The organism is Phormidesmis sp. 146-20 (genome assembly GCF_052939475.1).
In genome coordinates, this window is record NZ_JBJPHT010000029.1 from 1 (window position 1) to 55,184 (window position 55,184).

Consider the following 55,184-nt stretch of genomic DNA (forward strand, 5'->3'; position numbering starts at 1 on the left):
AACTCTTCTCCCCTAGAATGACCGGGATTCTATTTCTTGGCAAGTCCCTTACCGCAAAAGCTTCAGACAGATTTCCTATTCGTATAGGGGCGAAAGAAAGTGAATTACTTGGAAGGTTTCGCCAAGAGTATTCAAAAATCATTAACGATGAGATAGAGAAGTTTCAAGCTACAACAGATTTTGATATCCAGTCAATTCAAGAATTCTGGAAGAATTTCCTAATAATCGAACCACTAAAAATGTGGTCTGTAAGTAGAGAAAGCTTTTACAAAAATCTTATTCTTTATAATAGAACGTACTCTGAACTTCATCATGAGTATCTCAAAGTTGTGAATGAAGCAGCAGAAATTGCTTCAGATTATTTCTCTGAGCCGAGCAAAAATTTGCAAAAACTGAATGAATTTTCAGACAACTTACAGCAGACTGCGATTCAACCTTCTTTTGAGCTACTTGCTGAAACAAAAATCAATCTAGAAACTGTTATTGAGAAAATTCAAAAGATTGACTTTGCTTAAGCTCATGCTACATCCGTAGCAATGCTTAGGAAGCTATTCAAAATAAGTTGAACAGATTAGTCGTATGGCTGTTTAAACTCCTACTGAAGCTAGAATTCCTGAGAAATACAAATCTATAAAACTGTATCTGAATGTTCAACTTATTTTGAATAGTTGCCTTACAAATCACCGTGTCCGCCTACTCCTTACTATCCTACCGAAACGCTCTTCTTCATCCCTGCCAAACACCAGAAAAAATGCTTTTTACGGCCAATGCGATTCGAGTTAAGTCTTCGTTGAGCAGAGGAGGGCAGTCGGAACTTTTTCTCAATCCCACTTCAAACAATTGTCGGCCTTCGCTGGACACCAGATGTAGAGCGTAAGCGAGATCTCGATCGATCGCCCCTTCTTCTTTCAACGCCTCAAACACCACCTTCAACGCCAGCAAAATCGAGGTCACCTGACCCGGCATAGGAGGATGGCTGCGCTGGAGCCGCCCCAAAAAAGTATCGGCAACACCAAAGCGAGATTGGTCTAACAAGAGACGACGAGCAGAGTCATAATCCACGATCGCAACGCTCACACAAAGAATGGTTTAAGTTTAGCCTACCGATTCGCTGCTCAAAAAAATAGAGGGAGTAGACTCTGTTTGTCCTCTCCCCCCATCGTTGTCAGGCTGTGAGCCGTCTTGAAGTTTCTTTCTTAGCAGTTGAGTTTGCTTTTTGAGTTGTCGCTGACGGGCAGTGCCGCCTTTGCCTTTGTGGTTGCGTCCCTCACGGCGAGGAGACTCCCAGCGCTTGAGCAGTCGAGCCATATCTATGTCTCCGAATCGTTTCTTTAGTTTACTACAACAAAAAGAACTCCCTTTCCTGAAGATTTTTAAGCTCGATCGTCCTATTTCGGAAAAGCGAGAGAGCTTTCTCATTTCGGACTACTTTTCATTAGCCTCTCCCAAATGGCGCTACAAGTAATTCTTCTCTAACAATTAAAGAATCTAGGAATTGCTCGGTATAAGTGCCGAAATAGAGGAGTTATCCTGCGAAGATTTGGTATAAAACCTTGAAAAACACGAGTTATGCTGATTGTATACAGGATAATTATCTTCAGAATCCTTTTACACTGTTTGTTCTAGTCAAACGGCAGAAATAATAGTTATACGGCTTGATTTATCAGTCTTGGCAGAGGTTCAAAAGATGTCTGTAGATGTTCCAGATTAAGTTTAGTTTTTACGTATAGAAGTGCGATACGGTTGATGAGAAGGGTTATATGCCTTAACAATTAAGATCAATTGATGTCCAGCATGAGGAAAGCTGACCGTCTTTTTCAACTGGTGAATCTTATCAGATCCCACCAACCCATTACAGCAGAACAACTCGCTGAACGAGTTGGTGTTTCTGTGCGTACAATTTACCGATATATCGACGATCTTTCATTGAGTGGTATTCCAGTCTACGGTGAGCCTGGTGTCGGTTATGCTCTGGATGAAGATTTTGAGTTGCCGCCGCTCACTTTAACGCATGATGAAATTGCCGCTCTTATGTTGGGTGTTGAAATGCTGTCGCGATCGACTGGGACTGATTTGGAGGCAGCAGCAAAAACGCTTCTCAGCAAAATTGGAGCAGTGTTGCCGCCACGCAGTTTTGATCCAACTCGCGCATCTATTCGGGCATTAGGTCATCTTTTGAGTGACCAAAGCTTAAGATATTGGAACGATCTCTATCGAGCCATTCAACAGCAACAAGCCGTCAAAATCGAGTACTTGAGCTTGAATGAGCAACTGTCTCAGAGAATCATCTTCCCGTTGGGACTATTCTGCTGGGGCAGTAAATGGACGGTTGGAACCTGGTGTACGCTCAGAAAAACCTACAGAGATTTCCGCATTGATCGCATTCAAGATCTGGATTTTGCTTCAGATTTTGAATTTCCAAGTCAAGCAATTAATCTTGATACATATACAGAATTTCAACTTGAGAGAATGAAATTATCTGGATTTCAGCCACTGACATAACGCTGTCAGGAGCAGAGTTCTATGTTGGACAACATCCAAGAACTTGTGATGGAGTTGATTTTGCCATGTTTGAGATGTTTCCTAACTTTTGGACTCCTGTGTTGCCTGTCGCTGAAATTGGGACAGTTCCCATTGCAGTTGAATTAGCGGGCGAATCACTCGTTCTATTTCGGAGTTCGTCTGATCAGTTTGCAGCGTTTCTGGATCGCTGTCCTCATCGCGGTGCGCCGCTTTCACAGGGACAAGTGACAGCCGACGGTTGCCTTGAATGTCCCTATCATGGCTGGCAGTTTGCCGCAAATGGTGCTTGTGTTCAGGTTCCCTTCAACTCACTCAACTCAACTCACCTCTCAAAACTGTTGATCGTGAGCTTTCCGGTCAGAGTGGTTGCAGGGATGCTCTGGATTTTTACAGGAACCGAAAATGTGCCAGAACCAGAGTTGCCGTCGAGCTTATTAGAGTTCGAGGATCGCTATGTAATTCACCATGAGATCTGGAATGCTCATTGGACACAGGCAGTTGATATTTCGCTGGATTATCTGCATCTTCCTTTTGTTCATCGAAATTCATTTGGTGGCGAGCTAAATGACGCAGCACACAAAGATGCGATCGCCCAAATCACTGTTACTTCAACAGCAGATGGGATGACGGTTACCAATCGGCTCAATACCTTATCCTCTGGAACTGAAATTGACTGGCATCAGCCGAATAATATCGTTTTAAACCTAGACGGAATGCCTCTTCTTCCCCATTTCTTTGCCATTCCGATTAACACTCAGCAAATGCGATTTATGCAGGTTCTTCTACCCAACCCTGGGATCGATCGGAGTAACTTCGATTTTGCTGAGTTTTTTGCAGCATCCGACGACGATCGGACTATGGTTGAGTCACAAATCGGTGAAGTTCCCAATGTAAACGAAGGATATAATGTGCCTACTGATGAACCCTCACTGAGATTTCGTCGTTGGTACTACCGCGCAGTGAAAAATGAGAGAACAGAAGCTACTCAAGACACGAGTGCTGGTAGATGACATTCAGTGGCGACAGCCGTATAATCGGGTCGCCGGAGGGTTTTCCCCTCCAGCTCCCACAGCACCCCGCATGCGGCTCCGCACGGGGCGCTTCCTCAAAGAGGTTTAGACGGTTTGAATCCGAAGAATCAATGTCCAGGGGTGGTTACGCAATTAAGCGCCGACAGTTTAGCTCCCCCATCCGGGTTCATCGCCACGTCGAGCTTTACGGCTCCTCCCTGCTCTCTGAAGTTCAGCCCAACACCGGAGTCCCACCCATTACGATGAGCCTTTGGCTACTATGGCATCTGCTGACTTCTGCTCAATCACCCCGTTACCACCAGACGTGCTACCTGAGCTTCCGTAGGGTTCTGTGGCTACCTCACCGTTTCCAGCTAGACCTCAATCAGACTCCCGTAGACACTCAGACCGCCGCTTGAGCAGATCTCCCCAGATAAGAGCGTGAACTGTCCCGCCGCAACCGTGTCATTTACTGTGTCCCCTGAACCAAAAGGCTTTGTGATGTTGTGCTCACAAAGCCACAGGGATCTCAGCCTTCTAGGACATTTCTGTTCGTCGGCTCGCAGGTTTGCCGCTGGCTTCCTTCAGACCCTTCCTCGCGGAAACGCCCTTGCCTTAAGCTAGTCGTTGTCGTCACTCGGATCTATAGAAGTGATCATTTGGACGTTGGTTCTCCGACAGGGGACTTTCACCCCATTAGTTCACGCCCATGCTGGGCGTACACAATTCGCTTGGAGCGGACGTTCAGAGTCTTTTCGTCTAGCGTTTAAGTTCTCTCATCGCCGCTCAACCGGAACGTTAGCTGGCTTCGTTCTGGTCGATAGGAGCGTTGTTTACAAGTCGTCGGTGGGGAGGGAAAATTAATTGGATCTTGAATTGTTTTTAACTTTGACTAGCTATGCGTTGCCCTCAATGTTTACAAGAGGTCAAGGAGTCGATTAAGCATTGTCAATGTGGTTTTGCCTTTGATGATGTAGCGTTGGTCGATTTACAAGATTGGTTTGCAAAGGTCAAAAAAACCTTGGAAACAGCGTATGCAGTCGCACCTACTGCGTGGCAACAATCTGGTAAGAGTGGGACATTTGAGGATTGGATACGACTTCGGATCGTAAACATAGCACCAGTGAAGCGATCAGGTACATATCTCGATATTGGTTGTGCGAATGGGTATTTGTTGGAGTGTCTAGTCGCTTGGGCAAAGTTAAAAGGCGTTGAGATTACACCTCACGGTCTGGACTATTCAGCCAAACTTGTTGATTTAGCTCGACAACGCCTTCAATCTTCGGGCAATATTTATATGGGTAACGCCTGGAATTGGACTCCGCCGCAGTGCTTTGATTATGTGCGAACTGAACTCGATTACGTGCCGCGCAATTATCGAAAGCCTTTTGTCGAAAGATTATTGGCTGAGTTTGTTGCTCAAAGCGGTCGATTGATCATTTCTCAATATCGCAGTCGTCGTGATGATTTAACTCAGGGCTGGGTTGATCAAGAGCTAGAAGGGTATGGGTTTCGAGTCGTTGAGACACATTCCGGGTATGACGGAAACGGTTTAGAATTATGTCGTGTAGCGGTTTTGCAATCGTAGTCGCGATCAGCCAGCTCACAATCCGCTTGCACACCGACCGTTGAGAGTTGGTTGGCTGAGAACGAAAGGTTACTAGCGGCGGGTGAAGCGGGTCGTTAGCCCGCATGACAGCAACCGCATCATTTACTGTGTCCCTTAAATCACAGATCTCGTTGACAAAACAGGATTAGGTTTTGATTCTAAAGCTGTAATCCTGGAGTTCCGTAGTGCGGGCGGCAGGTCTAGAACTTTTGTAGTTGGAATATTCCTCTGACTTCACCAACCCAACCCCACTGGCATACCAGGAGATAGTTTTTTGATTCGGAATCAGCGACCCCTGCGTTTCAACTTTCATGGATAGAAATTTACCTGCCGGAACAACCACAGTTTCGCTGGCGACAACCTTACTCACTTCAATAGTGGGCACCCCAAAAAATCCCTTGCCCTCCCACACCCAAGAATCCCCTGGTTGTAGCGGATTTTTGAGTACAATGCGTGGCGGCTCAAACGAAAAACCTCGATTCTCTTTCGACCATAGGGGATATTCATTGCGATGAGCAAGCACTTGCCCAGCAGGTTTAGAGTACCATTCTCGCAAGAATAGTTCACTTGGCTTGTCCTTAGACGGTGTTCCAATCACATACAGGAGCGTGCCATCGGTTTGTCTCTCCTGACTCACCCCGCTCAACTTATATTTGGAAGTGACAGATCCGTAAACAGAAGATTCCACATCGACGGTTTGGTACTGCCACCAATCACCAACGCGGAGGGGGAAATAATCGGGGGTTAGGGAAGCCAATGGGTTGAGGCCGGCAATTACTGTACCGCTGAACACAAGCAGCAAACCCAAAAAAAATACCAACTTAGTGGAAGCGTTATGATTCGGTTTTTTCATTACAGGATCACACTTGGACTGGGTTTGTTCTGAGCTAACTGAGATTGTTGACCAAGAGAATTAACTCATCAAGAGATATCGCTTAAACTCTCAGACAAGCGTGAATGCGTCTATCGTAAGCGATCGGTGAGGCATGGTCTAACAACACAGTGGAGCGGACGGTATAGAGTCTTTGCATTTCGTTTCAGTCATTTCTGCCGCTTACGTTACAGGTGGTGGCGGTGGTTTGAGAATTACTGGTTAGATGAACAACAAAACACCTACTAAGACCTCAAAAATCTAGTAGGTGTAGAGTAGTTTCAGTCGTTCTTTAGTCTGGCTCAAACGGTTTCTGTCAGTTGATTGTTCACGGATTGAGCATCAATTTTGTTCAACTGGGAGAATCGTTGTAATTGATGATTTTGCCATTAGAACCGATCACGTAGGTGAAATGAGCATCTGTAAGGTTGGCATTAGTCAAATTAGAACCAGTCAAAATAGTGTAAACAAGGTTAGCACTAGTCAAATCAGCACCACTGAGATTACTTTCGGTCATCTGAGTATTTTTCAAATTAGCACCACTCAAGTTAGCATTCTCAATCAAACAGTTGCTCAGGTCGGCTCCACTCAAATTAGCACCACTCAGGTTAACTTTCCGCAAATCGGACTCACTCAAATTAGCACCACTCAAATTGATTCCGCTCAAGTCAACACCCATCGGAAACTTTTTCCCAAATTTTAACCGGATCAGGTAGATTCCACTAAAATCCCGTTCTCCAGCAGCATAACGCTCCAGCAAATCCTCAGCACTCAGCACTCCACCCTCCACCAAAGAATTGATATTCTCTTCAATGAAGTTTTTGACTTGTTCAACTAGAGTCGGCATCGCGTGTGTCCTCTCATAAATGAATATTTCTTCGATCGCGACATTCAACAGGCTGGCAATTTTGAAAGCCATCTCTAGGCTGGGGTCAAACTTTCCAGATTCAAACCCATTTACTGACTGACGACTGACTCCCAGTTGTCTGGCAAGTTCAGCTTGTGACCATCGGTGCAGTTGGCGAAGTTCTTTCAGTCGGTTTTTCATGGGGTTGCCTGCTCACCGTCAAGTACTACCTTACATCTTTGTCGAGTAGAGTGTCAAGTAATGCCTGACAAATTATGTCTGTGATATCGTTTGGAGTCGTTAAACTCTCGCCTCAAACGCGGCAGAACAACGCTGTTGCAGCGGGCAACAAAGTTGGTTGGTGTTATGGCAGAGGTTGTGGATAGCCACTGAACAGCAACGTTATGCTGAACTTCAAGGTCAAGATAACATTGGGTAAAAAGTAGAATATTGCTATTGATTTAGGGATCAAGTGAAAGATGAACAAGATTGAGAAAAAAAACCATTGGATGCTAGACGAATTGAAGAGCGCAGGCAGAGAAAATCTTGATGCCGAGCACGCATCTCAATATGACGTTAAGGAAGATGCTAGTGTCATGGAAGAGGTGGCACTTATGAAAAGGTTTGGACTTAATGAGCAATCAGAAGTGATAGACATTGGCGCAGGTACTGGACAGTTCACGCTTGCTGTTGCCTCAATGTGTACACGGGTGGTTGCAGTTGACGTTTCGCCTGTAATGCTGGACGTGCTCAAGGCAAAGGTTAGTGAGTCTTGCCTACGGAATGTTAAAGTTGTCCAGTCTGGTTTTCTCACTTATGAACACCAAGGAAGGCAAGCTGATATCGTCTATTCTCGCTATGCACTCCATCACCTTCCCGATTTCTGGAAAGCTCTAGCTCTTCAACGACTTCGACATATCGTTCGGACGGGAGGTGTGCTTCGGCTGTGGGATGTTGTCTACAACTTCGATCCGTCAGAAGCAAAGGATCGCCTTGATGAGTGGTGTGCCACGCTCAACGACGATCCTGAAGATGGTTGGACTCGGACTGATCTCGAAGAACACATCCGTGATGAGCATTCAACCTTCACTTGGCTTCTGGAGCCAATGATAGAGCGTGCTGGTTTTCATATTGAGGATGTTGTGTATTCACCAGACGGCATCTTTGCTAGGTATATTGCTCGTGCAATCTAAATACCTTGAATTAGCTAGTTGACTAACTACAGTTTGGTTTGTGGCTGTTTTCGCTTAAATCTACTGCACCCTGCTTATCGTTAATGCAAGTGCAAATTACGCTGAGTTGTCGATCTTGTACCAAGAGCCAACCCCGCTTGAGTTTGAATAAACTCTAAAATTTCGCTCAGTCCAACTTGAAGTTTGAGGTTTGTGAAGACGAAAGGCTTGTCTCCGCGCATCTTTTTAGCATCGCGCTCCATAACGCTCAAGTCAGCACCTACATAGGGGGCTAGATCTGTTTTATTAATGACAAGCAAATCAGACTTTGTAATACCTGGGCCACCTTTTCGGGGAATTTTGTCGCCGCCTGCTACGTCGATCACATAAATATTCAAATCGACAAGTTCGGGACTAAAGGTTGCGGCTAGATTGTCACCGCCACTTTCGACCAGAATTAAATCTAGATTTAGAAATCGCTGTTCGAGGGTTTCGATCGCCGCCAAATTCATTGACGCATCTTCTCGAATCGCCGTATGAGGACAACCCCCCGTCTCAACACCGAGAATGCGATCGCGCTCCAGGGCCTGACTTTTCACCAAAAACTGAGCATCTTCTTGCGTATAGATATCATTCGTTACAACCGCAATGTTGAACGTTTGCCGCATTGCCTTACACAACGCATCCACTAGCGCCGTTTTGCCCGATCCAACTGGCCCTGCGATTCCCACTCGAAATGCATTCATAGAATTTTTGCTTCTGGTTTGACCCGAAAAGTTGTAGTCGTCGCTGGTTACGATTCAATGCTTATCAAGGCTTAGAATTCACTGAGAACCCTGGTCTCAAAGTCCCCCAAAATTGGCACTTGGGAGGCAGAAGATCTCAACAACGCAGCCTGGAGATTCATTGAATTGACATACCAATTAAAATTCAGGCGTTGCTGAATCAGGGGATGAAATGCCCAAAGCGGAGGGAAACCCAAGGTTCAAAGTCCCTCATTTTTGGGGGATTTAGAGGGCGAAAAGATGGACACTTCCCACAGAGTCATCCCTCCAATCAGCAACGCCAAAATTCATTGTTTGCAATTCATTGTACAGGACTCATATTTAGCTGCGAAACAGGCGACTATAGAGCGTTTCATGGGCCATACTTGCCAGAGATAATCCCCAGCCGCAGGTCGAGAGGTCGTCGTCTTGCAGCGTCAAAACTTCTTGAGTCGATCGCTCGATCGCTTCCCCCAATCCCAGCAATAATCTTTGTCCAGCCGTCTGTCCGAGGGGAATCAGTTTCACGCCAGCGCTGATCAAATTGGTCGCCCAACTGTGGAGATAGCCCAACACTGCCGATCGTTCATCAATTTCCCAACTCGCGGACACAATGCCGAAGGCGATCGCAAAGTTGCAGTTTTCGGAGGGGGTGAGGAGCGAGGCGTGAGGCGTGAGGAGCAATGAGTCGGGCTGAAGGTCTTGAAAGAGGCATCGTAGCGATCGCCCCATTTGCCAACTTTGCGATCGTAGTTCTTCGGTTTCTCTCGCAGCCGATAGCCAGCGGTTCCAATACAGCACAGTGGCAGGGTCAGAGAGCGAACGGGCCGCCCGCACCATCACAGCCGCTTCGAGGCGCGCCGCTCCATACCGCAATTCTTGTCTTAGCCAATGTTCTAGACTTTCTGCACTCTCAATTTTTCCAGATTGAACGATCGCCTCAACCCCTTCTGAATAGCTGTAAGCTCCCACAGGCAACGTAGAACTGGCAAGCTGTAACAGGCGTAGCAGAGCAGTCTCTTGCATCATTTCTTGAACCATTAAGCCACCTTAGTTAATCTGAAGTCGCGACATGCCGCACTCTCATCTATTAAACCAACCTCACACATCAATCGTATCCATCTATTATTTGTCTAAAATCTTCACCCAAAACTGCCTAAAATGCTAAGTAAGTCCAGTTTGAGGTAGATTATGGCAATCAAAAGAGGCGATCTGGTGCGTGCGGTGCGAGAAAAACTAGAAAACAGTTTGGAGGCACAGGCCAGCGATGCGCGGTTTCCCTCCTACATTTATGAAACTAAGGGCGAAGTGGTCGATATGAAGGGCGATTATGCTTTCGTTAAGTTTGGTGCCGTGCCCACACCCAATGCCTGGTTGAGAATTGATCAGCTTGAACCTTTTGAATCATAGAGTGCTGCTAAGTTAAACGAGTCGTTGGTGAATTTTAATCGATCGCCAGCGACTTTGCTTTTTGAGCATCTTCTAAAGGCTCGATCGTAAGTGGCTATTTCATGACAAAGCCTGAATTTTGAATCACACTCATGAAGAAGACTCAACTTGAGAAAGAGTTAAGACTTTGGGCAACTAGGGCAAAGTGAGGCTATCAAGTTCTTAATCTATAGAAAGCGCGATCAACCATGAATCGACGATGGGCAGGTTGTCTGATAGGTTGTCTGGTTTTGACGGCGGCAGGAGGATACACGTTTTCATTGGTCGCTGCGACTCCAGAAGAAGCGCTACGCCAGCCTTTTTCATGTCCCGGTAGGCCAGATTTAGAAGCAAAGAACTTTCAGGTCTTGACTACGCGCAAATGGTCGAAGGGCATCGTCGCGGTTTATCGGGGGGCTTGCCCAGATGACGATAAGCCCACCTTTGCCAGCGAAAAGAAGGCCTCAAAACAGGTATTAAGCTACCGAGCCATGAAGCGAATCGGCATGGAGTGGCACCTGAGCAGCAGTGGGAGCCATCCGGCTCAGGAATCTCAAAAGGCTAAATCTACGTCAGCCAAGCTGATTGACTACGGAGTAAACCGCGCTGCCGTCAAAGGCAAAGACCGCCACACCGTTCTCTATGGTCAAGTACTGTCACCCCAGGTCTCGGCGATCGAAGCCACCTTTAACAACGGCAAAAGCCTGCGTGATGAGAGTCCAGACGGCATGTTTGCGATCGTCGCTCCGGGGGCAACGGGCGTATGTGACATTCGAGTTTTTGGCTACGACAATCAAATCTTGCAGCGCGAAGAACTGATTTCACGCAACTCATCCGGCAAAGATGGCAACACCTGTCAGCCCATCTCAGGGCAATTGTAAAGGGGAATAGGCTGTAGAAAGCTTTGACCAAACGGCTCCCGACCTCCATTCCCCAATTTTTTTACGCTTCGTCCAGGGCTGCAATTCCGGGCAATTCTTTGCCTTCGAGCAGTTCGAGACTGGCACCGCCACCTGTAGAAATGTGGCTCATCTGACTGGCAAGACCAACTTTTTCGACGGCTGCTACTGAGTCACCGCCTCCGATAATGGTTGTAGTGCCTTTGGGTGTGAGTTCGGCTAGGGTGTGGGCGATCGCTTCTGTCCCCGCCGCAAACTTATCAAATTCAAACACGCCCATCGGCCCATTCCAAATCACACTCTTGCAGTCAGCCAGCGCTTCTTGAAACACTTTGATCGAGTCAGGGCCGATATCCAAGCCCATCCAGCCGTCGGGAATGCTCTCAATGCTGGCGATTTGAGTGTTAGCATCCGCTGAGAAATTGTCTGCGAGAACCACATCCGTGGGCAACAGCAGCGCAACCCCTTTTTCTTTGGCTTTAGCTTCTAATGTTTTGGCGAGTTCCAATTTATCTTCTTCGACGAGCGACTTACCGACGCTCAGACCACGAGCTTTGTAGAAGGTAAAGATCATGCCGCCGCCAATTAGCAGTTTGTCAACCTTATCTAATAGTGTTTCGATTACGCCGATTTTGCTAGAGACTTTGGAGCCACCGACGATCGCCGCCAAAGGACGTTGAGGCTGCTCGATCGCGTTCTGCAAGTACTCCAATTCTTTCTCAACCAGCAGCCCAGCGACAGAAGGTTTGAGATACTTGGTAACGCCTTCGGTCGAAGCGTGGGCGCGGTGAGCCGTTCCAAAAGCGTCATTGACGTACAAGTCAGCCACAGCAGCCAGCTTTTGAGCAAATTCGGGATCGTTCTTTTCTTCTTCTTTGTAAAACCGAACGTTTTCGAGCAGCAGCACATCGCCCTCTTTTAGCTGAGAGACGGCGGCAGACACTTCATCTCCGATACAATCATTGGTTTTGGCAACAGGCTGACCGAGCAATTCAGAGAGACGCTGAGATACAGGAGTCAAACGCAGCTTATCATCCACCCCTTTTGGTCGCCCAAAGTGACTGCAAAGGATGACTTTTGCCCCTTTGGATGTGAGATTTTGAATCGTCGGCAAAGCGGCCCGAATGCGGGTATCGTCCGTAATGTTGCCCTGATCGTCTACCGGAACGTTAAAGTCTGCTCGCACCAATACACGTTTGCCTTGCAGATCAGAGGAGGATAAGTTGTTGACAGTCTTCTTGGGCACGGATGGGTCTCCTAAGTGAGTCTTTCTACCTATTCCTATTTTTCCATTAAATTGTCACGTCGATCGCAGATTTGAGCGATCGTGCGCTAACTTCAGAAAATAGAGAACGTTTTGTTCAATTGTCCGAATTTCGGAGACAACATTCATGTTTAAGACTGTTCTGTTTCCAGTGGATCAAAGCCGCGAATCTCGTCAAGCCGCTGAAACGGTTGCTGACCTGGTACAAACTCATCAAAGTCGGCTGGTGATTCTCTCTGTCGTTGAGCCTTCTGACGAAACTCCTACGCCTGACACCATGACTTCTCCAGAAGCAGTGGCAGAACTCTTGCAAAATGCCAAAAATCTCTTTTCTCAGCAAGGCATCGAACCCGAAGTCTTAGAGCGAGAGGGAAAGCCCGCCTTCACGATCTGCGATGTTGCCGACGAAGTAGGAGCCGATTTAATTGTTATGGGTTGCCGAGGATTGGGACTGACGACCGAGGGGGCGATCGAGAGTGTCACCAATCGAGTGATCAGCTTGTCGCCTTGTCCGGTGCTGGTTGTTCCGTAAGAGAGGGAGGAGGGAGGAGGGAGGAGGGAGGAGGGAGGAAAGCGCTTAAGATGGAGGTTTGTGAGTAACCCATACAGGTAGTCAGTTCTGAAAGTCTTTGACAGGTGAGCTTGAATTTAGGTAGAGCCGACGAAATTCTGAACTTTGAACGAGAACTTTTGTCTGAAAGTCTCCAGAACTAGGGGGTTGGGGGGCAAAAGCGTTGAGTAACAAAGCAAAAATTTTCATCAAACTGGCGCTATATTCATCTCCATCTCCCTCTCTTAAGAGAACTCCGACAACCTGGAACCCGTGTAAACAGCCAACCGTAAAAGGACGTGAATTCGATGAAATCTTTCGCTGCGGTTGTGAATCCAGGCAGCCCCCTAAATCCCCCACGAGTGAGGGACTTTGAACCCAAGATCTTGTCTGAAAGTCCCCCAAAGTTGGGGGGTTGGGGGGCAGAAGCGCTGAAGAACGAAGCAAAAAAACCTCATCGAATTCACGTTAAAAGGCTGAACTTGAAACCTGGTTACCCTGACCCCCATTCATCCCTCATCCCTCATCCCTCCCATGTCCTCCCCTCCCATCCAGTGGTATCCCGGTCACATCGCCAAAGCAGAACGATCGCTGCTTGAGCAACTTAAGCGTGTCGATGTCGTTCTGGAAGTGCGCGATGCACGAATTCCGTTGGCGACGCACCACCCCCAGGTCAATCAGTGGATCGAGGGCAAAGGGCGCGTCTTGGTTCTCAATCGTGTCGATATGGTGTCTTCTGAAATGCGGCAGCGCTGGACAAAATGGTTTCGATCACACGGCGACGAGCCTCACTTTACAGACGCGCAACATGGTAAAGGGATTGAGGCGATTTCTCAGGCAGTCCAGGAAGCGGGGGCACAGGTCAATCAGAGAAGGCGCGATCGCGGAATGCTGCCCCGGCCGATTCGAGCGGTTGTGATTGGCTTTCCTAACGTGGGCAAGTCGGCGCTGATCAATCGCTTACTCAAACGTAGAGTCGTCGAAAGTGCTCGCCGCGCAGGGATCACTCGCCAATTGCGCTGGGTGAGAATTTCGGATCAAATCGAATTGTTGGATGCGCCAGGAGTCCTACCCAACAAGCTCAACGACCAGGACGCAGCCCTAAAACTTGCAATTTGTGATGACATTGGTGAAGCAGCTTATGATAACCAGCGCGTGGCGGCTTCTCTAGTCGATCGCCTTCAGTCCCTCCAGCTTACTTCCTCGCTGCAAGCCCGATATGGATTAGCGCTGGACGATTTGACTGGTGAAAGCTACATCAAAACCTTCGCGGAACGAAAAATCCAGGGCAATCAAGAGCGGGCGGCTCGTCAAATTCTCAATGATTTTCGGAAGGGAGCATTGGGCGCGATCGCGTTAGAGTTGCCCCCCTCAGATATCCTCTAATCGTTACGCTTCTACTGAGTCGTCGAGCTTTCTCCAGGCAGAATACAAATCTTCTTCGATGCGATCGACGACTCCTTTTGCGTCAACAACCATCACTTTCAAGGTTGTCTGATACACATCGTTGAGCATTTGATGACCGTATCCGACGACTTTTCCAAACCGTCCAGTTTTCCGATTCAAAGCAAAATCACCCACTGAAAACATTCCCCTGTCCCTATTTTTCTGAACGTTACTTAAGAAGAGAATGCAAAACTCAACCGGGGATCACCTCCCTCTATCAGTAGATTCCTAAGCGCTGAATGTCGCAAATCAGATCAATGCGATCGTGTTTTCCCTGGCGTACCAAAAATTTCAAGCCGGGTTGAATTAAACTTTTCAAGAAATTTTGGAAGAAGTAGGAACCTTCAGCGATGCGGTTCGTCCACTACCTCGAAGCCAAGCGAAATCTGATGAACCCTTTGTGTTTGCAGCGGACTTTTTACGGGTTGTGATCGCCGTATATTAGCCGCAAATATTTCTAAATCGAAACGTGGTTTTTGTCTAGATCAGCGAAAATCGTCAAGTAAGTTAAGAATTGCAACACATCGCTAAAGCGGTTGACCTGCATAAGCTTTTAGGTGACCCGGTGTATAGCTTGATAGAGATAGCTTCATATAGCAATGCTCTTGCTTAACTAAATGCGTCTTGGGGTGTTTTCATGGCTCTGATTCGTGAGGTAGTGCAACAGGCACTCAATACTGGCTTGCTAACCATCGAAGCTGAAAATCAACTCCGCCAGCTTCTGATGACCAAGTACGATCGAGAAGATTTTCGAGCCTTCATGGTTTTACAAAACGCTGCGATGTCAGGCTGTGTGAAACAAGAATCTCGATCGTTGATCTCCTCTTCATAACGTCCAAAGTCCAGAGTCCCAAATGCAAGACGATCGAGAAGATTTCCAAGCCCTGATGGTTTTGCAAATCGCCACGATCCCTGCTGTGTGGAACAAAAGTTTGGCGATCGTTGTTTCTTGTTACGGTCAGCTTGATGGAGGGTTCACGTCGTTGTTCAGCCCTTCTGCCCAAAAAATTCCCACTTCTGAAGCACCTTCTAGACAAACCTTTCACTCTGAAGTCAGTCACTTGTGGGGTTTGAGGGCATTTCCAGATTTGCAACCCCTGATGGATCAATCAGAGCGACAGTAGCAGCAAGATTCATCTAACTCACATCTTCTACGTCGTAGCGTCCAAAGTCTAACGTCCTAAAAGTCACCCACAAACAGACTTTTCCAAGGATTTTCCTCATTTTCAAGACTGTTGGTTAGAAAGCACACAAAAGCGCTCTATCTGTGGCAATCTGAAAGACAGAAAGACTACTGAGTCCGTCTTGTTGCTGTTGAGCTTATCCAGCGTATGCAAACTTTGCCTAGCCCTGTCACTTCTGTTGCTTCCCCACTGTCGATCGACACCACCATTCACCGTCGCAAAACTCGCCCTGTCCCCGTTGGCAGCATCACGATCGGCGGCAACAACCCCGTCGCAGTGCAGTCCATGATCAACGAAGACACCCTGGATATTGAAGGATCGGTTGCGGCGATTCGTCGGCTCCATGAGATCGGCTGTGAAATTGTTCGCGTTACCGTGCCCAGCATGGCCCACGCCAAAGCAATGGAGGAAATTCGAGACAAACTACACCAGACTTACCAACCCGTCCCGCTCGTCGCCGACGTACATCACAACGGGCTGAAGATCGCCCTAGAAGTCGCAAACTATGTAGACAACGTGCGAATCAATCCAGGATTATATGTCTTTGAAAAGCCCAAGAGCGATCGTACCGAGTACACCGATGCAGAATTTCAAGAAATTGGCGAAAAAATTCGGGAGACATTAGAACCGCTCGTCATTTCCCTTCGTGACCAAAACAAATCGATGCGGATTGGCGTTAACCACGGCTCCCTCGCAGAACGAATGCTCTTTACGTATGGCGACACCCCCCAGGGCATGGTCGAATCCGCTCTAGAGTTTATCCGTATTTGTGAATCCCTCAACTTCTACCATATCGAACTCTCGCTCAAAGCCTCCAAAGTGCCCGTCATGCTGGCCGCAAATCGCCTCATGGTGCGCCGCATGGACGAACTGGGAATGGACTATCCCCTCCATCTAGGCGTGACCGAAGCCGGAGACGGCGAATACGGACGCATCAAGTCTACCGCCGGGATTGGCACTCTACTTGCAGAAGGCATCGGCGACACCATTCGCGTTTCTCTCACAGAAGCGCCCGAAAAAGAGATCCCCGTCTGCTACGGCATTTTACAAGCCCTGGGACTCCGCAGAACGATGGTCGAGTATGTCGCCTGCCCTTCCTGCGGACGAACGTTGTTTAATCTCGAAGAAGTTTTGCACAAAGTGCGCGAAGCCACTCAGCATCTCACGGGGCTAAACATCGCGGTCATGGGCTGCATCGTCAACGGGCCAGGCGAGATGGCAGACGCGGACTATGGCTACGTCGGCAAACAGGCAGGCTTTATTTCTCTCTACCGAGGGCGAGAAGAGATTAAAAAAGTTCCTGAAAGTGAGGGCGTGACGGAGCTAATTAATCTAATCAAGTCTGACGAGAAGTGGATCGACCCCTAAAAGGTAAGCGGTGGGTTTTGAGGAAGATTGCAAATTTAACGCTGATCCCTCAAAACTCATTGCGCTCCAGCGATCGCTCATCGTCGCCTATGTTAAATTGAGCATAATCTTTTAGTCACTCTTCACGGTTCTAGCGGTATGACGATTACGAAAAAAGCAATTGTCCTTAGTGCAACGGCCGCAGCAGTCACGGCAGTAATCGTTACAGGAGCAGGGCTGCAACTCTCCAAAAGCCAGGCGCTTTTTCGTGAAAGTCCTAAAGAAATTGTCGATGAAGTCTGGAACGTAATCGATCGCAGCTATGTCGATGGCACGTTTAACCAGGTTGATTGGAAAGCCCTGCGGATGCAGTATCTCAATCGCAACTACGCCAGCAAAGAAGAGGCGTATAAGGCAATCCGCGAAATGCTGAAGAAGCTCGGCGATCCCTACACGCGCTTCATGGACCCTGCCGAGTTCAAAAATATGCAGATTGATACCTCTGGTGAACTGACCGGGGTTGGGATTCAATTAGCAGCAGATGAAAAAACGAAAAAACTGACGGTCATTTCCCCTGTCGAAGGCAGTCCGGCCTCCTCTGCGGGCGTTTTGGCCAAAGATATTATCACCAGGATTGACGGCAAAAGTACCGAGGGTATGGATGTCAACAAGGCTGTAACCCTGATTCGAGGGCCCATCGGGACACAGGTAAAATTGAGCGTTTTAAGGGGCGATCGCGAACTCGAATTTCAACTCAAACGCGCCAAAATTGAGATTCATCCCGTCCGCTTTAGCGTACAAAAATCTCCTACAGGGGGAAACATTGGCTACATTCGCCTCGTCCAATTTAGTGCCAACGCTGCGCCCGAAATGCGGGAGGCCATTCAAAACCTAGAAAAGCAGCAGGTTTCTGGCTACATTCTGGATCTGCGCTCCAATCCTGGCGGTCTGCTCTATGCCAGCGTCGATATCGCTCGAATGTGGCTTCAAGACGGGGGCATCGTCTCCACGGTTGACCGTCAGGGTGAAAGCGATCGCGAAACCGCCAACCGTCGGGCGCTTACCGACAAACCTCTGGTTGTTTTAGTGGATGGGGGATCTGCCAGCGCAAGCGAAATCCTCTCAGGGGCGCTCCAAGACAACAAGCGAGCGACGATCGTCGGCACTAAAACCTTTGGAAAAGGACTAGTCCAATCCGTCAGAGGCTTAGGAGATGGGTCAGGAATGGCCGTCACGATCGCCAAATACCTGACTCCTAACGGACGCGATATCAACAAACACGGCATTGATCCCGATGTCGTCATCGAACTCACCGACGAACAGCGTCAGGCATTGGTGCGCGATCGCGACAAGATTGGCACCGCGGCTGATCCACAATTTGCCAAAGCGCTGCAAGTTCTCAACCAACAGGCGGCCGCCAAACCCCAAGCAGTCCAGGCAGAGTCAAAACCAAATTAATCAGGCTTGCATTTACCCGCCCGAATTAGACCGACCCGACGAGCGATCGCCGCTCCCGGTGACTCAAAGGGGCCCCACTGCTCTGTCTGAGTGACCTGAGCCGAAGATTCATTCCCAACCACCACTTCGCTGGCTGGCACAACTTCACAATGTCCATCTGTTTGCTTGATCACATACCAGGCTTCTATATTGCTCATGCTGTTCCTTGACCGCTCAATTAAGGACTAAACAATCAGTTATCTCTAGTTTAAAGTGTGCCACCTGCACGTTTGGACAATTAACACCATGCAAACATCCTTTATCTTATTTAATAGATGCGGCAGGGTGTGCTCAAAAAACTTTAATTTGCGACTTAAACCATGCGGGTTGGCAAAACCCGGTTGAAAGGTTTTCTTGTGATGAGAAGGTAGCGTGTGAGCAGCATTGCTTTCTACCAACCCCAGACACGCTTGATATAGCATCTGAGCTTTTGGGCAGTCTTAGTAACAGTTAGGGGTCTGTCATTTCAATGACTTAAAAAGCGTAAAAACTTTGTAAAACACTGACTCATTCATAAGCTAAAGAATTGTTCTAGTTGCGCGCTCACCCCCAGTAGAAAACTAGATGACCTACCGTTAGTTCGCTTTGACCAGACCCCGCAGCACCTTTAAGGGCCTTCTCATCACCACGCAGGAATATGACACCAGAAATACAGCGTCCGTCTATCACGCCTCCTCCAGTGCCTCGTGTTCCCCCGGCTCCTCCTCCACCCATGCGGGTTTCTTCGACTAACACGACGATCGAAATTAGTGAAGCCACCGCCGAAAAACCAGATGCAACCCTGCAAACTCTGGCCATGCCGCCCTCACCCACGACTTCTAATTCAACCAATATTGTGTCGTCTATTGTGTCGTCACCCGCAGGGCCACCTGGGTCGCAGGTTTCGGCTCCGCCCCCTCCCCCGCCTGTCACAGGTCACCGTCCCGCTGCCCCTCCGTCCGTTCCGGGAACTGCTCAGAGACTGTCAAATGGCTCTCCTAGACTCGATCAACTCATTCGGACAGCTTTTGATAAAGGGTTTTCAGACGTGCATCTGGGTGTGGGAGAAGTGCCGCGCTATCGCAACCGAGGAGAAATCGAATCAACGGAGTGGCCAGAGACCGATCGCGAAACCTTTTTTAGCTGGTTAAGAGAAATTCTTACAGAAGCAGAGATCGCCCAATTTCAGGAAACTCTGGACTTTGACGGAGCAACCCAGTATGAATTTGCGCGCGTTCGGATTAATATTTTTGACTCACTGCATGGGCCAGCGATGGTTCTGCGGCTGATTCCGCTCAAGATTTTGACGTTAGAGCAGTTAAATCTGCCGCCTGTCTTTAAAGACATTTGCCACTATCACAAGGGGTTAGTCCTCGTCACGGGGCCGACTGGTTCTGGGAAGTCAACGACGCTGGCAGCGATGATTGACTACATCAACAAAGAGATGCCCAAGCACATTATTACGATCGAAGACCCGATCGAATTTATTCACAAGAGCCAGAAAGCGCTGATCAAGCACCGAGAAGTGGGAATGCACACCTTAAAGTTTGATAGTGCTCTAAAAGCGGCTTTGCGGGAAGACCCTGATCTGATTCTTGTAGGTGAAATGCGCGACAAGGAAACGGTCAACACGGCGCTCAAAGCGGCTCAAACTGGACACTTGGTCATGGGGACGCTACACACAAATAGCGCAGTAAAAACGATCGAGCGGATTCTCAGCCTTTACAACCCCAGTGAGCAAGAGCCGATGCGGGTTTCGCTCGCAGAATCTCTAGTGGGAGTCATCGCCCAGGGGCTGTGTCGGACGACTGACGGCAAACGGGCTGCATTCCATGACATTTTGATTAACACAGACGCGATTAAAGACTACATTCGCAAGGGTGACATTGACGAGATCGAAGCCATCATTCCCAAATGTACGTTTGATGGAATGTGTACGATGAATCAGTCGCTCTACAAGCTTTATGAAGCGGGACGAATCACCGAAGAAGTCGCCCTCGAAATGTCACCAAAACCAAATGAAATGGCCCAAATGCTGCGCGGTCGAGTGTAGAAGCTTAGAGGGTTTCATTCAAATTTCTTAGCGTCCCCAGACGACGATCGACGGGGTCGATCGTCGTCTGGGGACTTTTTTGATCCGATAGTACAATCCAGTACAATCTTCCATAAGGCAAACCCATGAAAAGGCACTGCTATGACCTCTTTTCTAAGCCAACTCAACTACGATCCAGATACGATCTACCCAGAATCTGACGGCAATCCGATGACTGAGAGCGATCCAACCCGCGATTATTTGGTCTACAGCGTTGAAGCGTTGAGTATTTATTTTCAGGAACGATCGGATGTCTATGTCTCAGGCAATTTGTTTGTTTATTACGAACGAGGTGTCCCGGATGCCGTGGTGTCGCCGGATGTCTTTGTGATTTTTGGCGTTGAGAAGAAGAAGCGACGCACTTATAAAGCTTGGGAAGAAGGAAACAAGCTCCCTTCATTTGTTCTGGAAGTGACTTCTAAGACGACTCGCGGCAACGACGAACAGGATAAGCCACAGAAGTATCAGCGCATGGGTGTATTGGAGTACTTTCAGTATGACCCGACGGGCGATTATCTAAAGCCGCCGCTCAAAGGTTCGCGCTTGATTGGGAATCGCTATGAGCCAATTCCAGTCACGACTTTGGCCGATGGCAGCGTTTCGATCTACAGCCAGACACTTGCGCTCGATCTGAGATTAACAAACGGTGAATTGCGCTATTACGTTCCTCACACAGAGACAAAGCTCTTAACTCACGCTGAGACAGAACAGGCGCGACAAGAAGCAGAACGATCGCGATATGAAGCGATTCCTCGTTTGAGGGAAATGGGGCTGACCGTGGAGCAAATTTCTGCTGCACTAAATTTGTCCGTTGAGCAAGTCAGACAACATCTCTAAGCAAATGCTCTGAAAAGACAATTTTGCACCTAACCAGTGAGCAGCTAGGGAGGCACTTTGCTACTTAATCATAAAACTCATCGTTTCTAGAACCAGATCTAGAAGTTTCTACAAGATGTTGCTTCCAAATCGGCTTATATTGCCGACAATATTGGTTGAAGTTTGGCAGCCTATGCGAGGCTGAATGGGAATCCATTTTGTTAGCAGCGCATCAGCTAAAGAATTAGTAGAATGCCACACGTCCTTGAAATCCTCTCTAGCATGAAGTCTCGTTGCGTATTCAAGAGTACTGAGAACAGCGGATTCAGTATTCTGCCAGTAAGCGGCAAGAGTCTCCTGTAAAATGCGACTGGTTAGGCACACGTGAATTTTTTCCAGTGCAGGTTTGTAGAGCATTAGATGCTCGGCAATGTAGTCTGCGAGTTCTTCGTCCAGATCTGCCTAGAAAAGATACTTTCGTTTGAAGATCTCAAGCTCAGTCTCAAGCTCAGAAAGAGGGCAGTCAAAATTTTTTACTGCTTGACTAATTTCAGAAATGCGATATGTAATTTCACCTGCCATACCAATCCCGCCATAGCAATACAGCTTATCTTATCAGCAGGCTAGATTCAGTTCAAGCGTTCTACCTGTATCAAGTTAATTGAAACGAGTTCAGCCGCGCTTGAGGGTTTTCAAATTTTGCGTATGGTCTCTCTTTTCGTCGGCTGCAAGGGGAGGTTAAATTGCAATTGAAGTAATTGTAGCAGATAGTACAAGTGTAGTTATACTGCAATTTAACGATGAATTGTCACGGAAAAGCTGAAGGACAAAACAAAAAGGAGGGTTTGACTCCCTCCCTGTTGGGTCATTGAATGATTAAAGTTTCTAAATCGATCCGCCTGCGGCTTGAAGTCGGGCACGGGCACGTTTTAGCGCTTGAGTTGCCTGAATCTGTTCTTGCCTTGAGGTACTAGACTGCATCTGGTTGAAGCGGGATTCAGCCTCGGTGTAGGCAGTCCGAGCTTCTTCAAGGTTGATGGTGTCTCCTCGTTCGGCACCGTTGACGAGAATAGTCACCTCGTTGGCTTCCACTTCGGCAAAGCCTCCCAAAAGGGCGATCGGCACCCATTTTTTGTCAGCCCGAACGCGCATCACACCCGTATCTAGGGCTGTCAACAAAGGCGCGTGACCGCTAAGAATACCCAGTTGCCCAGTCGTGCTAGGCAGAATCACTTCGTCAGCCACAGAATCCCAAACTGTTTTGTCCGGAGCGACGACACGAACTGTTAAAGCCATAATTTTCTCCAAAGTTAAAAGCAGTGTGACTAAAACAGTTTGAGGATCAAACCATCCGAGATTTGGCTAAATCCTCAAAACTTTTCTACTTGCCTTCTGCCTTCATTTTTTCGGCTTTGGCGATCGCTTCGTCGATGTCCCCAACCAGATAGAATGCTTGCTCTGGGAGGGCATCCAGTTCACCTGCGAGGATTTTTTTGAAGCCTGCGATCGTTTTCTCTAAGCTCACATACTTACCAGGCGATCCGGTGAAGACTTCTGCCACAAAGAAAGGCTGAGACAAAAAGCGCTCAATCTTGCGGGCACGAGCCACAGTGATGCGATCGTCTTCCGACAACTCATCCAGACCCAGAATGGCGATAATATCCTGAAGCTCTTTATAGCGCTGAAGGGTAGATTGCACAGCACGAGCGGTGTCGTAGTGGTCATCGCCGACGATCGCAGGTTGCAGCATAGTCGAAGTCGAATCCAACGGATCAACTGCTGGATAAATTCCTTTTGAGGCCAAACCACGAGAGAGAACGGTGGTGCCATCCAGGTGAGCAAAGGTGGTAGCAGGCGCGGGATCAGTCAAGTCATCCGCAGGCACGTAGACGGCTTGAATGGAGGTAATTGAGCCTTCCGTCGTCGAGGTGATCCGCTCTTGCAGATCGCCTACATCGGTTCCTAGAGTCGGCTGATATCCTACCGCAGAAGGCATCCGTCCCAAGAGAGCAGACACTTCAGAACCCGCTTGCACAAATCGGAAAATGTTGTCCACAAACAGCAAAACGTCTTGCTTGTTGACATCGCGGAAGTATTCGGCCATTGTCAGTCCTGACAAACCAACCCGCATTCTGGCTCCGGGCGGCTCATTCATCTGACCATACACAAGCGCGATCTTGGAGTCGTTAAGGTTATCCTTTTTGATCACACCAGATTCCATCATTTCGTTGTAAAGGTCATTGCCTTCACGGGTGCGCTCACCCACCCCAGCAAATACCGATACGCCGCCGTGGTTAGTTGCAATGTTGTTAATCAATTCCATCATGATCACGGTCTTGCCCACACCTGCCCCACCAAACAGACCAATTTTGCCGCCCCGACGATAGGGAGTCAGCAGGTCAATCACCTTAATGCCCGTCTCAAACACGGAGGGCTTAGTTTCTAGCTCGGTCAGTTTAGGAGCAGCGCGGTGAATCGGCAGAGTTTCTGTGTTGCCTACGGGCCCCTGATTATCAACAGGCTCACCCAAGACGTTAAAAATGCGTCCCAGGGTTGATGGCCCCACAGGTACACTGATTGGCGCTCCAGTATCTACGACTTCCATGCCACGAACTAAACCGTCTGTAGAACTCATGGCAACGGCGCGAACCTGGTTGTCACCGAGAAGTTGTTGAACTTCACAGGTAACGGAAACTTCTTGCCCAGCTTCATTAGTGCCTTTGATGGTGAGCGCGTTGTAGATCCGAGGCATCTTGCCGTTGGAGAACTTTGCGTCTAGAACGGGCCCAATAATTTGTGTGATGTAACCGATGTTCGTTTTTTCTGCGGTGGTGACCATGCTTACGCCCTACTCCGTGGTTCAGCTATTCAAACAGTTTGATAATTTGCGCGTTACCGCCATTTTTCAGCTTATCACTGAGGGGTTACAGATGATTAAGCGGTTTTTGGGAAGCAGCGCGCGACTTGCAAACCAGTCACCTCAAATCAAAAGCTCCCCTTAGCGTGACACAGAGGAGCCTTTATGAGGAGTTCTACAGGTTTGACGAGTGCAGTTTGACCAAGGCGGGTTTGACTAATGCGCGTCCTGCAATTCGTAGAAGTCTTGAGAAACGTAGTCCTTACGCAGCGGGAAGCCCTGCCAATCTTCAGGCATCAGAATGCGCTTGAGACTGGGGTGACCTTCGTAGATGATGCCAAACATATCGTAGGACTCGCGCTCTTGCCAGTCAGCCGCTTTCCAGATCCAGTAAACTGAGGGGACTTTGGGGTTGTTACGAGGCAAAAAGACCTTGAGGCGGACTTCATCGGGGCGATCGGCGTTATCGCTCAATTTTGCTAGATGATAGAAGCTAACCAACTCCTGCCCAGGGCCGGCATCATACGCGCCCTGACACTGCATATAGTTAAACCCGTAGGCATACAAAGCCGTCGCAAACGGAATCAACAATTCTGCATCGACTTTGATGACCTCAACACCGCTGGCATCCAGACCCATTGATTCATGCTCAAAGCCGTTTGAGGTTAGCCATTTAGACGTTTTGCCTGCTTCAACAATAGGAGCAGCTTCAGTCGTTTTGGTTTCTTCTTCAGCCACGATCGACCCCCTCTTTCTCGGTTGCTTTGAGAGCAGGAGCCACAGGCAGACCCATTGCTTCCATCAGCTCTGGAGGGGGCGCTTGACGGGTAGCTTCTGCTAGATATTTGCCGTCGTGAACGGGTTCCACAATCTCCATGTTGTGAGTGGTGCTGTAGTAGCGATGAACCTGCCGCAGATTGCCGCGTTCTTGCATCGACTCGTTGGAGATTTTTTTGCGAAGCTTGATAATGGCATCAATAATCGCTTCGGGGCGAGGCGGGCAACCCGGTAGATAGACATCCACAGGAATTAATTTGTCAACCCCACGCACCGCGGTCGGAGAATCAACGCTAAACATGCCGCCCGTAATTGTACAGGCACCCATCGCGATCACGTATTTCGGCTCGGGCATCTGTTCGTAGAGTCGAACGAGAGCAGGAGCCATTTTCATGGTGATCGTGCCAGCCGTGATGATCAAATCAGCCTGACGAGGCGCAGAGCGGGGCACCAGACCGAAGCGATCGAAGTCAAATCGTGACCCAATCAAAGCGGCAAACTCAATAAAGCAGCAGGCAGTTCCAAATAATAAAGGCCAGAGGCTCGACAGTCTTGCCCAGTTGTAGAGGTCGTCCACGCTGGTTAAGATTACATTCTCAGAAAGCTCTTGAGTGATTTTGGGACGCTCGATCGGGTTGATCAATGCCCCATTGGTTGTAAGTTCAGAATTCATGACCATTCCAACGCTCCTTTGCGCCAAGCGTAGACCAGACCGACAATCAAAATACCGATAAAAATCAAGGCTTCAATAAACGCCAACAGTCCCAGCCGACTAAATGCCACTGCCCAGGGGTAAAGAAACACCGTTTCTACATCGAAGATCACGAAGACCAGGGCAAACATATAGTAGCGAATGTTGAACTGAATCCAGGCTCCTCCGATCGGTTCCATCCCTGATTCATAGGTAGTGCGACGCTCAGGGCCGCGACGACTGGGGCGAACCAGCTTAGAAGCCGTTAAAGCCAAAATGGGCACTAGTGAGCAAACTAGTAGGAAACCCAGGAGATATTCGTAGCCGCTCAGGACAAACACAGTGATTAGCCGCCTCTTACGAAAAAGTAAGTCAGAACATTTGTGTTACTTCTGCTTCACATTATAGAGTGACACGGTTGACCTCGCCGCCCGAAAAGCTTGACGATTCGAGAAATTTGCCCGGAAATATTCTGAACTCCTTCATAAAGAGATTTCTATATCTAAAGGAGATCCCGGAGGGTAAAAAATGTATTTCTTAAGGGCCTGGTCATAATGTCATAATAATTAACGGAGATTTTAAGATTGGCAGTCTAGTCCTCTACCCCTCCCTCAGCCATGAGTACCGAAGAAGAAATTGTCAGTCCAGACGCGATCGCCGAAGAACCCAGATCCCTCGATCGTCATGAGTGCGCCGCTTGCGGATATGTGTATGAACCCGTGAAAGGGGACGATCGCCGCAAAATCGCGGCCGGAACCTATTTTGAGGATTTGCCCAAAGATTGGCGCTGTCCAGTTTGTGGCGCACCCACTTCACGCTTTCAAAACATCGGCCCCGTAGGGAGCGCCTCTGGGTTCAAAGAAAATTTGAAGTATGGATTAGGGGTCAACACGCTCACGCCGGGACAAAAAAACCTCCTGATTTTTGGAGGGCTGATTGTGGGGTTCATCTTCTTTCTGAGCCTTTACGGGCTGCAATAGTAGAAGCGAAACCTCCATCGAACGTAAAAAGAAATTTGTATCAGAGATTGAAAGCGATGCACTGGATTGTGAGAGCCTGGAAACAATTTGTCATATTGTTAGCCGTAGTTTTGCTGACAACTGGCTGTAAGTCTGTCTTTTTGCCCGTCCTCAGCAGTAACCCGTGGGAGCAGATTGCGCTGCCCGTCGAGGAAAACCTGTTGGACATCAGCTTTACCGATGATCCCAATCATGGCTGGCTGGTTGGCACAAAATCGGCGCTGTTGGAGACGCTAGATGGCGGCAAGTCCTGGAGACAGAGAGTTTTAGACCTGGGCGAGCAGCTCTATCGCTTTAGCTCTGTTAACTTTTCTGGTAAAGAAGGCTGGATTACTGGACAGCCCTCCATTTTGCTTCACACCACAGACGGCGGGAAATCCTGGGCGCAGATTCCGTTGAGTGAGCAGTTGCCAGGTTCACCTAGCACGATCGTTGCCCTCGCCCCCAAAACCGCAGAAATGACCACCGATCTGGGAGCCATCTATCGCACTACGGACGGCGGCAAAAACTGGAAAGCAATGGTCAACGAAGCCTTTGGGGTGGCGAAATCCATCGATCGCTACGCGGACGGTTCCTATGTAGCGGTCTCTTCGAGAGGTAACTTTTTCTCAGTGTGGAAGCCCGGAGACGATATCTGGCATCCCTACAACCGCAACAGTTCTCGCCGTCTTCAGAGCATGGGCTTTACCAAAGATGGTCGCCTGTGGATGTTGGCGCGGGGGGGTCAAGTTCAGTTCAGCAATTCTCCCGAAAATCCAGAAGACTGGCAAGAAGCGCAAAATCCTGAGTTTGCCACCAGTTGGGGGCTGTTGGATCTGGCCTATCGCACTCAAGACGAGCTTTGGGTAGTAGGCGGCAGTGGCAACCTTTTATGTAGCTTTGACAATGGCAAGACCTGGCAAAAAGACACCGACGTTGAGAACATTCCTGCCAACTTTTATAAAATTACCTTCCTCAGCGAGGATAAGGGATTCATTATTGGTCAGCGGGGGACTTTGTTGAGGTATCAAGGAGCCGCAAAAACTGCCTGAAATGGCTAAAGAATTTGTCGTTTTTGAGGTCGTTTTTAGCTTTGAAATTGAGCGCGGGATCAAGAACGGTAAATTGGTGAGAGGACTGACTTGTGAGGACTTTCATAGTCCCGTATGATGAGAGTAACAAGCTTTTGATTGTTGTCTGCGGAGGAATCTAAATGGCTGGTACTACTGGAGAGCGCCCCTTTGGCGACATTGTGACAAGTATTCGTTACTGGGTGATTCACAGCATCACCATTCCTGCTTTGTTTATTGCAGGCTGGCTGTTTGTGAGTACGGGTCTCGCTTATGACGTGTTTGGAACGCCTCGCCCCAACGAGTATTTTCCGGCGGCGCGGCAAGAAGCTCCGATCGTCAACAATCGCTTTGAAGCGAAGCAGCAAGTTGACAAATTTGTGAAAGGTGAACAGTAAGCATCTCAATAACAATTCAGAAAAATATGACTAGCAACACTCCAAATCAACCCGTTTCTTATCCGATTTTTACGGTTAGATGGTTGGCAGTCCACACATTAGCCGTTCCAAGTGTTTTCTTCTTGGGCGCGATCGCTTCCATGCAGTTTATTCAACGATAGGAGAGACCAGTGGCTATCAAAGGCGCACCAAACCCCAACAAACAGCCCGTCGAACTTAATAGAACTTCGCTCTTTTTGGGCTTGTTGATGATTTTCACGCTGGGCATTCTTTTCTCTAGTTACTTTTTCAACTAGAAATCTTTGGGCAGTTTCTTCTGTCTAAATTCGGCTACAAACACTTGTATTGTTGGGAGGTAAGACTGTGAGCGGTGGTGGAAGAATTCCTCTGTGGGTTGTCGCAACTGTGGCAGGAACAGGGGTTATCGGGCTACTTGGATTGTTTTTCTATGGAGCTTACGCAGGGTTAGGCTCTTCAATGTGAGCTTGTGTCTTCTAGTGTAATCACTCAACTAAAGACTCCAAATCAAGAAAGCCGTCTATCTAATCAGATAAGGCGGCTTTTAAAGTAACGTTTTAATCAGGTTAGATGCCTGTGGGATCTTCGCGCTCAATGTACAAGAACAGCAAGCCCATGACAACAACGGGCAAGAGCCAGGTCACGATCGGGATGAGAATCCAGGGCAGATATGAGGCTGCGTATGAACCTGTCATAAGAATGTTTCCTATTGGTTGCTAGATGATTCCATTTGTGAATTTACCTGTGAAGGGTGACACACAGTGACGATTCTTAAAATTCTTAACAGTGGAGTGGGGACGTTGAAATGGCTTCCCAGAGAAGTTTAGTGATCCGATCGCTGGATTCTTCCGCTATAGAACGTTCCGACTGAGCGGATGCAAGTAACCTTTGTAACATCACCAAGGTCTTCCAACAGTCCGCTCCAGTCGGGTTGTTATGCCACCCACGTCTGACTTTCTCAAAGCTCTACAAACAGCCTCTTCAATTGGTATGGAAGACGTTTCTTTGTCTATATATTTAATCGGAGACGTTTCCTTGTCTGCACCCTCAAAGGCTCCAACCGGGTAAAGCGGTGGCTGCGTCATGAATCGAGGTTGAGAGCCACAATTGATCTGGGCGGCATGAACCAAAAATGGATGGCAGAGGTAAACCGTCCCCGCTGCTCCAGTCGCAATCACTTCAGGGCAGTTTGCCGTGGCACTCACATCAAAATCCGTTAACCCTTCTTCCCTAGCAGGTGCAAGGATTCGTGCCACCTCCAGATGCGAACCTGAACGAATCCGAGTCGGTGCGTCTTGCTCACCCACATCCGAAAACAAGAACAACATCAACAAGGCACGATCGCGGGAATGGATATTGATGCGCCATGTTGAATAATCATTCGGGTCTGAGTTTTCGCCTGGGAAGCTTGAGTCAATGTGCCAACCTGTGTCGCCGGGGTCTTCATTGATTGGAAAGCGCACAATGCAATATCCTGAACTAAACCTTGGTTGCCATCGCCCCTTCCCCACAAGCTGATCGAAGGCGGTACGCAATTTCCGTGTGTTCGCTGCTTGTACAAACGGTGGTTCACTGTGATCCGGAGTCCGAATTACAGGCTTCTTCCAGGTTGAGCAATCGTCGGGGTCGCACCCAGTGTCAGCCCAAAAAATCTTGCGGCATCGATTTGCAAGCTCACGAGAAAATGCCTGCTCGACCCGAACATATCCGTTGGTAATGAACTGTTCAACTTGTTCGTTTGTCAACATTTGGGCTGATGACTCCATAGACGATCGCGCAAGAGCCTGTAAACTCTGCCGATCATACTACATGATACTACAAAACTGCAATTGCTTGGACTCCGAATACTCATAAATAACTTTTAGGCTACTGTCCCCACTCAAGATTTAGCGGCATAACCAGTCATTCTGGTCTCTAACCCAAAGCACAAGATGAAAAAAGTGAACGTGTGTCTAGCTTCACCACTCCAAACGAAAGAGCAGGACGATCGCCGCCGCAATCATTGCCGTCCCAGTTACCCAACAGACATATCGATAGGCACCTGCGATCGTTCCCTGAGCCACCTGATCGGGATGTTGAAGTTTTTGGCTGGCGTAACGGGACTCAGCAACAATCGGAGACAAGATCACCACCGTTCCCAAACTGATAATTAGCGCTAGAAGTGCGATCCCTGGAGTCATGTTAGTCAAACTCTGGTGACCACAGATCCGTAACTTCCACTTCCCAGCCGGGGAGAAGGTCGGGAATTGTGAGGCGATCGCTATCTTCCAGCGTCACGGGTTCTGCTTTAGAGCGATGAATCTCAACCCAGGACTTTTCTGGATTAATCAAAATTCGCACTCGTGGGAAATCAGATTGCAGCTTCTCTAAATCTTTGGCGGTCAGCGTCATAAGATTCGACGGAATTTTTAACGTGAGCGGGGCTTACACTTCAAAGTCATCCAGAGACAGGTCGGGCAAATTGGGCGGAATGACAGCGCGATCGACCACAACTTTATGACTTTCTCGCTGGGTTGAGACTTCGACAGCGATCGCTTCGAGTTGGATTTCTAAACTACCAAAGGGTACCGTCAACTGAGTGCTGGCTTCGAGATCGCCTAAGCCGTTGGGATTGAAATCGACCAGCCAGCGAGGGCCATCTAACAAAGCGCGAGTTTGGCGATCGTTAATCCAAAATTTCACATAAAACTTGGGCAACAGATTGGGCAATTTGGCTCTGACCAAAATCGGTTGTCCTGCAATCAATTCCTCAGTGGTGACTTCCAAAGTTGGCGTGGGCACAGGCTCGTCGTCGGCTAAAAGTAGCGGATTAGCAACAGGTTTGGCCTTTTGTCTGAGGGAAAAGGCCGATTCTGCGGGTTCGTCATCCACCACTACTTCGTGAGACAAATCAGGATCGACGGGCGGTTCTTCTGCCGATTCAAAAATTTCTGCTGATTCTGCGATCGACTCAGTTTCAGTCAAAGCGCTCTCCTCAGACACCACAAACGGATTAGCGGCCGCCTTCAACTCCTCTGACAGGTCGGCATCGCTGGCTAAAGAATTGAGCCGACTAAAAAACCGATCCTGCAAATTTAAAGCCTGGAAAGCCGACTGAATGGGCGAGCTTAAAGAAACATCTGCTGAGTCAGGCGCTGGAGGCAAGGCAGGCTGGTCAGGCAGGGAAGGCTCCTCTGAGTCGATCGCCAGTTCAAGCTGGTTAAGATCTGCCTCAAATGGATTGTCAGAGATGGCTTCAGGACTAGCTTCTGGCTCAGTAATCGGAGGCGAAAAAGACGGGAGATCTAAACTTTTTTTGCCCTCTTGAGACGCAGGTGAATAAATCTGAGGGGGTAGCGGTTGAGCGGCGATCGGTCTAAAGTCAGACGGCAGCGCTTTGGACGGGTCAACCAGATCCAAAAAAGACAGGTTTAGCTGAGAAGTTTGGGGGGCGGGCTGACTAGGATTGGCAGACGCTTCTAGGGCTTGTTCTAGCGACTCCTCATCGGGGGCCATTCCCTCAGAAACCGACTCCAGCAGATCGCTCGCATCCGCCATCAGCGTAAAAGACTGAGTAACCAACACAGACGGCGCTTGAGACGGTTGACTCAGGTCATAGAGAGTAAGTTCGCCCAGCAGCAAGCGTGCTCTAAAGTCAACTGGCAATGCCAACTCAAACGCTAACGGCATGGGAAGCGGCTGGTTGAGAATGAGTTCGCAAGTCTCTAGCAACACATCTGAACTTTGGGGATCGCGCAGTGCGGCCTTTAACTCTGCGGAAGAGAGCATTAACCCAAAAGAAGTCTCTACAGACGCAATCTGACCCGTCAAAGTGAGTGTCTGTCCGCGATGCGCGACAAAGGTTTCTTGAGTCAGCGTGATTTGTAGCGGAGGCAAGGCTTGAGCCACCAACTGGGCAGATTCGGCTGTCTGTGACAGTTGTTCGGCAATTTGCAGCAGGCGATCGACGGATGAATTGCTGACGGGCGGTGGTTCAGGTGGAGATTCTTCAGGCGAGTCCGTTTCAGCCGTTTCAACAGCCGCCTCTTCAGATAGACTTTCCCAGTCAGGCTCCCAATCGTCAGCATCCTCCTCGGCTGCTCTGGGCACCACATGAAGCTGAATCGAGGCTTGCCACCCGTTGCCCATCAGATCAGACATGAGATCGCCAGAACAGTTGAGTTCCCAGATTCCAGGCTTGAGCGAAGTAAAGGGGATCACGACCACCAGCCCATCTTGATTGGTGCGGTGCGATCGCTTTTGAGTTCGACGTTTGGGCGGAATTTCGTCGGTTGCCTGATGGGTAATTCTCACCTCGACATTAGAATTTTTACGATGCGATCGCGCCACAATCCGATATCGCCCTTCTAGAATTTCTACATCAGACGAATCAAGCGGCAACCAGGAGCGATCGCCCTCTTTTTGCAATAGAAATTCCCAATAATCCGTCTCAGGCATAAGTCAGGTTTTGCGGCTTGAAGGTTAACCTGTTTGTTTTGAGCATTTTACCTGAGTCTCTGGGCAAACCTTAAAAAGGGCCTGAATGTTATCAGCAATCAGGCCCTCACGTCGATAAACAGTTCGAGAGAATTTAGTTAAATCCGCCTCGGAAAATACCATCGACGATCGCGAAGTTGTTGAGCAAGAAATAAGCCACAAACGCGCTACTCATCGCACCGACAAAGAAACCTCCTGTAAACTGTCCCCAGCCTTCAGAAGTTTTGAGCGGATCATCAGAGGGCGTTTCGTCTTGAAAGGACACCAGACCATAAGCAGAGAGGCAAATGGTGGCGATCGCAATCAAAGCCGCCCCAGAAATCAAGCCCCCCAGAGCCGCCACATCCGAGTCCCGCAGCGGCCCAAGTTTGACCCAGGGGCCAATCAAGAAGTAGCCGTGAGCCAGACCAACTTCTAGACCGCGCAGCAAGGGAGAAACGCCCTTACGGTAAGCAGGCAGGTTGCCGATAAAGTTGCGAGTAAACGCAGAGTCGTTGATCGGAGTTGAGAGGTTTCCTACGAAGGGGTCGCCGTTGTAGGGTTTAATCAATTCGTCAGCCATAATGTTTAGATTTCCGAATGATTCTGAATAACGACAGCAGAATTTGAGACTCATTTTAAGCAAGCAGGGGGACGGATTCGTGAAAACCGCTACCTGGCTTTAGAAAAGTTCACTTATTTGTCATCTCTCAGGCGGGAGATTTGGCTTCTCAGCTTCTCTGTCATTTGGGAGAGGTCTGATTGAGCGATCGCCGTCTGTTCCCCTGTTTTCAGCCATTTCAACTGCACCGTTTTGCTTTCTGCTTCGGCATCTCCGAGAATCAAGCAGGCAGCGGCACCACTGCGATCGGCCCGTTTAAACTGTTTGCCAAAGGCACTGCCGCTCAGATCCAATTCGGTGATGAAGCTCGATCGTCGCAGGTTTTGCGCCACAACTAAGGCTTGAGATTCCGCCTGTTCTCCTTTAGAAACGATGTAGAAGTCAACCTTAGAAGACTGCGCCGTTTCAAGTCGCTGCAAGAGGATCACCAGACGCTCTAAACCCATTGCCCAACCGATTCCTGGCGTGTTAGGGCCGCCCAACTCTGCGACCAGTCCGTCGTAGCGTCCCCCCGCGCAAACCGTCGCCTGCGATCCCAGGTCATCGGACTGGATCTCAAAAACCGTGTGGGTGTAGTAGTCCAAGCCCCGCACCAAGCGATCGTTGACCCGACAAGAAATTCCCAAATCCTTGAGAAGCTGCTGAAGGCGATCGAATCGTTGCTGAGACTCCGCACCCAAATAATTCAAAATACTGGGGGCATTGTCGAGAATTCTCTGAGTTCCAGCATCCTTACTGTCGAGAATTCTTAACGGATTGCGCGTCAGACGATCTTGAGAATCCGTGTCCAGTTCAGCCTTAAAGGGAATCAGATAATTGATCAGCGCCTCTCGGTATTGTTGGCGATCGTCTCCATCCCCAATCGAATTCAACTCAATCCGCAGATCCTTCAATCCCAAACTTTGCAGAATGTCGGTTGCCAGCGCGATCGCTTCCGCATCCGCTCGAAAGTCAGCGCTCCCCAACACCTCCACCCCCAATTGGTGAAACTGTCGCTGTCTTCCTGCTTGTGGCCGCTCATATCGAAACATCGGCCCCAGATACCAGAGACGCTGCACACCACCTTGAGCCTGTAGACCATGTTCGATAAACGATCGCACCACACCAGCCGTTCCTTCTGGCCGGAGCGTTAAGGGTCGATCGCCCCGATCCTTAAAGCTGTACATCTCCTTGCCGACGACATCCGTCGCTTCCCCGATGCCGCGCTCAAATAAGGCCGTCTGCTCAAAAATCGGGGTTCTAATTTCTTGATAAGCCGCCCGACTCAGCAGGTCACGAGCGATCGCCTCAATGCGCTGCCACTGACCCACCTCATTGGGCAAAATATCCCGCGTCCCGCGAATTGCTTGAATTGAACTCATTTAACCTAAACACTTAAACGTTAGTCTGCCTGAACTTCTTTTTCCCAGGCACCATAGCGATCGCCATAGTAAGCCAAAATCCGATCCACCTGCGATAGCCCCTTAACACTGACTCCTGAAACCTCAACCCACAGACTCTCGATCTGACTTTGCTGATAGTCAAACTGAGACGACGATTGAGCGGTCAGCCCCGCCTTGACACCCTCCACCTGCGACAAGTGCGCCGCAACCTCCCGATACACCGCCAAAGGCAGCCCCGCACACCTCACCAAATACCGCAAACCCCTACACTCCTCATCCAAACGCTTCATCCCTCATCCCTCATCCCTCATCCCTTCCCATTCGGGTTATACGGCGGCAGGGTACAGCAATTGACCTCATCAATACAAACCTTGCCCCACTGCAATGCCCAACGGACAAGCGCAACCCGATTCTCAGTCTCCGTTTTGGTCAAAATATTACTGATATGGTTGTCAACCGTTCGTTTACTGATTTCTAGCTTTGCGGCAATGTCCTGATTGGTCAGGCCAATGGCTACTAGCTCAATGACCTGCAACTCCCGCTCCGACAGAGGAGCCTGGGCTTGCGCTTGAGATTCGCCCTCAGCCATATCGTTTTCCTACGCTGTGTATATCTACTTATTGTGGCTCAATTTTAGAGGGATTCTGGTCAACCGTAAAAGCCTTGGGACTAACATGAAGAAGAATCGCAGCCTTTTTAGGTGAAATGTGAGTCGATTGAACATAGACTATTGAATTCAGACGATCGCCAACTTCGATCGCCCATTCCCTTCAATCTTCTCGTGTTCTGGCTGGCAGCACACCCCCTAACCCTCAATGGATAACGATCGTCCCATTCTCCAATGCCCCAATTATTTTTGTCAGGCTCTCAACCCAGAAAGCCACAAGTTTTGTCACAAGTGTCGAACGCTGTTGCTCAAACGATATTTGTGGGCGGTGGGTCACTTGGAGAGCGATCGGTCTGGAGATTTGCTAGGAGATCGTTATCTGTTTAAGTCTGACCAAATTCTGCTCGACACCAAACCCGGTGCCCCACCCGAAACGCCCCCCGAACTGCCCCCTCGCTGGGAAAGCTATCTGAGACTTTTTCCCTATCGTCTGCATGTGCCGCAGGTCTACGGCTGGATTCGAGACAAGGAGCGACCCCTTGCGGGTAACTCGAAGAGCGCGACCTCACCCATCTATTTGTTAGAAACTGCTCCTATCTATCCCGCAGGAGCCACCCTTGAGGATTCTGACTTAGCAGGGCAACTCATGCCAACCCTAGAAAGCCTCTGGTCAAGAAGTACGCCGCTTCGTCAACTGGACTGGCTCTGGCAGATCGCTTCTTTCTGGCAGCCCTTCAGCTCAGAAAAAGTAGCTTCCACCTTGCTAGATCCAACTTTATTAAGGGTTGACGGAGCCTGTCTAAAACTATTAGAGCTGAAATTTGACAAGCAGCCTCCCGATTTGTCTGCCCTGGGTCAACTTTGGTCAACCTGGAATCAGCAGCCTGATGCGAGTGATCGATTGCCGATCTCGTATTTCACCCCAAGCAGACAAGTGCTCCAGTCTGAGTTTCTCACGCCGCTCTGTGACCAACTGATCCAGGGGCAAATTACCCACGCTGATCAATTATTGGATCTGCTGGATCAGGGCATTGCAAAATATGGACAGGTCGAGCGACAGATTCAGATTGCTACCGCAACCGATCAGGGGCCGAGTCGCCAAAGCAACGAAGATGCCTGCTATCCACCGGGTGGGTCGGTCTTGACGGTAAACCTGTCTGAAAATCAAGCAAACCCACTGGTAATCGTCTGTGATGGAATCGGGGGACATGAAGGTGGAGAAGTTGCGTCTGGGTTAGCGATCGCCACCCTTCAAAGTCAAGCCGAAAGCCTCTTTGCCAGCAATCTTGACGCAGCCACGCTAGTCGATGGGCTAGAACGAGCTACCTTTGCCGCCAATGACGCAATCAGCCAGCGCAACGACACCGAACAGCGACACGAACGCCAGCGCATGGGAACGACCGTCGTCATGGCTCTAGCGCACAAACACGAACTCTATATCACCCACGTTGGAGACAGTCGCGCCTATCGTATCACTCGCACAGGCTGCTATCAGGTCACTTTGGATGACGATGTTGCTTCTAGAGAAGTGCGTTTGGGGTATGCCCTTTACCGAGATGCCCTACAGCAGCCCGCGTCTGGATCGCTCGTTCAGGCATTGGGAATGGGTAGTTCTGACTTTTTGCATCCCACCGTCCAGCGATTTGTTTTGGATGAGGATTGCGTATTTTTACTTTGTTCAGATGGATTGAGTGATCACGATCGCATTGAGGAAGTTTGGGACAGCGAAATTGCTCCTATTTTGGATGGCAACGCTGACCTTGGAATTGTTAGCCAGCGCTTGGTCGAAATCGCTAACACCCGCAACGGACACGACAACGTGACGATCGGGTTAGTCTACTGCCGAGTCAATAGAAGCGAATCCACCCCGACTCCATCTTCGATCAACTGGCAGCAGTCTGCGAGAGAGAGCAGCGGAGCGACCGCCTTGCCCCAGGCTGCTGACGATTCCCCTGACGAAACCCCGGTTAGAACTCAAATTATTCAGCCACCGCGATCGCCCTTTAGCTGGCTCCCACCGTTCTTGACGCTAACGGCCCTGTTGGGCGTGAGTGGACTGCTGCTTTATCTACTGGTGCCAGAACTGCGGGCCCGCGTTAACCCGATCGCCGTAGAACCGTCTCCACCCCTCACAACGCCCTCTCCGGAGCCAATTCCTAGTGCAGTCCCCACGGACAGCCCGTCTCCTACTGTTGGGGCATCGATAGATTCGGCAAATCCTTTGTTGGCGGTTGGCTCGTTTGTCAGGCTCGACCAAAAACAAAAGGATCTGACGGTCAAAAGCGTTGATCTCGGCTCAGTCAATCTGTTGAACTTGCCTGGGCCGGCGGATGCTACTTCTGCTACTTCTATAGTGGGGCGAGTCCCCATTGGCAGTATTTTGCAAGTGGTGGGCAAACAAACAATGACCGACCAGCGATCGTGGCTGCGCTTAAAGGTTTGTTCGGTAGCAGGCAGCGCGGCAACTTCCTCAAGCACTCCCCTTCCCAGGCTGGTCAAACCCGGAGAAGCAGGCTGGCTAGAAGAAGCGACGATCGCGCCTTACGTCGCCCAAAATTTCAGCATCAAACCAGACCAGCTTGGACAGTGCGCTTCGCCTTGATGGACTGCTAACGTCCCGATGTCCCAAAAAATTTAAGCCCAAAAGATTTAAGCCCAAACGTCAGCCAAGTCGATAAACTAAGAAACAGGTGTGATTGCCCACCTCCCTCTGCATCTCCTGGTCTTTGTGAGGATTCCTTGTTCTGCGTCTGTGAATGTCATTGTCTGAACTTCCCTGTTTAAGCCTAGCGATCGAACGCCTCCGCGCCACCGAAGCCAATCACTTTGCGATTCATGTGATTCAGGCTCCTTATCGAGGTGGATATGTTTTGCATGACAGCATTTGGTCTGATGCCCTTGATCAAGTCTGGAACGCCTGGCAAGAGCTATTTTCTGCCCGAAGTCTGCCCAAAGTTCCCCACGTTTCTGAAGCCAATACCCCCCTGCTGACGCTAGCGGATGTCGCTCAGTCACCGGGGCAGCCTTCTCGCAGCGTCCGTTTGATGCAAACTTTGGGGATTAGCCTCTGGCAGTGGCTCTTTGACGGGCCGATTCAGGGCAGCATCAATCAAAGCCAGGGGATCGCAATGGGGCAAAACAAGGCGCTGCGGCTGCGGTTAGACATTCGAGATCCCGATCTGATTGCGCTGCCCTGGGAAGTTATGCAAAGTCAGGCGGGCAAACAGGCCGTTTCGCTCAGTCAACAACTGCTGTTTAGTCGCACGACCAGCGATGTCGATGCCCTACCCGCGTTGAGAACTGACCAGAGTTTGAGCATTCTTCTGGTTTTGGGACAGGACGCTGCGCCAGATGTTCAGCCGATTTCTGGTGGGTTAGATGGTCGTCGTCGATCCGAACTTAAGAAACTCAAGTTAGAGCAGGAAGCGCTGGCCCTGGCGAGAATTTTGCAGTGTCCTGACCATCAGGAAGACGCGAACGACTCGATTTTGCACAGTGCCAGTCGCTATATGGCTTCTTGTCAAGTCGATACCCTGTTGCAGCCTACCCCGGCTGAGTTAATCGATCGCCTCGAAACCGGACAATATAACGTTCTGTTTTATGCGGGGCATGGGGTGCCTGCGCCCGATGGAGGACTGCTGTTTCTCCGACCAGACATGACGCTCAATGGGACAGAGTTGGCTCAAGTGCTAACTCGCTGTCGAGTCAAACTAGCCGTCTTTAATGCTTGCTGGGGCGCACAACCCGATCAGCAAGGCTATCAGGCCATTCCTCGGAGCAGTTTGGCGGAAGTGCTGCTGCATCATGGGGTTCCGGCGGTGCTGGCGATGCGGGATTCCATCACTGATCAGGAAGCGCTGAGTTTTATTCAGGCGTTTGCTCAGGCGTTGGGAGAAAGAATGCCGATCGACCAGGCGGTGGCCGTTGCTAGACAGCATCTTTTGACGTTGTTTAAATTCAATCAGCAAGCTTGGACGCTGCCCGTTCTCTATATGCATCCAGAGTTTGACGGCGAGTTGCTCAAGCCGTGGGATGAAGGATTGACGCAAATTCCCCGCAGTCCGAGTCAGTTTGGGCGCAAAGTTCCGACGGCTTCGCTGCGATCGATTGAGAGTTCTAAAATCTGGACGGTTCGTGGTGGACTGATGCGGGTGGGCATGAGTGACGATAATGATTTGGTGCTGCGAGGCGAACCGGGCGTTTCTCGAAAACATGCTGAAATCTTTTATCGCAACTCTTCTCCTGATCCCAATCAGCCCACTTATTTTTTGCGCGACTTTTCCCGCTATGGCACCTGGCTCTATGGTGGAAGCGGTTGGCAAAAAGTTCATCATCAAGAAGTATTGTTAGAGTCGGGCGTTCAGCTAAAATTCGGAGGGTCGCAAAACTCGGTTTTAGAGTTCTCGATCGCTCACCCAGAACTCTCTGACACGCGATAAACACGATACAGAATGAGCATTTCTCGATTTGGTGTAACCGAGTATTTGCCGTTCCGCCTTGTGTAATATCGGTTCAGGAAGTGCTATTTATGCATGATTCGTAGAATTGGTGAGTTTCGTTACGGAACCTGTAACAGCGAGGCTGTAGGTATCAACAGCAAACGTTCAAGTCATTCAGTGGATGCGGGAATTTTCAATCATGGCAAACGAAGTAAGTCGGTCTCATCTCGGTGCAAATCTTCAAGCTCAAGTCGAACAAGATCTGGCAAACGCACTCCTTCAAACAGACGATGTGATTTTGCGCTGGCAGCCCACCGAGTTGATCGAGACGGCTGAGGTAGAGGTGCTTGAAAATCCTCAAGGGAGAATCTCTTACCCCTGGAATCCTGCTAATCCTGCTGCGGATAGTTTCTTTACCGAGTTAGAGCAAGGCTTTTCGCTCGATGATTGGCAAGAGAGTGAGATTACGGCTCGATCGACCACCTTTTTTGCTCACCTCGATCACCTCTGGTCAGCTAACTCTCTTCAAACGAGACTGACTCAAAAGTTTGCGGCGATGCCCCAGGCGTTTCTCAATGCGATCGCTCGTCAGGCTCAACAGGTTGCAGAAGCTTCTAATTCGCTGGCAGACCAATTAGTGCTGTGTGTGCAAGAAATCTTGCCAGCCTGGGCAGACGAAGATTTGCAGGTGTTGGCTCGTCCTTTGGCTTATGCGATGCGTGATGAATCGGATGCGATCGACTCCACGCTCAAGAGTATTCGTCCGGTTGAGTGGAGTGAGTTGTCTGAAACAGAGCAGGCCAAAATGAGTTTGGCAGTGGCGCGCTATGCGATCGACCAACTCAATGCTGACGCTCAATAGTGTCAAAAAGATTTACGCTGAAAGTCTATCGACAATAAACGGTGAATGATAGTCCGGTTGGTTTGGTCACTCACCGTTTGTTAATTGAATGGAATGTTCAGTTGTGGTTTCGTTAGATTTACTTGGGGCACTGCCGCCCGATTGAGACTTGCAACACCAGCAAATTCATCCTGACACAATGGTTTTGTTGCAAACCCCATTCTATATAAAGTGTGATGGCTCCAAATACCATTAGCGCGATCGTCAGTGCAGTCTTGAGATGCTCGACTTTCACTTTGGATGTGATCACAGGATTTTCGGGAAAAACTACAGATCATCTATTAAAGCGCAAGCCAGCGATTCTGTAATCTATAGCTGCACAAATCTTATCTTGTGAAGTAACGGTTAAGTCGCCGCTAAAGCAGAGATGCCACTGATCTATTTCTGATCTATTTAATATTTATTTAATAAACTAATTGAGTCAGCGTTAGACAGCCTTTGAGGTAGATATCTTTTTAGCCGATGACGTACGATCGTGCTCAATTGAATTTAGAGACGGGCGACTTGTTCTCTGATAGGTACACACTCTAATAGGTACACATATGTATACCTAAGTATGTATAACGTTGAAGTTGTCTAGTTTGCGTGGGTTAGTTCAAGTTTGACGAGTGACAGTATCATTTGAATCATGTCTTTGCATAGGCTTATGAACTGGTTGCCGTTTCTTGATCTTTCTACCCTGCTGGCCCAAACGCCGGCTCCTTCTGATAGTCCAGCTTCGGTTGAGTTGTTGCGGCAGCAAATCGAGTTTCTCACCAGGGAGAACGCGCGGCAAACGGCAGAATTTACTGAAAAGCTGAAGCTAATCACGGATGAAAATAAGACGCTCAGCGAGAGTTTCAAGAATTTTATTAGCACAATGCAGTTTGCGCTGGTGGGTTTTGCCGCCTTGAGTGCAGGGATTACAGGGGCGATCGCTTATATCTTTAAGACCAATCTAGATGATGCCAAGCAGGTTGCAAAGGATGGGATCAATCAGCGTGTGGATGCTTATATGAGCGATCTGCTGGATTCAAAGCTGGAGGTGGTGCGGCGAACGTTGCAAAAAGAGGAAGTGATCAGTTCGACGTTGGTAGATTACTGTTTGTTGAGCAAAACGGCTGTCCCCACTGAGTTTGAACTGCTGAATGGAAGAGGGTTTCGATCAGTGCGCCTGCGGCAGGAAGAAACACAGCTTCGGCGATCGTCGGCCCAAGTCGTCGTTCTGGATTTGGAGAATTGGGTGAATGGGCAGGGGTTACGGTTTCCGACGTTGCCAGAGGGAGAGCGCGAGCAGACCGCAAAACAGCAGGTTGATGTATTGTTGGATATTTTGCCGATCGAGGTGGTGCTAGTCGTCTATGTGCGATCGACCGTGAAGTATCTCTTTTCGGTGCCCAAGGATCGCTATGTTTCGCCTGCCAACAATCCCATTACGCTAGTCGGAATGGTGACGGACGCAGCCTATGTAGCGGCGGGAATGAAGGGGCTGAGTTAAGAAAACTTGTAGCTATGTCGATCGTTCCCGATCAAAGTTGAATGAGACAAAGTTGAATTAGACTAACCAAAGCGACCGGATTCATTAAAATTTGAAGTCAGCCCATCAAGGTCGCTACAAGCAGAATTGATGCGATCGTGAAGCAAAAACTAAATCAGAAATTCCTGGGATACGGGACTGGCGGGACTCGAACCCTCGACCTACCGCTTCAGATTTGTGTGAGTTTCCTCACTCTCTGGACTATACCTTTACCATAGGCTAATGCCCGTAGGTAGTGACCTTCTAGTCTCTACACCTTCCGAAGAGTTTGAGTTCTCAGTTTTGAGTTCTGACTTCAAGTTCAAAATCCAAAATTTATCCTTGAAACCGCTCTTATCGGCTTGGCTCGGTATTCCCATAAGTCAGAAGATTTCTCACTTTGCAGGGTTCACCGAATTTGATCACATTCACTCGTAAAGTTTCCCTTACGGTGCCCAATTACTCAGGAGGCGGTCGCTCTATCCATCTGAGCTACAGCCCCAGGTTTCCTGAATTATTATAGCAGCCACAAAAAGTAGGGATGATCTCTTCGAGTTACCCGCAAGGGGTCGCCTTTCAGCAAATATTCGCAACTCAGTGCTGTAATCTGAAGATTCGTAACGTTTATGAATCGGAGTCTTGGTGACGATGGATCTCAGCCTGGTGATGTCCAATCTTTTGAATCCGCCTGTGTTATTTTTCTTTTTGGGGATGTTGGCGGTATTGGTCAAATCGGATCTAGAGATTCCGCCGCCGATTCCCAAGTTGTTTTCGCTGTATTTGTTGATTGCGATCGGCTTCAAGGGCGGAGTCGAATTGGTGAAGAGTGGCATTGGTCAGGATGTCATTTTAGCAATCATGTCAGCGATTCTGATGGCGTGTATCGTTCCCATTTACACGTTTTTCATTTTGCGAATCAAACTTGATCCTTATAATGCTGCGGCGATCGCGGCTACATACGGTTCGATTAGTGCGGTTACGTTTATCACGGCGGGTTCATTTCTCGATCAGTTAGGCATTGCCAGCGATGGTTATATGGTGGCTGCTCTAGCATTGATGGAATCGCCTGCAATCATAGTCGGTTTAGTGTTAGTGAAAGTGTTTGCGGCGACTGAGACGGAGCAAGCATTTGACTGGGGCGAAGTGTTGCGCGAATCGTTTTTGAATGGATCGGTTTTTTTGCTGGTGGGAAGTGTGGCGATCGGCATTCTTACCGGAGAACATGGCGCACAGGTTTTGAAACCTTTTGTCGAAGATATGTTTTATGGAGCGTTGACGTTTTTTCTGCTAGATATGGGACTGGTCGCCGCCAAACGAATTCAAGATTTGCAGAAAGCGGGGGTGTTTTTGATTGCGTTTGCGATTCTAACTCCCGTTGTGAATGCAGGGTTGGGATTAGCGATCGCAAAAGTGATCCAAATGTCTCCTGGTGATGCGTTATTGTTTGCGGTTTTGTGTGCGAGTGCGTCTTATATTGCCGTTCCTGCTGCGATGCGTCTGACGGTTCCCGAAGCGAATCCTAGCTTATATATTTCGACTGCGCTGGCTGTCACGTTCCCATTCAATATTATTTTTGGAATTCCGCTTTATCAGTACGGTATCAACCTATTTTGGAGCTAACTTTATGCAATCGGTCAAACGCATCGAGATTATGGCCAGCTCGGTGGAGCTAAACAAAATTCTTGCAGGGCTTGAGAAAGCGGGTGTTCCGGGTTACACCGTAATTCATAATGTGACGGGAAAGAGCGATCGCGGCACCATCTCCGAAGATTTTGCGCTCAACAGTTTAGATAATGTTTACGTGATTGCTTTCTGCAACCCTGACCAGATTGACGGCGTGATTGAAACGCTCAACCCGATTTTGAATAAGTTTGGCGGCGCGTGTTTTGTGTCGGATGCGATGCAGGTGGCGATCGTTCGGTGTGTTTCGTGAACGCGACAGAGAATGCGGTCGTTAATGATGCAATTACTCTTCGCTTTTAGTAAATAGTTTCAAGGCAGACAGTCTCAGTCATGGAGACATAGCCGATATTCATCATGTCCAGCTTATGGCATAAAGAGCCGACCTACACCCCTGTAATTCTCGTTACATTACAGGTATTTCCAGGACTTGAACAGCTTTTTGCCATACTGAGAATTGCTGGTTCAGCAATCTGCTCCATGCTAAATCCAAGTTGTAGCAATCGCGGCTGTCTCGTGTCAACTACATAGTCCGATTTATGGCATCAATTTTCTCCCAAGTCATCAATGATCAACAAGGCGTAGCGATTTAGCTTGACCAGCATCGCTGGGAGTTGCCGTTGTAGTTTGGCTGGAGTTGTTGAACCAGTGTCGTGGCTGGCAGGAACTTCACCCACTGACGATATCAGGACAACCGTTAAGCGCAACGGTCGAAGCTTGCTTTGTTCGCAATTATCGAGACAGGCTTTCGCCGTGGTGCATTACTCAACACTTGCCCAAAATGCAGCGAATCGTCGTCGTCCGGTTTCGTCGTCGCAACGATGCTCGTGAGTATCTGCGCGTGTTGAATCAACTGAATGAAACGGCGATTTATGAGATTGTATGGCTCTCCTGATGTTCTGGTTATAAGCTAACCTGATTGATCAAGAAACCTATACCCCGTAGACCTTTTAGCTCAATCTTTTGAGGAAGCTATCAGCAACCCCCCTCTTTTTCACCACAAGTCCAGGAGAGCCGATTGTATTTGGCCCATTGCAATAGGCAAGCAATGAAAAAAGGCACGATTTCTGCAACCGCACCCCTTCAAAACTGGGTTGAAATTGGCTAAATGCAGCCTACTTGACGGGGGTCGCCTTCACATCCACCGTATCAGCATTGACGGGAGCGCCATCCACCGTTTCGGTCGGCTCTGTTCCTTTGCGCGTCTTCACTCTATCAAGCAACACCTGAGACACTTCAGCAATCAGCAGAGTTAGCAGCAAACCATCGTCAATTTGACCAATGCCAGGAATCACATCAGGCAGCAAGTCGATCGGGCTTAACAAATAAGCCAACGTGCCCAAAATAATCAGCCAGCGATACTTAGAGTTGCGGATAATATTGCGATACCAGTCGTACAGTTTCATGGGTTTACCCTCTTTGATACTTTCATCTTGTCAAATTGTGCCCTAAAAGTCTGGTGTGGAAATCCTGCTAATTATAGTGAGGCTCTCCGCCAATGGACATATCCGTAATCTCAAAACAGGATGTGAAGTGTGGATTTCTTGAAATATGGGGTGATCGGGCTGACTTATTTGGGGTTAGCGATCGGCTACTTCCCAGGCTTGAGAATGAATCGAGCGACGATCGCACTGGTCGGATCTGCATTCGTGATTGCGTTGGGCGTTTTGAGACTCAAGAATGTGTGGCAGGCGATCGACTCTACGACGATTGTATTCCTCCTAAGTATGATGATTGTGAATGCGAGTCTATCTTATGGGGGATTTTTTCGATTAGCGATCGCGTGGTTACTCGGTCTCACCAGCAGTCCATTTGGATTGATCGTTGCGTTGACTTTTGGATGCGGAGTCGTGTCTGCGGTTTTTTTGAATGATACGATCGCGCTGATCTTCACGCCGTTAATTCTCAGTTTGACAAAGACGTTACGCTTGAATCCAATTCCTTATCTGTTGGCGATGGCGGGCGCGACGAATATCGGGTCTGTTGCCACGTTGAGCGGTAATCCTCAAAATATTCTCATTGGTTCATTTTCACAAATCAGCTACTTAGAATTTGCTAAAGCCTTAACTCCGATCGCTTTGATTGGTTTAGTGATTCAAATTGCATGACTGTGGCTGTTGTATCCTGAAGTTCGGTCAATGATCGCTCGTGAACGCTTTTCTATTTCTGACAAGCAAATTTATCGACCTTTGCTGATCAAAACGATCGTCGTCATGAGTGGCTTGCTGACTGCGTTTGCGATCGGATTGCCCTTAGCCGAATCTGCCCTACTTGCAGCCAGTGTCTTGTTAATCACACGCCGCGTCAAACCAGAGCGTATCTTACGCGAAGTCGATTGGAATTTGTTGGTGATGTTTTCAGGCTTATTTATTCTCACCAAAGCCACTGAACAACTAAATTTATTAGCGCCGTTGACGAAAGCGATCGGGTCTTCTGCGGGACTAATCAGCGTCACAGCAATCTTGTCGAATCTTGTCTCAAATGTGCCTGCGGTGCTGTTGTTGAGTCCGTTAATTGGTGCAGACCATACGAAGTCCTGGTTACTGTTGGCTGCTAGTTCAACGTTGGCAGGGAATCTTACGGTTTTTGGATCGGTAGCTAATTTGATTACGATCGAAGCTGCTGCCAAACTGGGTTACAAACTCTCTTTTGTAGAACATTTGCGCTTTGGCTTTCCGCTAACGTTGGTGACGCTGTTGATAGCTTATTTTTGGGTGCGCTGAGAGAGGGAATGCGATTGAGTTCCTGGACTTCGTTGTTCAGTGCTTCTGCCCCCCAACCCCCCAATTCTGAGGGACTTTAAGACTTCCACAGTTCAAAGTCTCTCACTTGTGGGGGATTTGGGGGCGTTCTCGAACTACCGTTAGGCTCGTTGAGCGCCAGGTTGACCATCCTCGACGACAAAAGAAGCTAGAGTGCTGATCGTCGCCTGCGGTTCGCGAATGGTTGAGACGACTCGATAATCACTTTGCCAGCGATCGCGGTTCAAATCACAGCGCACATACCCTCTCAAAGCACCATTAAAGAACTTTGTATGAGGATTATTGGACAACGCCAGGGTGACAGGTTCAATAAACTGAGTGGGGAAATCTGACGAAATGGAAGTGGCTACAAATTCAGTTCCGATCGTGGCAGAGGGCTGATTAAAATCTCGTTTGATGTCATGCACCCAACTAGAGTGAATATCCCCTGTTAATACAATCGGATTAGAGGGTTTCTGCTGATCCAAAAAGCTGAGAACGCGATCGCGGGCAGCAACATAGCCATCCCATTGATCTACATTAAAGGCTTTAACTTCTGGACGCGCATCAAAATCAAATTGAGAAAACATCACCTGTTGAGCAATGACATTCCAGCGAGCAGGCGATTGTTGTAGACCTTGAAACAACCAGCGTTCTTGTGCCTTTCCAGTCAGAGTGGCCTTGGGGTCGAGAGCGGCTTCACAGAGTGGTTTTAGCCCATCGTCACAGGGTTGATCAGTACGATATTGGCGCGTATCTAGAATACTAAATTGAGCCAGATCCCCAAAGGTCAGCCGACGATAGAGACGCAGATTGGCACCTTTGGGTAGAGAAGATCGTCGCAATGGCATATGTTCATAATAAGCCTGATAAGCAGCGGCCCGTCGCACCAAAAAGTCTGCGGGTGAGTCGCCCTCGTTTTCAGAAATGCTGTTGGCGTAATTGTTTTCAACTTCGTGATCATCCCAGGTGACCGCCCAGGGAAAGGCTGCATGAGCCGCTTGTAGATTGGTGTCAGTCTTATAGAGTGCGTGACGATTGCGGTAGTCAGTCAGCGTGATGATTTCAGGGCTATTGTGCTGACGGGGGCCGCCGGGTTCTGGCCCATATTCATAGATGTAATCGCCAACATGAACGACTAAATCAAGATCTTCTTCTGCGACATGTTTATAAGCGGTGTAATAGCCATTTTGCCAGTCTTGACAATTGACTAATGCAAATCGTAGCCGATCTAATGGTTGATTTCTAGCGGGTGCGGTGCGAGTTCGACCGATCGGGCTAATTTCATTCCCCGCTTTAAACTGATACCAATAGGTGCGCCCTGGCTCCAATCCGCGTACATCGACATGCACTGAATGGGCAAAGTCAGCCGTTGCGATCTTGGTGCCCGACTTCACAACCTGTCTCATGCCTTCATCTAAAGCAAGCTGCCATCTGACCGAGACGGCATTTTCTGGCATTCCACCGCCATTGAGCGGATCGGGAGCCAATCTTGTCCATAACAAAACGCCATCTGGCAATGGGTCACCCGAAGCCACTCCCAACGTAAAGGGATAGCTAGAAAACAAAGGTCGGGCCATGACTCTATCAGGAAATTGAGAGGCGATTGCAACGCCAGTCAAAACACCCGCACCACGCAAAAGATCACGTCGCTTAAAACGAGTCGAGAGAAGACGCGAAGAATTGTACCAATCCATGATTGTGTAAGGAATTATCGGTAGATAACAGAACCCTACCAATCAGTTATTAACAGCCTGCCAAGGTTTTATTAAGGTTTTCCCAACGTTGAATAGGATTGGACGATCGCATTAATCAATCCGTTCCTTTATCTTGACCGATGCACCTAAGAAAACGTAAATTCGATGGGTCTTCCCCCTTCGATCAAAACCCAACAATTGAACTGAACCTATCCAAACCTTAGTAAATTTCTTATAACTTTACCTCTGACCTGTGGATGAAACACCCAACAATTTACCAACACGAGAGGCATAAACTTGAGGAATGGGTTGAGTCGATCAACTGAGACTCCATAATTGTTTGTCTGACAAAAATGCTTGAAGGGGAAGAAGATTTTGAGGTCGATCGCATTCATAAGTTAAGTAGGATAGTTCAATTAGCGACTAATGCACTGATTTACATCCTGACTCAACCTCCACATCGATATAGGTCATTTGATAGAACGGCACAATATTTTTCTCAGTGATCTCATTCCTAAGACGTAGGGCGCTTTTGGTTTGAGTTTCTAGGATCGAACTTGGCAAGAAGAAACCAGACTCTCTGAGCTTTCTTCAGTTCATTCCTTTTAGGAGGTGCAGCCATGAATTTAACTTTAAAGCGAGTCCTCATGCCCGGTGTGATGGCAACCAGCTTGATCAGTGCAACAATGCTTCCCATTAAGCCTGCCTCTGCCGACCAAAACTTTTGGCGCGATGTAGGTATCGGTGCCGGAGTAGGAATCGGCTCTAGCATCGTCACGGGTCATAAAGTAGTGCCCAACATCATCAACGGGGCGGCCGCGGGGGCTGCGGTCAATCAGTCTCGCGATCTAACGACTCCCAAAGGCAAACGACCCAATGCGCTGACGGATGCGGCAGTTGGTGCGGGGGCAAGTACGCTCACAGGGCAAGTCACAGGTCGCCGTCACAACATTAGAAATGCGGCCAACGGTGCGGCAGTGGGAACTGTAATCAACATTCTGACTCCCAACGTTCGTCGTTAATGTAATCGCTTCAAGTCATCTGCAAGGAGTTGTTTAACTATTGCAGGATTCAGTCCATAACCGTTGATCAAGAGTCAAGGATTGGTAAGCCTTTTTATCAGATTCTTGGCTCTTAATTTTGTTAAAAGCTGTGGTTGAATAAATAATCTTGTCGATCGCTAACCCAAAATATGATCCACAATCTATACTTCGCCAATGTTGTCTTCTCGATACAGCAGCAGTTTGACCGTGCGATCGTCCCGTAGAAGTGCTGAATTTGGTACAGTGAAATGCAAGCGTTTTAGAGGCTTCGGGCTATGGTTTCCAATCTGCAAGAAACCGTCGTTTACCCCGACAGTAACGGTCAGCCGATGTCAGACAACACCAAACAGTTTCGTTGGATTGTTGAGATAAAACAAAACTTAGATTGGCTGTTTGCCAACGATCCGACAGTGTTTGTAGCAGGGGATTTGTTGTGGTATCCCGTAGAAGGCCGTCCTGAGATTCGGAATGCGCCTGATGTGATAGTCGTGTTTGGTAGACCCAAAGGAGATAGAGGCTCTTATCAGCAGTGGAGAGAAGATCAGATTCCGCCTCGAGTTGTGTTTGAGATTTTGTCGCCTGGCAACACCAAGACTGAAATGGAGAAAAAACCGCTGTTTTACGATCGCCATCAGATTCAGGAGTATTACATTTATGATCCTGATACAAATACGTTTAGCGGTTGGCAGAGAACTGAAGATGGGTTAGATGCGATCGAAGAAATCGCCAATTGGACAAGTCCTCACCTTGGCATTCGATTTGATTTGTCGGGCGAGGAGTTGCAAATTTATTATCCAGATGGCACCCGATTTCGCTCCTTTAATGAGATCAACAGTTCGCTAGAGCAAGAACGCCAACGGGCCGAGGAGTTAGAAGCAATGTTACAGCGATATCGTGATCGCTTTGGCGATTTATCTGAATAAAATCAGGTCATTTTTTTAGCCTGTAGCGCGATCGTCGGATTGCAAATCGCCCTCTAACTTGAGTCGAATCGTGCGCGAAAAGCCTTCGCCGTTGGGGTCGCCCATTGTGAACTCGATCGCTTCTCCTGACAATTGATCGAGACAACTGAGCAGCGATCGTAGGTTCGGCGTACTTGCTCCCGTATCAACGTAGATGCGTTCTGACAGTTTGTTGATGCGCTTCCAGGTGGTGTAGAGTTTGGCGATCGCTTGCTCTAATTGGGCGGCTTGACTCACCAACTCTGCGGTCGAACTTAGACAACCGACTCTCAAAGCTTCTTCTAGCGCCAGTTCTAGATTAAGAGATTCGTTATTGATGGTTTGGACTTGGGTGGCGGCTTCTAGATATTTCGCTAAATAACGCGCTTCGGAAGTGACTTGTTTGATATTGTCAATGTCAGAATTTTCGGCAACACTGTCGCGAATCGAAACTTGATGACTTTCGGGCAGCTTTTCTAACTGTTTGACCAGCGGTGACAGATAGCGCGTCGGAATCGTCTGATCGGCGGCTTTCTCGCGCACTTCAAGGGGCAGCAAATCGGATGTCATCACCGTCCAATCATCTGACAGTTGACGGACTTCTCGGCGGGTAATGCGATCGCCCTTCTTGGCTGCGTCTCCGACCATTTGCTGGACTTCTGGCACCGATTGAGCCGTTTCGACAAACGCCCGCTTGCTAAATTGATTAACGTCTTCGGGTTCGAGACAGCCGCTATCGAGCAGGGTATCGGCACTATTTGCGAGTTCGATCAAACTGTACGCCTGCGTTTTGCTGATTTCGCGATCTTTGAGCCAGTTGAGAAAGCCAAATCCGCGACCTTCACCATTTTTCTTCTCACGATCGCGCACCGTTCGCAAAATTCGGCCGCGCCAGATGTCAGTTTGTAAGTCAAAGCGATCGCACACTTGCCACGCCCGATCGATCTGCTGCTGAAACTCTAATTCTGGAATCTGCTCGTCTTCTGGATCAGGTAGCTGAAACCCCAATTCTAAAGTCTGCTCAGGGGTCAGTGAAGTCAGGGTTGTTGGATGCAAGGCTTGAACCATCGGAGTCTTGTCAGAGACAGCCGAATCATTATTACACCCCTCGATCGATTTTGGGTGTCCACTTTTATCCGCCCGTCACCGTCTTCCACAGCCACGCGATCACAATCACCGCCAGGGCAGAAATGCCAATCGCCAGCAAGATAAATCCAGCCAGCAACAGTAAGACAAACCCCCGATCGGCCCGCTTTTGTCTGCGAGGGACTTCTGAATGAGTGTCCAAATGAGATTCTAAAAGTGCCACATTTTTGCTGTTTGCTTTCCAGGTCACATCCAGCAGATCGCCCAGCATAGGCACCGTTCCACCGACTGCATCCAGCACCAAATTTGAAACCATCTGCGTCACGACCGATCGAGGCAGTCCCATTCGCGCCGCTTCCCAAACGATGTATACCGAAAAGCCGGCCATGACCAGATCGCCTCCTCCTGGCAGCAGTCCGATCAGTGGGTCAATTCCAATCCGATAAGGGGTTCCTGGAATGCCGATCGCGTTGTCTAGTAGGTGAGCGAGCGATCTGAGTCGTTTGAGAGAAGCTGCTTTATCAGAAGTGTCTGTTTGCATCGCCAAGTAAAAAACTCTGCTTACAGCGTACCGGACTTATGCCAATTCTCCGAGTAAGCGCTGTGGAAGTCGCAGAATATTTTCTACGGGACTACTAGATGATTAATCGTCGTCATCGTCGTCGTCGTCATCATCATCGTCGTCGTCATCATCGTCGTCATCGCGTCGGGAGCGTTTTTCTCTAGAACGATCGTCATCATCATCGTCATCTCGACGAGATCTGCGGTCTTCATCGCGATCGCTGCGATTTTCAGAGTCTTTACCTCGTAAGCGATCGAACAAGTTGTCGATATTCATACGTTTCCTCCGGTGATATGAAGCAGTTTTCAGAGGGTGCTTTGCCTGACAGTTTGGACAAAAAACTGAATCAGTTACTCTTCCAAAAGGATTAGATCCCTGAAAAAGTTGTTTGACCATTCAGCAGAATAAGCTTCCTCAAATCGAATGGTTGAGGCGAAACGGCTACCGAGAAAAGACGATCGTAGAAAAGAAAATGCTTCAAAAATTTTATCACCTAAAGCCATTCAGTAAATGGACTCTAGACTTCGGACTTTGGAGGCTAGACGGGAAGCATTTTGCTGGTGTCTCTTGTCTAATGTCTTTTGTCTCTCTAGTCTTTTGTCGCTCTAGTCTTTTAAGTCTAAGGTTCGGTTATCACCCGCGACAAGCCGTATCATCTGGCGAGTCCAACTTGCACAATTCTGCATAAGAATAGAGATGCCGTGCAATCTGTGTCGAACCGTGAATCAAGCTTCTCAATCTTCTCGATCGACCTCTCAAGAGTCGCAGCTAAAACGGGCGCGGAGTAGTTTGCGTCAGGCGTTTACCAACTATTCACAGACGGTGCGCTTGTCCAAAAATCCCGTTCTGCAAAACGCGCTCAAAGGTGAACTCGATCGCTTGTCTAACAATTTGAATAAGCTGGATAACGCGATCATGCGGATTGCGGTTTTTGGTCTGGTGAGTCGCGGTAAGTCTTCCCTACTGAATGCACTTTTGGGAGACAAAGTATTTGAGACGGGTGCGATTAATGGCGTGACCCAACAGCCTCAGATTGTTCGCTGGTCGCCAAAAGGGGGAATGGTGCCCGAAGAAAGTGCGATCGTGTCCCAGGGCGGTAAAGTTCAGATTGAGTTGATTGACACGCCTGGACTGGATGAAATTGACGGACAAACACGGGCAGAGATGGCGCGTCAGGTAGCAGAACAGGCAGATCTGATTTTGTTTGTCGTGTCAGGAGACATCACGCGCACTGAATACAAAGCACTCTGCGAGTTACGACAGTCCCAAAAGCCATTAATTCTCGTCTTTAACAAGATTGATTTATATCCTGAGCAAAGCCGTCAAGCAATCTATGAAAATTTGCAGCGATTGGGAGGCAGAACGGGAAGCCGTCAACAATTAGAACAGCTTTTGACTCAAGATGAGATCGTGATGGTTGCCGCAGAACCAACCCCAATGCAAATGCGAGTAGAATACCCAGATGGACGCATCACTTATGAATGGGAAACGCCGCCGCCACAGATTGACGAATTGAAATACAAAATTTTGACGATTCTCAATCGAGAAGGTCGATCGCTCCTCGCTCTAAATGCTCTCACGCAGGCAAGAACCGCCGAAACCCACATCGCAGAACGCATCATCGAACTCCGCAACGTCGAAGCAGAAGCTCTGATCTGGAAGTTTACTCGCTACAAAGCGTTAGCGATCGCTCTCAACCCCATTGCATTTGTGGATCTGATTGGTGGTGTGATTTCTGACTTGGCGATGATTCGATCGCTGGCTAACTTATATGGGTTACCGATGACCCGCTATGAAGCTGGCAAACTGTTGAAAACGATTTTGGTCAGTTCTGGGAGCTTGATTCTAGGTGAAATTGGCAGCGGCATTCTGTTGGGCATGGGCAAAAGTGCGGCCGCGATCGCGTCTGGGGTAGACAGTTCGGCGGGGTTTCCGGCGTTGGCGGGGGTGTCGATCGTTCAGGCAGGAATTGCGGGATATGGTTCCTATTCAGTCGGTCGGGCTGCACAAGTTTATCTAGAGCAAGGCTGCACTTGGGGAGCACAGGGCGCGAGTACCGTGATTCAAGACATTCTCAATCAGGTTGAGCCAGATACGATCATTCATCGGCTACGACAAGAATTGATGTAGAAAGTCCGTGGTTTTTTACTTAGAATCCTGAATTAAACAACCTGTAATTCTCGCGGTTTCGCGTCGTTTAATTCGGCTTCTGCCCCCTAAATCCCCCAAATTTGGGGGACTTTGAACCGCGAAACTGCCTTAAATTCTAGAATGTCTGCTTTCTCAAAGTCCCCCAGACTGGGGGATTTAGGGGGCGAAGCAACCAGGCAATCATCGATCTTATTCAATTCACGACCCTTAGAATTCTGAATTAAATAGAATCGCTATCTACGTCTAGAATTCTTGTGCTTATCTTTTGTCTGATACCAAATCAGCGGTTACTTGCTACAGATCATCGCCCCCTAGATCCCCCAATTCTGGAGGACTTTGACTAAGGTTGACTGATCAATTGGTTGCAGCTTATTTTCAACTTGGTATTGAAGTCCCCTAGAACTGGCAGCTTGAGGGCAGAAACGTCAAACAGCGAAGGGAAAGAACTCTAGTAAATTGAAGTTGAGCAATGCATTACTTCGCTGACTCGGTTGATTGAATGACAAAGAGCGACTGTCCGACGGCCACCATTTGCCCTTCGGTACAGAAGATTTCAATCACAGTCCCGGTAATGGGCGCAGTTATGGCAATTTCCATTTTCATTGATTCTAGAATGACTAATTGATCGCCTTCCGCCACGATCGCCCCTTTCTCAACCACAATTTGCCAAACATTGGCAGGAACGTGCGCTTCGACAATTTGACTGTTGGGTGGGAGATCAAAGGGAGGTTCGTCGATCGCCAGCGTAGTGTCTTCTGGCTGTTCAATTGGGGGATTAGCGGCCCAGCGATCGCGTTCGGCTTCAAAAGCCGCTTGCTGTTTGGCTTTAAAGGTAGCGGACTCGGTGGCGATCGACTCCAAAAATTCGTTGTATTGTCGCAGGCTAAACGTTGCTTCTTCAATCTCTAATTGAACTCTGCCATGAATGAAGTCTTCTCGATATTTAAGTAGATCAGATGCCGAGACGGGATAAAAGCGAATCTGATCAAAAAATCGCAGTAACCAGGGCTTTCCTTTTTCAAAATCTGGCGTTTGGCGATAGGTATTCCACATTTGCACTGTGCGCCCGACAAACTGATAGCCACCGGGGCCTTCCATGCCATAGACACAGAGATAAGCTCCCCCAATTCCAACGGCATTTTCGGGTGTCCAGGTACGCGCAGGGTTATACTTTGTTGTCACTAACCGATGACGAGGATCAATGGGAGTGGCCACAGGTGCGCCTAGATAAACATCACCCAATCCCAACACTAAATAACTCGCATTAAATACAAT

The 55,184-nt window shown here is 48.7% G+C and carries 64 protein-coding genes and 1 pseudogene (1 of these 65 running past the window's edge); 34 read left to right on the plus strand and 31 right to left on the minus strand.

The features are described from left to right. Positions 1-515, plus strand: a 515-nt coding sequence (locus ACKFKH_RS20385) for a hypothetical protein (protein ID WP_446860176.1), incomplete at its 5' end; no start/stop codon positions are given. 211 nt (positions 516-726) lie between these two features. Here ACKFKH_RS20385 and ACKFKH_RS20390 read toward each other — a convergent pair. Both ACKFKH_RS20390 and ACKFKH_RS20395 read right to left on the minus strand, forming a co-directional pair. Continuing rightward, on the minus strand, positions 727-1,077 hold the full coding sequence (locus ACKFKH_RS20390) for a Dethiobiotin synthetase (RefSeq protein ID WP_446860177.1): 351 nt from the start codon (positions 1,075-1,077) through the stop codon (positions 727-729). A gap of 18 nt (positions 1,078-1,095) precedes the next feature. Then, positions 1,096-1,308, minus strand: coding sequence for a hypothetical protein (locus tag ACKFKH_RS20395; RefSeq protein WP_446860178.1), 213 nt, complete (start codon positions 1,306-1,308; stop codon positions 1,096-1,098). Positions 1,309-1,312: 4 nt separating this feature from the next. Between ACKFKH_RS20395 and ACKFKH_RS20400 the strand changes: the two genes are divergently transcribed. From ACKFKH_RS20400 to ACKFKH_RS20420, 5 genes are all read left to right on the plus strand, one after another. Beyond that, positions 1,313-1,465 (plus strand): hypothetical protein, encoded by a 153-nt coding sequence (locus ACKFKH_RS20400; protein WP_446860179.1) that lies wholly within the window; start codon positions 1,313-1,315, stop codon positions 1,463-1,465. Positions 1,466-1,794: 329 nt separating this feature from the next. Continuing rightward, complete coding sequence (locus ACKFKH_RS20405; protein WP_446860180.1) at positions 1,795-2,502, plus strand: helix-turn-helix transcriptional regulator; 708 nt, start codon at positions 1,795-1,797, stop codon at positions 2,500-2,502. Positions 2,503-2,567: 65 nt separating this feature from the next. Continuing rightward, positions 2,568-3,533, plus strand: coding sequence for a Rieske 2Fe-2S domain-containing protein (locus ACKFKH_RS20410; RefSeq protein ID WP_446860181.1), 966 nt, complete (start codon positions 2,568-2,570; stop codon positions 3,531-3,533). 131 nt (positions 3,534-3,664) lie between these two features. Then, positions 3,665-3,952, plus strand: a complete 288-nt coding sequence (locus ACKFKH_RS20415) for a hypothetical protein (RefSeq protein ID WP_446859344.1) — start codon at positions 3,665-3,667, stop codon at positions 3,950-3,952. Positions 3,953-4,431: 479 nt separating this feature from the next. Further along, positions 4,432-5,121, plus strand: coding sequence for a class I SAM-dependent methyltransferase (locus ACKFKH_RS20420; RefSeq protein WP_446860182.1), 690 nt, complete (start codon positions 4,432-4,434; stop codon positions 5,119-5,121). Positions 5,122-5,287: 166 nt separating this feature from the next. Here ACKFKH_RS20420 and ACKFKH_RS20425 read toward each other — a convergent pair whose 3' ends face one another. Beyond that, positions 5,288-5,899 carry a TapB family protein gene (locus ACKFKH_RS20425; protein WP_446860183.1) on the minus strand — a complete coding sequence of 204 codons (612 nt, stop codon included), beginning with the start codon at positions 5,897-5,899 and terminating at the stop codon, positions 5,288-5,290. A gap of 466 nt (positions 5,900-6,365) precedes the next feature. Continuing rightward, positions 6,366-7,061, minus strand: coding sequence for a pentapeptide repeat-containing protein (locus ACKFKH_RS20430; protein ID WP_446860184.1), 696 nt, complete (start codon positions 7,059-7,061; stop codon positions 6,366-6,368). A 278-nt stretch (positions 7,062-7,339) separates the two neighbouring features. Here ACKFKH_RS20430 and ACKFKH_RS20435 point away from each other — a divergent pair, with 278 nt between their 5' ends. Then, positions 7,340-8,053 (plus strand): class I SAM-dependent methyltransferase, encoded by a 714-nt coding sequence (locus ACKFKH_RS20435; protein WP_446860185.1) that lies wholly within the window; start codon positions 7,340-7,342, stop codon positions 8,051-8,053. An 80-nt stretch (positions 8,054-8,133) separates the two neighbouring features. On the opposite strand, the gene ureG is transcribed toward ACKFKH_RS20435, so the two are convergent. Further along, positions 8,134-8,778: an urease accessory protein UreG gene (gene ureG, locus ACKFKH_RS20440; protein ID WP_446860186.1), complete on the minus strand. Its 645-nt coding sequence runs from the start codon at positions 8,776-8,778 to the stop codon at positions 8,134-8,136. Between the two features lie 360 nt (positions 8,779-9,138). Beyond that, positions 9,139-9,837 (minus strand): urease accessory protein UreF, encoded by a 699-nt coding sequence (locus ACKFKH_RS20445; protein ID WP_446860187.1) that lies wholly within the window; start codon positions 9,835-9,837, stop codon positions 9,139-9,141. Between the two features lie 150 nt (positions 9,838-9,987). Between ACKFKH_RS20445 and ndhO the strand changes: the two genes are divergently transcribed. Both ndhO and ACKFKH_RS20455 read left to right on the plus strand, forming a co-directional pair. After that, positions 9,988-10,206, plus strand: a complete 219-nt coding sequence (gene ndhO / locus ACKFKH_RS20450) for an NAD(P)H-quinone oxidoreductase subunit O (protein WP_446860188.1) — start codon at positions 9,988-9,990, stop codon at positions 10,204-10,206. 227 nt (positions 10,207-10,433) lie between these two features. Continuing rightward, positions 10,434-11,105: a hypothetical protein gene (locus ACKFKH_RS20455; protein WP_446860189.1), complete on the plus strand. Its 672-nt coding sequence runs from the start codon at positions 10,434-10,436 to the stop codon at positions 11,103-11,105. 61 nt (positions 11,106-11,166) lie between these two features. Here ACKFKH_RS20455 and ACKFKH_RS20460 read toward each other — a convergent pair whose 3' ends face one another. After that, positions 11,167-12,369, minus strand: coding sequence for a phosphoglycerate kinase (locus ACKFKH_RS20460; RefSeq protein WP_446860190.1), 1,203 nt, complete (start codon positions 12,367-12,369; stop codon positions 11,167-11,169). Positions 12,370-12,514: 145 nt separating this feature from the next. On the opposite strand from ACKFKH_RS20460, the gene ACKFKH_RS20465 reads away from it, so the two are divergent. Further along, positions 12,515-12,919 (plus strand): universal stress protein, encoded by a 405-nt coding sequence (locus ACKFKH_RS20465; protein ID WP_446860191.1) that lies wholly within the window; start codon positions 12,515-12,517, stop codon positions 12,917-12,919. 552 nt (positions 12,920-13,471) lie between these two features. Beyond that, on the plus strand, positions 13,472-14,323 hold the full coding sequence (gene ylqF / locus ACKFKH_RS20470) for a ribosome biogenesis GTPase YlqF (RefSeq protein WP_446860192.1): 852 nt from the start codon (positions 13,472-13,474) through the stop codon (positions 14,321-14,323). A gap of 3 nt (positions 14,324-14,326) precedes the next feature. Here ylqF and ACKFKH_RS20475 read toward each other — a convergent pair whose 3' ends face one another. After that, a complete protein-coding gene (locus tag ACKFKH_RS20475) occupies positions 14,327-14,503 on the minus strand; it encodes a hypothetical protein (RefSeq protein ID WP_446860193.1) in 177 nt (58 codons plus the stop codon). Positions 14,504-15,020: 517 nt separating this feature from the next. On the opposite strand from ACKFKH_RS20475, the gene ACKFKH_RS20480 reads away from it, so the two are divergent. The 4 genes from ACKFKH_RS20480 to ctpC all read left to right on the plus strand — a co-directional run bounded on the left by ACKFKH_RS20480 (position 15,021) and on the right by ctpC (position 18,372). Beyond that, positions 15,021-15,215: a hypothetical protein gene (locus tag ACKFKH_RS20480; protein WP_446860194.1), complete on the plus strand. Its 195-nt coding sequence runs from the start codon at positions 15,021-15,023 to the stop codon at positions 15,213-15,215. Between the two features lie 22 nt (positions 15,216-15,237). Then, the gene (locus ACKFKH_RS20485) at positions 15,238-15,507 is read left to right on the plus strand and encodes a hypothetical protein (RefSeq protein ID WP_446860195.1); all 270 of its coding nucleotides are present in this window, start codon (positions 15,238-15,240) and stop codon (positions 15,505-15,507) included. 207 nt (positions 15,508-15,714) lie between these two features. Next, the gene (ispG, locus tag ACKFKH_RS20490; RefSeq protein ID WP_446860196.1) at positions 15,715-16,935 is read left to right on the plus strand and encodes a (E)-4-hydroxy-3-methylbut-2-enyl-diphosphate synthase; all 1,221 of its coding nucleotides are present in this window, start codon (positions 15,715-15,717) and stop codon (positions 16,933-16,935) included. Positions 16,936-17,073: 138 nt separating this feature from the next. Continuing rightward, positions 17,074-18,372 (plus strand): carboxyl-terminal processing protease CtpC, encoded by a 1,299-nt coding sequence (gene ctpC, locus ACKFKH_RS20495; RefSeq protein WP_446860197.1) that lies wholly within the window; start codon positions 17,074-17,076, stop codon positions 18,370-18,372. Here ctpC and ACKFKH_RS20500 read toward each other — a convergent pair. Further along, entirely contained in the window at positions 18,369-18,569 is a 201-nt protein-coding gene (locus ACKFKH_RS20500) for a hypothetical protein (RefSeq protein WP_446860198.1), read from the minus strand. The genes ctpC and ACKFKH_RS20500 overlap by 4 nt on opposite strands. A 479-nt stretch (positions 18,570-19,048) precedes the next feature. On the opposite strand from ACKFKH_RS20500, the gene ACKFKH_RS20505 reads away from it, so the two are divergent. Then, positions 19,049-20,443, plus strand: coding sequence for a type IV pilus twitching motility protein PilT (locus tag ACKFKH_RS20505; protein WP_446860199.1), 1,395 nt, complete (start codon positions 19,049-19,051; stop codon positions 20,441-20,443). 4 nt (positions 20,444-20,447) lie between these two features. On the opposite strand, the gene ACKFKH_RS20510 is transcribed toward ACKFKH_RS20505, so the two are convergent. Then, positions 20,448-20,570 (minus strand): hypothetical protein, encoded by a 123-nt coding sequence (locus ACKFKH_RS20510; RefSeq protein WP_446860200.1) that lies wholly within the window; start codon positions 20,568-20,570, stop codon positions 20,448-20,450. Positions 20,571-20,584: 14 nt separating this feature from the next. Here ACKFKH_RS20510 and ACKFKH_RS20515 point away from each other — a divergent pair, with 14 nt between their 5' ends. Next, positions 20,585-21,319, plus strand: a complete 735-nt coding sequence (locus ACKFKH_RS20515; protein WP_446860201.1) for a Uma2 family endonuclease — start codon at positions 20,585-20,587, stop codon at positions 21,317-21,319. Positions 21,320-22,183: 864 nt separating this feature from the next. Here the strand turns inward: ACKFKH_RS20515 and atpC are convergent. The 5 genes from atpC to ndhC all read right to left on the minus strand — a co-directional run bounded on the left by atpC (position 22,184) and on the right by ndhC (position 25,964). Then, positions 22,184-22,594, minus strand: a complete 411-nt coding sequence (atpC, locus tag ACKFKH_RS20520; RefSeq protein ID WP_446860202.1) for an ATP synthase F1 subunit epsilon — start codon at positions 22,592-22,594, stop codon at positions 22,184-22,186. Between the two features lie 85 nt (positions 22,595-22,679). Next, positions 22,680-24,137 (minus strand): F0F1 ATP synthase subunit beta, encoded by a 1,458-nt coding sequence (gene atpD, locus ACKFKH_RS20525; protein WP_446860203.1) that lies wholly within the window; start codon positions 24,135-24,137, stop codon positions 22,680-22,682. 234 nt (positions 24,138-24,371) lie between these two features. Further along, complete coding sequence (locus ACKFKH_RS20530; RefSeq protein ID WP_446860204.1) at positions 24,372-24,893, minus strand: NAD(P)H-quinone oxidoreductase subunit J; 522 nt, start codon at positions 24,891-24,893, stop codon at positions 24,372-24,374. Next, positions 24,886-25,611 carry an NADH dehydrogenase subunit K gene (locus ACKFKH_RS20535; RefSeq protein WP_446860205.1) on the minus strand — a complete coding sequence of 242 codons (726 nt, stop codon included), beginning with the start codon at positions 25,609-25,611 and terminating at the stop codon, positions 24,886-24,888. Before ACKFKH_RS20535 ends, ACKFKH_RS20530 begins: the two co-directional genes overlap by 8 nt. After that, entirely contained in the window at positions 25,602-25,964 is a 363-nt protein-coding gene (ndhC, locus tag ACKFKH_RS20540; RefSeq protein ID WP_446860206.1) for a photosynthetic/respiratory NAD(P)H-quinone oxidoreductase subunit C, read from the minus strand. Before ndhC ends, ACKFKH_RS20535 begins: the two co-directional genes overlap by 10 nt. A 276-nt stretch (positions 25,965-26,240) precedes the next feature. Here ndhC and ACKFKH_RS20545 point away from each other — a divergent pair, with 276 nt between their 5' ends. The 6 genes from ACKFKH_RS20545 (at position 26,241) to ACKFKH_RS20570 (ending at position 28,572) form a co-directional block, all read left to right on the plus strand. Next, positions 26,241-26,603: a rubredoxin gene (locus ACKFKH_RS20545; protein WP_446860207.1), complete on the plus strand. Its 363-nt coding sequence runs from the start codon at positions 26,241-26,243 to the stop codon at positions 26,601-26,603. A gap of 56 nt (positions 26,604-26,659) precedes the next feature. After that, positions 26,660-27,673: a photosynthesis system II assembly factor Ycf48 gene (locus ACKFKH_RS20550; protein WP_446860208.1), complete on the plus strand. Its 1,014-nt coding sequence runs from the start codon at positions 26,660-26,662 to the stop codon at positions 27,671-27,673. Positions 27,674-27,834: 161 nt separating this feature from the next. After that, positions 27,835-28,089 carry a cytochrome b559 subunit alpha gene (gene psbE, locus ACKFKH_RS20555; protein ID WP_446860209.1) on the plus strand — a complete coding sequence of 85 codons (255 nt, stop codon included), beginning with the start codon at positions 27,835-27,837 and terminating at the stop codon, positions 28,087-28,089. 26 nt (positions 28,090-28,115) lie between these two features. After that, on the plus strand, positions 28,116-28,250 hold the full coding sequence (gene psbF, locus ACKFKH_RS20560) for a cytochrome b559 subunit beta (RefSeq protein WP_446860210.1): 135 nt from the start codon (positions 28,116-28,118) through the stop codon (positions 28,248-28,250). 9 nt (positions 28,251-28,259) lie between these two features. Next, entirely contained in the window at positions 28,260-28,385 is a 126-nt protein-coding gene (locus ACKFKH_RS20565) for a photosystem II reaction center protein L (protein WP_446860211.1), read from the plus strand. Positions 28,386-28,452: 67 nt separating this feature from the next. Further along, positions 28,453-28,572 carry a photosystem II reaction center protein J gene (locus tag ACKFKH_RS20570; protein ID WP_446860212.1) on the plus strand — a complete coding sequence of 40 codons (120 nt, stop codon included), beginning with the start codon at positions 28,453-28,455 and terminating at the stop codon, positions 28,570-28,572. A 101-nt stretch (positions 28,573-28,673) separates the two neighbouring features. On the opposite strand, the gene ACKFKH_RS20575 is transcribed toward ACKFKH_RS20570, so the two are convergent. The 9 genes from ACKFKH_RS20575 to pedR all read right to left on the minus strand — a co-directional run bounded on the left by ACKFKH_RS20575 (position 28,674) and on the right by pedR (position 35,155). Beyond that, positions 28,674-28,802, minus strand: a complete 129-nt coding sequence (locus ACKFKH_RS20575) for a photosystem I reaction center subunit VIII (RefSeq protein WP_446860213.1) — start codon at positions 28,800-28,802, stop codon at positions 28,674-28,676. A 201-nt stretch (positions 28,803-29,003) separates the two neighbouring features. Continuing rightward, complete coding sequence (locus ACKFKH_RS20580; protein ID WP_446860214.1) at positions 29,004-29,855, minus strand: phytanoyl-CoA dioxygenase family protein; 852 nt, start codon at positions 29,853-29,855, stop codon at positions 29,004-29,006. A gap of 210 nt (positions 29,856-30,065) precedes the next feature. Next, positions 30,066-30,287, minus strand: coding sequence for a hypothetical protein (locus ACKFKH_RS20585; RefSeq protein ID WP_446860215.1), 222 nt, complete (start codon positions 30,285-30,287; stop codon positions 30,066-30,068). 1 nt (position 30,288) lies between these two features. Next, positions 30,289-30,498, minus strand: a complete 210-nt coding sequence (locus ACKFKH_RS20590) for a hypothetical protein (RefSeq protein ID WP_446860216.1) — start codon at positions 30,496-30,498, stop codon at positions 30,289-30,291. A 33-nt stretch (positions 30,499-30,531) separates the two neighbouring features. Then, positions 30,532-32,544 carry a hypothetical protein gene (locus ACKFKH_RS20595; RefSeq protein WP_446860217.1) on the minus strand — a complete coding sequence of 671 codons (2,013 nt, stop codon included), beginning with the start codon at positions 32,542-32,544 and terminating at the stop codon, positions 30,532-30,534. Between the two features lie 133 nt (positions 32,545-32,677). Continuing rightward, positions 32,678-33,145, minus strand: a complete 468-nt coding sequence (locus tag ACKFKH_RS20600; protein ID WP_446860218.1) for a photosystem I reaction center protein subunit XI — start codon at positions 33,143-33,145, stop codon at positions 32,678-32,680. A 113-nt stretch (positions 33,146-33,258) separates the two neighbouring features. Then, complete coding sequence (gene hisS / locus ACKFKH_RS20605) at positions 33,259-34,545, minus strand: histidine--tRNA ligase (protein WP_446860219.1); 1,287 nt, start codon at positions 34,543-34,545, stop codon at positions 33,259-33,261. A gap of 20 nt (positions 34,546-34,565) precedes the next feature. Further along, on the minus strand, positions 34,566-34,856 hold the full coding sequence (locus ACKFKH_RS20610) for a hypothetical protein (protein ID WP_446860220.1): 291 nt from the start codon (positions 34,854-34,856) through the stop codon (positions 34,566-34,568). A 17-nt stretch (positions 34,857-34,873) separates the two neighbouring features. Further along, entirely contained in the window at positions 34,874-35,155 is a 282-nt protein-coding gene (pedR, locus tag ACKFKH_RS20615; RefSeq protein WP_446860221.1) for a photosynthetic electron transport-dependent transcriptional regulator PedR, read from the minus strand. Between the two features lie 226 nt (positions 35,156-35,381). Between pedR and ACKFKH_RS20620 the strand changes: the two genes are divergently transcribed. The 3 genes from ACKFKH_RS20620 (at position 35,382) to ACKFKH_RS20630 (ending at position 40,474) form a co-directional block, all read left to right on the plus strand. After that, positions 35,382-37,775: a PP2C family protein-serine/threonine phosphatase gene (locus ACKFKH_RS20620; RefSeq protein WP_446860222.1), complete on the plus strand. Its 2,394-nt coding sequence runs from the start codon at positions 35,382-35,384 to the stop codon at positions 37,773-37,775. A 154-nt stretch (positions 37,776-37,929) separates the two neighbouring features. Next, complete coding sequence (locus ACKFKH_RS20625) at positions 37,930-39,612, plus strand: CHAT domain-containing protein (RefSeq protein ID WP_446860223.1); 1,683 nt, start codon at positions 37,930-37,932, stop codon at positions 39,610-39,612. 199 nt (positions 39,613-39,811) lie between these two features. Further along, positions 39,812-40,474 carry a hypothetical protein gene (locus ACKFKH_RS20630; RefSeq protein WP_446860224.1) on the plus strand — a complete coding sequence of 221 codons (663 nt, stop codon included), beginning with the start codon at positions 39,812-39,814 and terminating at the stop codon, positions 40,472-40,474. A 118-nt stretch (positions 40,475-40,592) separates the two neighbouring features. On the opposite strand, the gene ACKFKH_RS20635 is transcribed toward ACKFKH_RS20630, so the two are convergent. Beyond that, positions 40,593-40,763 carry a hypothetical protein gene (locus ACKFKH_RS20635; protein ID WP_446860225.1) on the minus strand — a complete coding sequence of 57 codons (171 nt, stop codon included), beginning with the start codon at positions 40,761-40,763 and terminating at the stop codon, positions 40,593-40,595. A 378-nt stretch (positions 40,764-41,141) separates the two neighbouring features. Here ACKFKH_RS20635 and ACKFKH_RS20640 point away from each other — a divergent pair, with 378 nt between their 5' ends. From ACKFKH_RS20640 to ACKFKH_RS20655, 4 genes are all read left to right on the plus strand, one after another. After that, positions 41,142-41,990: a hypothetical protein gene (locus ACKFKH_RS20640; RefSeq protein WP_446860226.1), complete on the plus strand. Its 849-nt coding sequence runs from the start codon at positions 41,142-41,144 to the stop codon at positions 41,988-41,990. Positions 41,991-42,656: 666 nt separating this feature from the next. Continuing rightward, the gene (locus ACKFKH_RS20645) at positions 42,657-43,628 is read left to right on the plus strand and encodes a sodium-dependent bicarbonate transport family permease (protein ID WP_446860227.1); all 972 of its coding nucleotides are present in this window, start codon (positions 42,657-42,659) and stop codon (positions 43,626-43,628) included. Between the two features lie 4 nt (positions 43,629-43,632). After that, positions 43,633-43,941, plus strand: a complete 309-nt coding sequence (locus ACKFKH_RS20650; protein ID WP_446860228.1) for a P-II family nitrogen regulator — start codon at positions 43,633-43,635, stop codon at positions 43,939-43,941. A gap of 387 nt (positions 43,942-44,328) precedes the next feature. Further along, positions 44,329-44,583: a hypothetical protein gene (locus tag ACKFKH_RS20655; RefSeq protein WP_446860229.1), complete on the plus strand. Its 255-nt coding sequence runs from the start codon at positions 44,329-44,331 to the stop codon at positions 44,581-44,583. A 220-nt stretch (positions 44,584-44,803) separates the two neighbouring features. Here the strand turns inward: ACKFKH_RS20655 and ACKFKH_RS20660 are convergent, their stop codons facing one another. After that, positions 44,804-45,094, minus strand: a complete 291-nt coding sequence (locus ACKFKH_RS20660; RefSeq protein WP_446860230.1) for a YkvA family protein — start codon at positions 45,092-45,094, stop codon at positions 44,804-44,806. Between the two features lie 204 nt (positions 45,095-45,298). Between ACKFKH_RS20660 and ACKFKH_RS20665 the strand changes: the two are divergent. After that, a pseudogene (locus ACKFKH_RS20665) lies at positions 45,299-46,411 on the plus strand (anion transporter). Between the two features lie 140 nt (positions 46,412-46,551). On the opposite strand, the gene ACKFKH_RS20670 reads toward ACKFKH_RS20665, so the two are convergent. After that, the gene (locus ACKFKH_RS20670; protein WP_446860231.1) at positions 46,552-48,126 is read right to left on the minus strand and encodes an alkaline phosphatase D family protein; all 1,575 of its coding nucleotides are present in this window, start codon (positions 48,124-48,126) and stop codon (positions 46,552-46,554) included. 620 nt (positions 48,127-48,746) lie between these two features. Between ACKFKH_RS20670 and ACKFKH_RS20675 the strand changes: the two genes are divergently transcribed. Next, positions 48,747-49,148 (plus strand): hypothetical protein, encoded by a 402-nt coding sequence (locus tag ACKFKH_RS20675; RefSeq protein WP_446860232.1) that lies wholly within the window; start codon positions 48,747-48,749, stop codon positions 49,146-49,148. A gap of 296 nt (positions 49,149-49,444) precedes the next feature. Continuing rightward, the gene (locus tag ACKFKH_RS20680; RefSeq protein WP_446860233.1) at positions 49,445-50,092 is read left to right on the plus strand and encodes a Uma2 family endonuclease; all 648 of its coding nucleotides are present in this window, start codon (positions 49,445-49,447) and stop codon (positions 50,090-50,092) included. A 15-nt stretch (positions 50,093-50,107) separates the two neighbouring features. Here ACKFKH_RS20680 and ACKFKH_RS20685 read toward each other — a convergent pair whose 3' ends face one another. From ACKFKH_RS20685 to ACKFKH_RS20695, 3 genes are all read right to left on the minus strand, one after another. Continuing rightward, positions 50,108-51,178 (minus strand): hypothetical protein, encoded by a 1,071-nt coding sequence (locus ACKFKH_RS20685; protein ID WP_446860234.1) that lies wholly within the window; start codon positions 51,176-51,178, stop codon positions 50,108-50,110. 64 nt (positions 51,179-51,242) lie between these two features. Beyond that, the gene (locus ACKFKH_RS20690) at positions 51,243-51,737 is read right to left on the minus strand and encodes a DUF4112 domain-containing protein (RefSeq protein WP_446860235.1); all 495 of its coding nucleotides are present in this window, start codon (positions 51,735-51,737) and stop codon (positions 51,243-51,245) included. 102 nt (positions 51,738-51,839) lie between these two features. Further along, entirely contained in the window at positions 51,840-52,034 is a 195-nt protein-coding gene (locus tag ACKFKH_RS20695; protein ID WP_446860236.1) for a hypothetical protein, read from the minus strand. Between the two features lie 444 nt (positions 52,035-52,478). Between ACKFKH_RS20695 and ACKFKH_RS20700 the strand changes: the two genes are divergently transcribed. Beyond that, the gene (locus ACKFKH_RS20700) at positions 52,479-53,888 is read left to right on the plus strand and encodes a GTP-binding protein (RefSeq protein ID WP_446860237.1); all 1,410 of its coding nucleotides are present in this window, start codon (positions 52,479-52,481) and stop codon (positions 53,886-53,888) included. 495 nt (positions 53,889-54,383) lie between these two features. Here ACKFKH_RS20700 and uca read toward each other — a convergent pair whose 3' ends face one another. Continuing rightward, positions 54,384-55,184, minus strand: partial view of an urea carboxylase gene (uca, locus tag ACKFKH_RS20705; protein WP_446860238.1) — the final stretch only. 2,811 nt of this gene lie beyond the right edge of the window; only the last 801 of its 3,612 coding nucleotides appear in the window; its start codon lies off the right edge, out of view; it ends in the stop codon at positions 54,384-54,386.

Coding starts and splice junctions, on each gene's coding strand:
- pedR (WP_446860221.1), bottom strand. CDS start 35,155: ATGGCTGAGGGCGAATCTCAAGCGCAAGCCCAGGCTCCTCTGTCGGAG.
- ACKFKH_RS20695 (WP_446860236.1), bottom strand. CDS start 52,034: ATGAATATCGACAACTTGTTCGATCGCTTACGAGGTAAAGACTCTGAA.
- ACKFKH_RS20415 (WP_446859344.1), top strand. CDS start 3,665: ATGTCCAGGGGTGGTTACGCAATTAAGCGCCGACAGTTTAGCTCCCCC.
- ACKFKH_RS20650 (WP_446860228.1), top strand. CDS start 43,633: ATGCAATCGGTCAAACGCATCGAGATTATGGCCAGCTCGGTGGAGCTA.
- ACKFKH_RS20595 (WP_446860217.1), bottom strand. CDS start 32,544: ATGCCTGAGACGGATTATTGGGAATTTCTATTGCAAAAAGAGGGCGAT.
- atpC (WP_446860202.1), bottom strand. CDS start 22,594: ATGGCTTTAACAGTTCGTGTCGTCGCTCCGGACAAAACAGTTTGGGAT.
- ylqF (WP_446860192.1), top strand. CDS start 13,472: ATGTCCTCCCCTCCCATCCAGTGGTATCCCGGTCACATCGCCAAAGCA.
- ACKFKH_RS20620 (WP_446860222.1), top strand. CDS start 35,382: ATGGATAACGATCGTCCCATTCTCCAATGCCCCAATTATTTTTGTCAG.
- ACKFKH_RS20600 (WP_446860218.1), bottom strand. CDS start 33,145: ATGGCTGACGAATTGATTAAACCCTACAACGGCGACCCCTTCGTAGGA.
- ACKFKH_RS20575 (WP_446860213.1), bottom strand. CDS start 28,802: ATGACAGGTTCATACGCAGCCTCATATCTGCCCTGGATTCTCATCCCG.
- ndhO (WP_446860188.1), top strand. CDS start 9,988: ATGGCAATCAAAAGAGGCGATCTGGTGCGTGCGGTGCGAGAAAAACTA.
- ACKFKH_RS20510 (WP_446860200.1), bottom strand. CDS start 20,570: ATGGGTTTGCCTTATGGAAGATTGTACTGGATTGTACTATCGGATCAA.
- ACKFKH_RS20505 (WP_446860199.1), top strand. CDS start 19,049: ATGACACCAGAAATACAGCGTCCGTCTATCACGCCTCCTCCAGTGCCT.
- ACKFKH_RS20610 (WP_446860220.1), bottom strand. CDS start 34,856: ATGAAGCGTTTGGATGAGGAGTGTAGGGGTTTGCGGTATTTGGTGAGG.
- ACKFKH_RS20465 (WP_446860191.1), top strand. CDS start 12,515: ATGTTTAAGACTGTTCTGTTTCCAGTGGATCAAAGCCGCGAATCTCGT.
- ACKFKH_RS20675 (WP_446860232.1), top strand. CDS start 48,747: ATGAATTTAACTTTAAAGCGAGTCCTCATGCCCGGTGTGATGGCAACC.
- ACKFKH_RS20585 (WP_446860215.1), bottom strand. CDS start 30,287: ATGACTCCAGGGATCGCACTTCTAGCGCTAATTATCAGTTTGGGAACG.
- ACKFKH_RS20455 (WP_446860189.1), top strand. CDS start 10,434: ATGAATCGACGATGGGCAGGTTGTCTGATAGGTTGTCTGGTTTTGACG.
- ACKFKH_RS20515 (WP_446860201.1), top strand. CDS start 20,585: ATGACCTCTTTTCTAAGCCAACTCAACTACGATCCAGATACGATCTAC.
- ACKFKH_RS20405 (WP_446860180.1), top strand. CDS start 1,795: ATGAGGAAAGCTGACCGTCTTTTTCAACTGGTGAATCTTATCAGATCC.
- ACKFKH_RS20485 (WP_446860195.1), top strand. CDS start 15,238: ATGCAAGACGATCGAGAAGATTTCCAAGCCCTGATGGTTTTGCAAATC.
- ACKFKH_RS20400 (WP_446860179.1), top strand. CDS start 1,313: ATGTCTCCGAATCGTTTCTTTAGTTTACTACAACAAAAAGAACTCCCT.
- ACKFKH_RS20430 (WP_446860184.1), bottom strand. CDS start 7,061: ATGAAAAACCGACTGAAAGAACTTCGCCAACTGCACCGATGGTCACAA.
- ACKFKH_RS20660 (WP_446860230.1), bottom strand. CDS start 45,094: ATGAAACTGTACGACTGGTATCGCAATATTATCCGCAACTCTAAGTAT.
- ctpC (WP_446860197.1), top strand. CDS start 17,074: ATGACGATTACGAAAAAAGCAATTGTCCTTAGTGCAACGGCCGCAGCA.
- ACKFKH_RS20640 (WP_446860226.1), top strand. CDS start 41,142: ATGTCTTTGCATAGGCTTATGAACTGGTTGCCGTTTCTTGATCTTTCT.
- ACKFKH_RS20685 (WP_446860234.1), bottom strand. CDS start 51,178: ATGGTTCAAGCCTTGCATCCAACAACCCTGACTTCACTGACCCCTGAG.
- ACKFKH_RS20410 (WP_446860181.1), top strand. CDS start 2,568: ATGTTTGAGATGTTTCCTAACTTTTGGACTCCTGTGTTGCCTGTCGCT.
- ACKFKH_RS20445 (WP_446860187.1), bottom strand. CDS start 9,837: ATGGTTCAAGAAATGATGCAAGAGACTGCTCTGCTACGCCTGTTACAG.
- ACKFKH_RS20690 (WP_446860235.1), bottom strand. CDS start 51,737: ATGCAAACAGACACTTCTGATAAAGCAGCTTCTCTCAAACGACTCAGA.
- ACKFKH_RS20535 (WP_446860205.1), bottom strand. CDS start 25,611: ATGGTCATGAATTCTGAACTTACAACCAATGGGGCATTGATCAACCCG.
- ACKFKH_RS20500 (WP_446860198.1), bottom strand. CDS start 18,569: ATGAGCAATATAGAAGCCTGGTATGTGATCAAGCAAACAGATGGACAT.
- ACKFKH_RS20630 (WP_446860224.1), top strand. CDS start 39,812: ATGGCAAACGAAGTAAGTCGGTCTCATCTCGGTGCAAATCTTCAAGCT.
- ACKFKH_RS20550 (WP_446860208.1), top strand. CDS start 26,660: ATGCACTGGATTGTGAGAGCCTGGAAACAATTTGTCATATTGTTAGCC.
- ACKFKH_RS20420 (WP_446860182.1), top strand. CDS start 4,432: ATGCGTTGCCCTCAATGTTTACAAGAGGTCAAGGAGTCGATTAAGCAT.
- ACKFKH_RS20625 (WP_446860223.1), top strand. CDS start 37,930: ATGTCATTGTCTGAACTTCCCTGTTTAAGCCTAGCGATCGAACGCCTC.
- atpD (WP_446860203.1), bottom strand. CDS start 24,137: ATGGTCACCACCGCAGAAAAAACGAACATCGGTTACATCACACAAATT.
- hisS (WP_446860219.1), bottom strand. CDS start 34,545: ATGAGTTCAATTCAAGCAATTCGCGGGACGCGGGATATTTTGCCCAAT.
- ACKFKH_RS20395 (WP_446860178.1), bottom strand. CDS start 1,308: ATGGCTCGACTGCTCAAGCGCTGGGAGTCTCCTCGCCGTGAGGGACGC.
- ACKFKH_RS20590 (WP_446860216.1), bottom strand. CDS start 30,498: ATGACGCTGACCGCCAAAGATTTAGAGAAGCTGCAATCTGATTTCCCA.
- ACKFKH_RS20645 (WP_446860227.1), top strand. CDS start 42,657: ATGGATCTCAGCCTGGTGATGTCCAATCTTTTGAATCCGCCTGTGTTA.
- ACKFKH_RS20670 (WP_446860231.1), bottom strand. CDS start 48,126: ATGGATTGGTACAATTCTTCGCGTCTTCTCTCGACTCGTTTTAAGCGA.
- ispG (WP_446860196.1), top strand. CDS start 15,715: ATGCAAACTTTGCCTAGCCCTGTCACTTCTGTTGCTTCCCCACTGTCG.
- ACKFKH_RS20545 (WP_446860207.1), top strand. CDS start 26,241: ATGAGTACCGAAGAAGAAATTGTCAGTCCAGACGCGATCGCCGAAGAA.
- ACKFKH_RS20435 (WP_446860185.1), top strand. CDS start 7,340: ATGAACAAGATTGAGAAAAAAAACCATTGGATGCTAGACGAATTGAAG.
- ACKFKH_RS20480 (WP_446860194.1), top strand. CDS start 15,021: ATGGCTCTGATTCGTGAGGTAGTGCAACAGGCACTCAATACTGGCTTG.
- ureG (WP_446860186.1), bottom strand. CDS start 8,778: ATGAATGCATTTCGAGTGGGAATCGCAGGGCCAGTTGGATCGGGCAAA.
- psbE (WP_446860209.1), top strand. CDS start 27,835: ATGGCTGGTACTACTGGAGAGCGCCCCTTTGGCGACATTGTGACAAGT.
- psbF (WP_446860210.1), top strand. CDS start 28,116: ATGACTAGCAACACTCCAAATCAACCCGTTTCTTATCCGATTTTTACG.
- ACKFKH_RS20580 (WP_446860214.1), bottom strand. CDS start 29,855: ATGTTGACAAACGAACAAGTTGAACAGTTCATTACCAACGGATATGTT.
- ACKFKH_RS20680 (WP_446860233.1), top strand. CDS start 49,445: ATGGTTTCCAATCTGCAAGAAACCGTCGTTTACCCCGACAGTAACGGT.